Origin of the sequence: Rhodobacter aestuarii (assembly GCF_900156655.1) — a bacterium.
GTDB classification, from domain to species: domain Bacteria; phylum Pseudomonadota; class Alphaproteobacteria; order Rhodobacterales; family Rhodobacteraceae; genus Rhodobacter; species Rhodobacter aestuarii.
The window spans coordinates 1-57,671 of record NZ_FTOG01000004.1; the positions used below are offsets into that span (position 1 = coordinate 1).

50 protein-coding genes and 2 tRNA genes (1 of these 52 running past the window's edge) are annotated in these 57,671 nt (G+C 59.5%); 23 read left to right on the top strand and 29 right to left on the bottom strand.

Annotation, left to right across the window (positions count from 1 at the left end):
- The coding region (locus tag BW967_RS06585; RefSeq protein WP_139327806.1) for a recombinase family protein at positions 1 to 263 on the bottom strand (263 nt) is incomplete at its 3' end.
- A gap of 404 nt (positions 264 to 667) precedes the next feature.
- Between BW967_RS06585 and BW967_RS06590 the strand changes: the two genes are divergently transcribed.
- A complete protein-coding gene (locus BW967_RS06590) occupies positions 668 to 1,390 on the top strand; it encodes a competence protein CoiA family protein (protein WP_076484279.1) in 723 nt (240 codons plus the stop codon).
- A 137-nt stretch (positions 1,391 to 1,527) separates the two neighbouring features.
- Here BW967_RS06590 and BW967_RS06595 read toward each other — a convergent pair whose 3' ends face one another.
- From BW967_RS06595 to BW967_RS06605, 3 genes are all read right to left on the bottom strand, one after another.
- Positions 1,528 to 1,731, bottom strand: a complete 204-nt coding sequence (locus BW967_RS06595) for a hypothetical protein (protein ID WP_139327807.1) — start codon at positions 1,729 to 1,731, stop codon at positions 1,528 to 1,530.
- Between the two features lie 59 nt (positions 1,732 to 1,790).
- On the bottom strand, positions 1,791 to 2,921 hold the full coding sequence (locus BW967_RS06600) for a tyrosine-type recombinase/integrase (protein WP_076484281.1): 1,131 nt from the start codon (positions 2,919 to 2,921) through the stop codon (positions 1,791 to 1,793).
- Between the two features lie 91 nt (positions 2,922 to 3,012).
- A tRNA-Leu gene (locus BW967_RS06605) sits at positions 3,013 to 3,097 on the bottom strand.
- Between the two features lie 157 nt (positions 3,098 to 3,254).
- On the opposite strand from BW967_RS06605, the gene BW967_RS06610 reads away from it, so the two are divergent.
- The 8 genes from BW967_RS06610 to BW967_RS06645 all read left to right on the top strand — a co-directional run bounded on the left by BW967_RS06610 (position 3,255) and on the right by BW967_RS06645 (position 17,445).
- Positions 3,255 to 4,241 (top strand): complex I NDUFA9 subunit family protein, encoded by a 987-nt coding sequence (locus BW967_RS06610; protein ID WP_076484282.1) that lies wholly within the window; start codon positions 3,255 to 3,257, stop codon positions 4,239 to 4,241.
- A gap of 3 nt (positions 4,242 to 4,244) precedes the next feature.
- Positions 4,245 to 5,039 (top strand): undecaprenyl-diphosphate phosphatase, encoded by a 795-nt coding sequence (locus BW967_RS06615; RefSeq protein ID WP_076484283.1) that lies wholly within the window; start codon positions 4,245 to 4,247, stop codon positions 5,037 to 5,039.
- A 195-nt stretch (positions 5,040 to 5,234) separates the two neighbouring features.
- Positions 5,235 to 6,668 (top strand): NAD(P)-dependent oxidoreductase, encoded by a 1,434-nt coding sequence (locus BW967_RS06620; protein WP_076484284.1) that lies wholly within the window; start codon positions 5,235 to 5,237, stop codon positions 6,666 to 6,668.
- A 53-nt stretch (positions 6,669 to 6,721) separates the two neighbouring features.
- Positions 6,722 to 7,453 carry a hypothetical protein gene (locus tag BW967_RS06625; protein ID WP_076484285.1) on the top strand — a complete coding sequence of 244 codons (732 nt, stop codon included), beginning with the start codon at positions 6,722 to 6,724 and terminating at the stop codon, positions 7,451 to 7,453.
- A complete protein-coding gene (gltB, locus tag BW967_RS06630) occupies positions 7,450 to 11,988 on the top strand; it encodes a glutamate synthase large subunit (RefSeq protein WP_076484286.1) in 4,539 nt (1,512 codons plus the stop codon). The genes BW967_RS06625 and gltB overlap by 4 nt, the downstream gene beginning before the upstream one ends.
- Before the next feature lie 125 nt (positions 11,989 to 12,113).
- Positions 12,114 to 12,851, top strand: a complete 738-nt coding sequence (gene mtgA, locus BW967_RS06635) for a monofunctional biosynthetic peptidoglycan transglycosylase (protein ID WP_076484521.1) — start codon at positions 12,114 to 12,116, stop codon at positions 12,849 to 12,851.
- A gap of 266 nt (positions 12,852 to 13,117) precedes the next feature.
- Complete coding sequence (locus BW967_RS06640; protein ID WP_175610424.1) at positions 13,118 to 16,222, top strand: M10 family metallopeptidase; 3,105 nt, start codon at positions 13,118 to 13,120, stop codon at positions 16,220 to 16,222.
- 107 nt (positions 16,223 to 16,329) lie between these two features.
- Positions 16,330 to 17,445, top strand: coding sequence for a DUF2793 domain-containing protein (locus BW967_RS06645; RefSeq protein WP_076484288.1), 1,116 nt, complete (start codon positions 16,330 to 16,332; stop codon positions 17,443 to 17,445).
- 1 nt (position 17,446) lies between these two features.
- Here BW967_RS06645 and BW967_RS06650 read toward each other — a convergent pair whose 3' ends face one another.
- The 5 genes from BW967_RS06650 to rfbC form a co-directional block, all read right to left on the bottom strand.
- Positions 17,447 to 18,373, bottom strand: coding sequence for a glycosyltransferase family 2 protein (locus BW967_RS06650; protein ID WP_076484289.1), 927 nt, complete (start codon positions 18,371 to 18,373; stop codon positions 17,447 to 17,449).
- Positions 18,374 to 18,377: 4 nt separating this feature from the next.
- Positions 18,378 to 19,250, bottom strand: a complete 873-nt coding sequence (gene rfbA / locus BW967_RS06655; RefSeq protein ID WP_076484290.1) for a glucose-1-phosphate thymidylyltransferase RfbA — start codon at positions 19,248 to 19,250, stop codon at positions 18,378 to 18,380.
- Between the two features lie 3 nt (positions 19,251 to 19,253).
- Positions 19,254 to 20,096: a dTDP-4-dehydrorhamnose reductase gene (gene rfbD, locus BW967_RS06660; protein WP_076484291.1), complete on the bottom strand. Its 843-nt coding sequence runs from the start codon at positions 20,094 to 20,096 to the stop codon at positions 19,254 to 19,256.
- 3 nt (positions 20,097 to 20,099) lie between these two features.
- A complete protein-coding gene (rfbB, locus tag BW967_RS06665) occupies positions 20,100 to 21,146 on the bottom strand; it encodes a dTDP-glucose 4,6-dehydratase (protein ID WP_076484292.1) in 1,047 nt (348 codons plus the stop codon).
- Positions 21,147 to 21,233: 87 nt separating this feature from the next.
- Positions 21,234 to 21,797: a dTDP-4-dehydrorhamnose 3,5-epimerase gene (gene rfbC / locus BW967_RS06670; RefSeq protein ID WP_076484293.1), complete on the bottom strand. Its 564-nt coding sequence runs from the start codon at positions 21,795 to 21,797 to the stop codon at positions 21,234 to 21,236.
- 214 nt (positions 21,798 to 22,011) lie between these two features.
- On the opposite strand from rfbC, the gene BW967_RS06675 reads away from it, so the two are divergent.
- On the top strand, positions 22,012 to 23,271 hold the full coding sequence (locus BW967_RS06675) for a rhamnan synthesis F family protein (protein ID WP_108188618.1): 1,260 nt from the start codon (positions 22,012 to 22,014) through the stop codon (positions 23,269 to 23,271).
- A gap of 84 nt (positions 23,272 to 23,355) precedes the next feature.
- On the opposite strand, the gene BW967_RS06680 is transcribed toward BW967_RS06675, so the two are convergent.
- From BW967_RS06680 to leuC, 13 genes are all read right to left on the bottom strand, one after another.
- Positions 23,356 to 24,555: a KpsE/RkpR family capsule polysaccharide export protein gene (locus BW967_RS06680; protein WP_076484295.1), complete on the bottom strand. Its 1,200-nt coding sequence runs from the start codon at positions 24,553 to 24,555 to the stop codon at positions 23,356 to 23,358.
- The gene (locus BW967_RS06685; RefSeq protein WP_076484296.1) at positions 24,539 to 25,594 is read right to left on the bottom strand and encodes a hypothetical protein; all 1,056 of its coding nucleotides are present in this window, start codon (positions 25,592 to 25,594) and stop codon (positions 24,539 to 24,541) included. Before BW967_RS06685 ends, BW967_RS06680 begins: the two co-directional genes overlap by 17 nt.
- A 6-nt stretch (positions 25,595 to 25,600) precedes the next feature.
- A complete protein-coding gene (locus BW967_RS06690; protein ID WP_139327808.1) occupies positions 25,601 to 26,866 on the bottom strand; it encodes a KpsE/RkpR family capsule polysaccharide export protein in 1,266 nt (421 codons plus the stop codon).
- A gap of 19 nt (positions 26,867 to 26,885) precedes the next feature.
- The gene (locus BW967_RS06695; protein WP_076484298.1) at positions 26,886 to 27,539 is read right to left on the bottom strand and encodes an ABC transporter ATP-binding protein; all 654 of its coding nucleotides are present in this window, start codon (positions 27,537 to 27,539) and stop codon (positions 26,886 to 26,888) included.
- Positions 27,536 to 28,312, bottom strand: a complete 777-nt coding sequence (locus BW967_RS06700; protein ID WP_076484299.1) for an ABC transporter permease — start codon at positions 28,310 to 28,312, stop codon at positions 27,536 to 27,538. Before BW967_RS06700 ends, BW967_RS06695 begins: the two co-directional genes overlap by 4 nt.
- 212 nt (positions 28,313 to 28,524) lie before the next feature.
- Entirely contained in the window at positions 28,525 to 31,347 is a 2,823-nt protein-coding gene (locus BW967_RS06705; protein ID WP_175610425.1) for a calcium-binding protein, read from the bottom strand.
- A gap of 174 nt (positions 31,348 to 31,521) precedes the next feature.
- Positions 31,522 to 31,598, bottom strand: a tRNA-Pro gene (locus tag BW967_RS06710).
- A gap of 73 nt (positions 31,599 to 31,671) precedes the next feature.
- Positions 31,672 to 32,649 carry a DMT family transporter gene (locus BW967_RS06715; RefSeq protein ID WP_076484522.1) on the bottom strand — a complete coding sequence of 326 codons (978 nt, stop codon included), beginning with the start codon at positions 32,647 to 32,649 and terminating at the stop codon, positions 31,672 to 31,674.
- Between the two features lie 116 nt (positions 32,650 to 32,765).
- Positions 32,766 to 33,875 (bottom strand): 3-isopropylmalate dehydrogenase, encoded by a 1,110-nt coding sequence (leuB, locus tag BW967_RS06720; protein WP_076484301.1) that lies wholly within the window; start codon positions 33,873 to 33,875, stop codon positions 32,766 to 32,768.
- Positions 33,876 to 33,944: 69 nt separating this feature from the next.
- Positions 33,945 to 34,853: an endonuclease/exonuclease/phosphatase family protein gene (locus BW967_RS06725; RefSeq protein WP_245826467.1), complete on the bottom strand. Its 909-nt coding sequence runs from the start codon at positions 34,851 to 34,853 to the stop codon at positions 33,945 to 33,947.
- A 92-nt stretch (positions 34,854 to 34,945) separates the two neighbouring features.
- Entirely contained in the window at positions 34,946 to 35,773 is an 828-nt protein-coding gene (locus tag BW967_RS06730; RefSeq protein ID WP_076484523.1) for a hypothetical protein, read from the bottom strand.
- 268 nt (positions 35,774 to 36,041) lie between these two features.
- The gene (leuD, locus tag BW967_RS06735; RefSeq protein ID WP_076484302.1) at positions 36,042 to 36,647 is read right to left on the bottom strand and encodes a 3-isopropylmalate dehydratase small subunit; all 606 of its coding nucleotides are present in this window, start codon (positions 36,645 to 36,647) and stop codon (positions 36,042 to 36,044) included.
- 12 nt (positions 36,648 to 36,659) lie between these two features.
- Positions 36,660 to 38,066: a 3-isopropylmalate dehydratase large subunit gene (gene leuC / locus BW967_RS06740; protein WP_076484303.1), complete on the bottom strand. Its 1,407-nt coding sequence runs from the start codon at positions 38,064 to 38,066 to the stop codon at positions 36,660 to 36,662.
- Positions 38,067 to 38,475: 409 nt separating this feature from the next.
- Here leuC and rsfS point away from each other — a divergent pair, with 409 nt between their 5' ends.
- The 8 genes from rsfS (at position 38,476) to BW967_RS06780 (ending at position 45,817) form a co-directional block, all read left to right on the top strand.
- Positions 38,476 to 38,841, top strand: coding sequence for a ribosome silencing factor (gene rsfS / locus BW967_RS06745; RefSeq protein WP_076484304.1), 366 nt, complete (start codon positions 38,476 to 38,478; stop codon positions 38,839 to 38,841).
- Between the two features lie 9 nt (positions 38,842 to 38,850).
- A complete protein-coding gene (gene rlmH / locus BW967_RS06750; protein ID WP_076484305.1) occupies positions 38,851 to 39,318 on the top strand; it encodes a 23S rRNA (pseudouridine(1915)-N(3))-methyltransferase RlmH in 468 nt (155 codons plus the stop codon).
- 108 nt (positions 39,319 to 39,426) lie between these two features.
- On the top strand, positions 39,427 to 40,947 hold the full coding sequence (gene gpmI, locus BW967_RS06755) for a 2,3-bisphosphoglycerate-independent phosphoglycerate mutase (RefSeq protein WP_076484306.1): 1,521 nt from the start codon (positions 39,427 to 39,429) through the stop codon (positions 40,945 to 40,947).
- The gene (locus tag BW967_RS06760) at positions 40,944 to 42,086 is read left to right on the top strand and encodes a murein hydrolase activator EnvC family protein (protein WP_076484307.1); all 1,143 of its coding nucleotides are present in this window, start codon (positions 40,944 to 40,946) and stop codon (positions 42,084 to 42,086) included. The genes gpmI and BW967_RS06760 overlap by 4 nt, the downstream gene beginning before the upstream one ends.
- A 2-nt stretch (positions 42,087 to 42,088) precedes the next feature.
- On the top strand, positions 42,089 to 43,450 hold the full coding sequence (locus BW967_RS06765; RefSeq protein ID WP_076484308.1) for a S41 family peptidase: 1,362 nt from the start codon (positions 42,089 to 42,091) through the stop codon (positions 43,448 to 43,450).
- Between the two features lie 48 nt (positions 43,451 to 43,498).
- Complete coding sequence (locus BW967_RS06770; protein WP_076484309.1) at positions 43,499 to 43,987, top strand: RNA pyrophosphohydrolase; 489 nt, start codon at positions 43,499 to 43,501, stop codon at positions 43,985 to 43,987.
- 89 nt (positions 43,988 to 44,076) lie between these two features.
- On the top strand, positions 44,077 to 45,162 hold the full coding sequence (locus BW967_RS06775) for a GSCFA domain-containing protein (protein WP_076484310.1): 1,086 nt from the start codon (positions 44,077 to 44,079) through the stop codon (positions 45,160 to 45,162).
- Positions 45,152 to 45,817, top strand: coding sequence for a hypothetical protein (locus BW967_RS06780; RefSeq protein ID WP_076484311.1), 666 nt, complete (start codon positions 45,152 to 45,154; stop codon positions 45,815 to 45,817). The genes BW967_RS06775 and BW967_RS06780 overlap by 11 nt, the downstream gene beginning before the upstream one ends.
- Position 45,818: 1 nt before the next feature.
- Here the strand turns inward: BW967_RS06780 and nadC are convergent, their stop codons facing one another.
- The 7 genes from nadC to BW967_RS06815 all read right to left on the bottom strand — a co-directional run bounded on the left by nadC (position 45,819) and on the right by BW967_RS06815 (position 52,100).
- Positions 45,819 to 46,661, bottom strand: a complete 843-nt coding sequence (gene nadC, locus BW967_RS06785; protein WP_076484312.1) for a carboxylating nicotinate-nucleotide diphosphorylase — start codon at positions 46,659 to 46,661, stop codon at positions 45,819 to 45,821.
- A complete protein-coding gene (locus BW967_RS06790; RefSeq protein ID WP_245826470.1) occupies positions 46,658 to 48,220 on the bottom strand; it encodes an L-aspartate oxidase in 1,563 nt (520 codons plus the stop codon). The genes nadC and BW967_RS06790 overlap by 4 nt, the downstream gene beginning before the upstream one ends.
- Positions 48,217 to 49,269 (bottom strand): quinolinate synthase NadA, encoded by a 1,053-nt coding sequence (nadA, locus tag BW967_RS06795; RefSeq protein WP_076484313.1) that lies wholly within the window; start codon positions 49,267 to 49,269, stop codon positions 48,217 to 48,219. The genes BW967_RS06790 and nadA overlap by 4 nt, the downstream gene beginning before the upstream one ends.
- Positions 49,270 to 49,383: 114 nt before the next feature.
- Entirely contained in the window at positions 49,384 to 50,079 is a 696-nt protein-coding gene (dnaQ, locus tag BW967_RS06800) for a DNA polymerase III subunit epsilon (protein ID WP_076484314.1), read from the bottom strand.
- Complete coding sequence (gene coaE, locus BW967_RS06805; RefSeq protein WP_076484315.1) at positions 50,072 to 50,668, bottom strand: dephospho-CoA kinase; 597 nt, start codon at positions 50,666 to 50,668, stop codon at positions 50,072 to 50,074. Before coaE ends, dnaQ begins: the two co-directional genes overlap by 8 nt.
- Complete coding sequence (locus tag BW967_RS06810; RefSeq protein ID WP_076484316.1) at positions 50,665 to 51,504, bottom strand: shikimate dehydrogenase; 840 nt, start codon at positions 51,502 to 51,504, stop codon at positions 50,665 to 50,667. Before BW967_RS06810 ends, coaE begins: the two co-directional genes overlap by 4 nt.
- Entirely contained in the window at positions 51,501 to 52,100 is a 600-nt protein-coding gene (locus tag BW967_RS06815) for a Maf family protein (protein WP_076484317.1), read from the bottom strand. The genes BW967_RS06810 and BW967_RS06815 overlap by 4 nt, the downstream gene beginning before the upstream one ends.
- Positions 52,101 to 52,542: 442 nt before the next feature.
- Between BW967_RS06815 and BW967_RS06820 the strand changes: the two genes are divergently transcribed.
- From BW967_RS06820 to rsmG, 5 genes are all read left to right on the top strand, one after another.
- On the top strand, positions 52,543 to 52,986 hold the full coding sequence (locus BW967_RS06820; RefSeq protein WP_076484526.1) for a CopD family protein: 444 nt from the start codon (positions 52,543 to 52,545) through the stop codon (positions 52,984 to 52,986).
- Positions 52,987 to 53,138: 152 nt separating this feature from the next.
- A complete protein-coding gene (rho, locus tag BW967_RS06825) occupies positions 53,139 to 54,407 on the top strand; it encodes a transcription termination factor Rho (RefSeq protein WP_076484318.1) in 1,269 nt (422 codons plus the stop codon).
- A gap of 27 nt (positions 54,408 to 54,434) precedes the next feature.
- On the top strand, positions 54,435 to 55,718 hold the full coding sequence (gene mnmE / locus BW967_RS06830) for a tRNA uridine-5-carboxymethylaminomethyl(34) synthesis GTPase MnmE (protein WP_076484319.1): 1,284 nt from the start codon (positions 54,435 to 54,437) through the stop codon (positions 55,716 to 55,718).
- A 12-nt stretch (positions 55,719 to 55,730) separates the two neighbouring features.
- A complete protein-coding gene (mnmG, locus tag BW967_RS06835; protein ID WP_076484320.1) occupies positions 55,731 to 57,593 on the top strand; it encodes a tRNA uridine-5-carboxymethylaminomethyl(34) synthesis enzyme MnmG in 1,863 nt (620 codons plus the stop codon).
- On the top strand, positions 57,590 to 57,671 hold the beginning of the coding sequence (gene rsmG, locus BW967_RS06840) for a 16S rRNA (guanine(527)-N(7))-methyltransferase RsmG (RefSeq protein ID WP_076484321.1). Its footprint extends 542 nt past the window's final position; only the first 82 of its 624 coding nucleotides appear in the window; it begins with the start codon at positions 57,590 to 57,592; its stop codon lies off the right edge, out of view. Before mnmG ends, rsmG begins: the two co-directional genes overlap by 4 nt.

Genomic DNA, 57,671 nt, shown 5'->3' on the forward strand with positions numbered 1-57,671 from the left:
AAGTGGCGGATGACGTCGGTGACGTCCTGATAGTTCCGCCCCAGCCTGTCGACCCAGCGCACCACCAGCACATCGCCCCGGTGTAACATGTCGAAAAGGCGCTTGCCCTCGGGGCGTTCCGCCAGCGGCACCGAGACACCGGAGACGCCGTGATCGACCACCACCTTGTCGAAGGTGAAGCCCGCGGCCTCGGCCTGGGCCAATTGGTTGCTGCTGTTCTGGTCCTCGGTGGAGACACGGGCGTAAAGAATGGTGCGGGACATGGTGGCCTCGGGCTGTACGGAAAGGTATTGACCGATAGAGGGCCTGTACGAAAGCCAAAGTCAACCCTTACGGACAGCCCTTTCGGGCATTTCTGAGATGTACGCTACGGTATAGCCTAGCGGTCACCTATGCGCTGGGCAGGGAGAGGCGCCCCAAAGGATGACCAAGCGGGGACGCTGACGAGCTGGGCGATGATCACGGCGACCGCCGCCGCCCTAGAGCAAGGCTTTGATCGCCTCGGCCAGGGTCACCCCACCCCTACCGGGGGACAGGCGCGAGCAGTAGATATCCATCTTGCTGTCACAGATTTTTGCGGCGGGATGTTTACCGAGTTGAACTACCCGCCATGCTGACTTTGCGCATCTATTTTGATAGTGTTCGTAGCGTGGCAAGGGGATGACATGTGAGCCAGATAGCATTCAGCGCCGAAACTGGTGCGTTGATCGAAGCATTTTCATTAACCGACGAGACGTGGGAAACGCTCCGTACAGCCCCCCTTGGAGCCTTATTGATGCCCCGTTCCCAATGGCCCGCGATACCCAAGACTTCGATCAAGGGATTGCGTTTCTTCGCTCATTACCCTGGCTACACAGGGGTAAAGCCAAAACCAGAAAGTTATGCCCACACCAGACTCAAGATCGATATTCTCAAGGCCGCACGAACACTAGGCTTCGACAGCCAAATTGAGGCAGCGGGACGCTCGCCTGACGGTGCGGAGTGGATAGCGGATGTTCTCGTCACGCTCCCAACTGGACAGAAAACAGCTTTTGAAGTGCAGCTATCGAGCCAGCACCTCGCCGACTTTCGCTTGAGAACTGAAAGGTATCGGCATTCGTCGGTGGCCTGCTGTTGGGTCGTCTCCGAGCATCCTGTTGCGAGCCGCCTAGCTAAGGCGCTCGCCTACGACAACATGGATTGGTATAAAAAGCATGGCGAGCTATTGTCCGAATCTGAGGAACTGATGGTTCTGGGCTTGCTTCTTGAAGATAAGGCTTCTTACCCAGCACAGCCGCTGCTGCGCTTGGGATACACACAAGAAGCGCGCAAATTGACAATTCAGGAGGCAGTGGAAGGGGTGCTTCGGGGACGACCACGCTGGGAGCAAGCTCAATGGAAGTGGTACTGACCTTCATTGCCTGCTGAATTTGTCGGCTTTAGATGCAAATAAAGCGCACTCAATCAATTCGAGAACGTATGCGGCAATTCACCGAGAGAGGGCGCGCCTGTCCACCCTGACATAGCCAATTTGGACACCCCACGGCGCTATACGCTCTCGCCTGTCGAAGCCTTGGTCACCCTGCCTACGGCATCCACGCGCAGACTAAGCGCCGCTTTCATCGCCCTATGGGCTACCTCAAGGCGCGCGGCTTCACCGCCATAGCGTTCCCCAACCGAGCTTGAAGCGTGCCCAAGGATGAGGTCTTGCACGACCTTCTCGGCCCCGGCGCGCCGCAGATCATCTTTCATGTTGTGTCGCAGCGAATGCAAAACGTGACGCGGGTTTCTGGTGACCTTGCGCAGGTGCTTCATGAGGTTCTGTGAGGCGGCATCCACGCCGCGTGGGCGCGCATAACGCTCAAAGACCATCTTACCTTGCGGGGCAACCGAACGGCGTCCGTAGCGGCTTCCAATGCATCGCCGACAAGCGGCACGACCCGGATAGACGCAGAGGTCTTCAAGCGCCGCTCTTCATGCCAAGCGACCCGAACAAAGGGCAGATCATCAGCAAGAACAATGTCTTCGACCCGAAGGCCGACGACCTCGGCGAGGCGGCATCCCGTCCCGACAAGCAGCCGCCATATCAAATCGGGTTCGTCGGTGAGTCTGCCATGCATCGCCGCAACAACCGACGCAGGCAGGGGGTCGCGCTTGTCGGCCTCGCTTTCGGGGGCTGCGCCTTGGCTTTTGCGAATCTCCAATCCCTCGAATGGATTGCTCACCTTGCCGCGAAGATCGAATTCCTTGATGCCGTAGCTGACGATAGCGGAAAGGATGTTCAGTTCCCGCCGCACCGACGCCGCCGAGAGAGTACCGCCACCCTGCTTTGGGCTGGCAAGCATATGGTCACGCACCTTGCGGGCGTCTTCTCGCTTTAGATCTTCGAGGGTGCAGGTCTCCGCCCGCTTGCCTAGGGCCTTGCGGACACGCGCAAAGACGCGCTCGACCCGTGCCGCCGCCTTTTGTTCATCGACACCCTCGCCGCCGTTGAGCTTCTCTTTGACGTAGAGCTTTCGGGCATCTTCGAGAGTGTGACCGGGCAACGGCGCGTCAGGCAAGACAACGGCGCGATACAGGCCAGCGTCTGCACCACTTTCAATCAGCGCATCGGCGAGAATCTCACGCCGTTCATCATCGTCTCGCGCACCAGAGACACCGCTCAGCAACTCCGCTGCCCGCCTCAGATGCGCCTCTGCGGCTTCCCTCGGGGTCTTCGCCCCAGCAACACCGCCCGTTTTCGCCGAAGCAACCAGACGATTGAATTCCCCCATGATACGCGCATGTTCGCGAGCAATGGCGCTAGGGCTTGCGGCGGAGAACACGCGCTTGAACTCGGCCTGACCAAGGACGGCTTTGGCCGATTCTGGAATGCGTCGGCGGAATTCATATCGCCCCGGCGCAAGCTCGCTGATGTACTTCAAAGACAAAAACAACCCCATAGGTGTGTACCTTCCGTGGACCCTAATGTGGACCTTGAAGGACAGCAACCTTATGAAGTTGTTTGCATATTTACCCTTGGTAGGGGGTAAATGGTGCCCAGAAGAGGACTCGAACCTCCACGCCTTGCGGCACACGGACCTGAACCGTGCGCGTCTACCAATTCCGCCACCTGGGCAGGTGTCTGGGGGGCGATGTATCCGTAGCTGCGGGGGCTGTCAACGGGGGGTGAAAGAAATAATTCAACCAGATGACTCAACCGCCTTCTGACTTGTTTGGAGAGGGGGTTGCGGCTAAATCTGGATACAACGGTATGCAATCAAGGGGCCGAGGCGATGTCCAAGCTTGTCACGATCTATGGCGGTTCGGGGTTCGTGGGGCGCTATATCGCCCGGCGGATGGCAAAAGAGGGCTGGCGCGTGCGCGTGGCGGTGCGCCGCCCGAACGAGGCGCTTTTCGTCAAACCCTATGGCGCGGTTGGCCAAGTCGAGCCCTTCTTTTGCAATGTGCGTGACAGCGCCTCGGTGCGCGCGGCGATGCAAGGCGCGGATGCGGTGGTGAACTGCGTTGGCATTTTGGTCAACGAGGGGCGCAACACCTTCTCGGCGGTGCAAGCCGAAGGGGCCGAGCGCATTGCCACGATCGCGGCGGAAATGGGCGTTGAGCGGCTGGTGCAGATCTCGGCCATTGGCGCCGATACCGACTCAGACAGCAAATATTCCCGCACCAAGGGCTGGGGCGAACAGGCGGTGCTGAAAGCCTTCCCGACTGCGCTGATCTTGCGGCCTTCGGTGATTTTCGGGCCGGAGGATGATTTCTTCAACCGCTTTGCGGCGATGACCAAGCTGGGCCCGGTGCTGCCGATCACCGCCGGCGAGACGAAATTCCAACCCGTTTATGTGGACGACGTGGCGAAAGCCGCGGTGATGGGCGTGCTCGGGCAAGCCCAAGGCACTTATGAACTGGGTGGCCCGGATGTGGAAACCTTTGAAAAGCTGATGAAGCGGATGCTCGCCGTGGTTGGGCGCAAGAACCTGATCATCAGCCTGCCCGGCGCGGTCTCGAAAGCGGTCGCAACGGCGGGCGACACGGTGCAATGGCTCACCGGCGGGTTGATCACCAACCGCATCCTGACCACGGATCAACTCAAGAACCTTTATCGCAATAATGTTGTGAGCAAGAACGCCAAGAGCTTTGCGGATCTGGGCATCACGCCAACGCCGATGGGCGCGGTGCTGCCGGACTACTTGTGGCGCTTCCGCCCGCATGGGCAATATGAAGCGATCCAAGCCTCGGCCAAAAACCTGCGCAAGCATAGCTAAGCCATGTCATATTGGGCCGACGTCGTTCTGGGTGTGATCGAAGGGATCACGGAATTTCTTCCGATCTCTTCCACTGGGCACTTGCTTTTGGCCGAGAACTGGCTCGGCGCGCGGTCCGATACCTATAACATCGCGATTCAGGCGGGCGCGATCCTTGCCGTGACGCTGATTTATTGGCGCCGGATCGTTGGGCTTTTTACCGGGCTCGGCGATGCCGAGAACCGCGATTACATGATCAAGCTTGGCGTCGCCTTTGGCATCACCGCCGTGCTGGGCCTCGTGGTCAAAAAACTTGGCTTTGAACTGCCCGAAACCGTGATGCCGGTGGCGATCGCGCTGGTGCTGGGCGGGGTCTGGATGATCGTGGCCGAGCGTTTGGCGGAACGCAAAGCCGATTGCGCTGTCATCACCATGAAGGTCGCGATTGCGGTTGGCGTGGCGCAGATAATCGCCGGGGTGTTTCCGGGCACGTCACGCTCTGCCTCGACGATCTTCATTGCCATGCTCTTGGGCACCACAAACCGTGCGGCAGCGACTGAGTTTGCGTTCTTGGTGGGCATCCCCACGATGTATGCGGCCACCGCCTATGAACTGCTCAAACAATTGGGCGGCGAGTCCGCACATGAAGACTGGACCGCACTCGGGATCGCCTTCGCGGTTTCCACGGTCACAGCCTTCGTCGCGGTGAAATGGCTCTTGGGCTACATTCGGACGCATCGATTCACGATCTTCGCGTGGTATCGTATCGTCTTCGGGGGGGCGCTGCTGGCCTTGGTGGCCGCAGGCGTCGTTCATTGACCGCGAATCACTCCTAAAATCTGGGGAAAATCGCGAATAGGTAAGCATTGCTTCCTTATTTTTCCGGGTTTTCGGCTCATTGCCGCAGGTCGCACTGCCATTTTCCCACATTTAGGTCACACATGCTGACTTTCAATTTGATTGATCCAGGTGTAAGAGGGCGAACCCGGATGTACCCCAATGGGAGGTGGAACCATGGCAAAGCAACGCATGCTGAAATTCGTCGGCACGGCGAAAGAGACGCCCGAGAAGCGCGATGCCGCCGTGCGTTCGCACGACTTCGATGAGATCTACCGCGAATTCGCGGATCAAAAGGCCACCGAACAGGCGAGCCGCTGCAGCCAATGCGGCGTGCCCTATTGCCATTCGAACTGCCCGCTGCACAACAACATCCCCGACTGGCTGCGCCTGACCGCCGAGGGCCGCTTGGCCGAGGCTTATGAGGTCAGCCAAGCCACCAACACCTTCCCGGAAATCTGCGGCCGCATCTGCCCGCAAGACCGTCTGTGCGAAGGCAATTGCGTGATCGAACAATCCGGCCATGGCACGGTGACGATCGGCGCGATCGAGAAATACATCACCGATACCGCTTGGGATCGTGGTTGGGTCAAGCCGATCAAACCGGCGATCGACCGCACGGAATCGGTTGGCATCATCGGCGGCGGCCCGGGTGGCCTTGCAGCCGCTGATGTGCTTCGCCGCGCCGGTGTGCAAGTGACCGTTTACGACCGCAATGACCGCGCGGGCGGGCTGCTGACCTACGGCATCCCGGGCTTCAAACTGGAAAAAGACGTGGTGATGAACCGCGTGAAACAGCTCGAAGACGGCGGCGTGGAATTTGTGCTGAGCTGCAATGTCGGCACCGACATTTCCTTTGATGCGATCCGCGGCAAACATGATGCGGTGCTGATCGCGACCGGCGTTTACAAAACCCGCGCGCTGACCGATCCGGGCTGCGACGCCAAAGGGATCGTGCGCGCGATTGATTACCTGACCGCCTCGAACCGCAAAAGCTTTGGCGACGAAGTCGCCGAGTTTGAAGACGGCACGCTCAACGCCGAAGGCAAACGGGTGCTGGTGATCGGTGGCGGCGATACGGCGATGGACTGCGTGCGCACGGCCATTCGCCAAGGTGCCACCTCGGTGAAATGTCTCTACCGTCGTGACCGCGCGAACATGCCGGGCAGCCAACGCGAAGTGACCAATGCCGAGGAAGAAGGCGCCGAATTCGTTTGGCTTTCTGCGCCCAAGGGCTTCTCTGGCAACCCGGTGTCTTCGGTCACAGTGCAGAAAATGCGTCTTGGCGCGCCTGATGCCTCGGGCCGTCAAAGCCCCGAACCGATCGAGGGCGGCATTTACGAGGAAGAAGCCGATCTGGTGATCACCGCGCTTGGCTTTGAACCCGAAAACCTGCCCGAGCAATGGGGCACCGAAGAGCTTGAAACGACCCGTTGGGGCACGATCAAAGCGGGCTTTGGCACCCATGCGACCAGCCTGCCCGGCGTTTACGCAGTCGGCGATATCGTGCGCGGTGCCTCGCTCGTGGTTTGGGCGATCCGCGATGGCCGCGAAGCGGGCGAGCAGATCATCCGTTTCCTTGATGGCGCAGAGCGCGTCGCGGCGGAATGATCACAGCCGGTGCGCCACAAGCGCCCGGGCAATATTTCACAAGGGGTAGAGCCATGCTGCGGCATTGGACCATTCTGGCAGGGATCGGGGCGCTTTTCGCGGCCCCGGTTGCACATGCCGGAACGGTGTTCACCCCGCCCTCGGGCTGTACGCTCAATATGACGGTGCAGATGCGCTCGTGTCAGGTGGCAAACTATTACACCTGTGCGGGCGATCCTGCTGGCGATCAGTGGATTTCCTTTGCCGATGGCGAGGGGGAATATTTCCTCAGCCATATCGACGCGGAAACCCGCTGGGTGGAAAGCGTCTCGCTTTACTCGGGCGAGTTGGAACTGCTTGATGCGGAAGGCTCTGCCGACAACGCCTCTTTCTCGGCGCTGCTGTCCGAGGGGCGAGACGAGTATGATTTCGTCACCCGCTCCAACACTGGCGAAGCGCAACGTTTCATTGGACTTGATGAACTGACCGGGGAAGCCACCAACGTTGATGGCGTTCCGCTCGAATATTGCCGCTTTGAAATGCGGATCGAAGATGATCAGGGCAATTACCAAGCCACCCGTAAGGGCATGCAGCTGATCAGCCGCAAAATGCGCGTCTTCTTCGGGGCCACCGAAGATTATCAAAACAGCTATGGCGACCGCTCGTCCAGCAATGACACACCGGTCAGTTTTGCCTTCCCCGGCGAGGCTGGATTTGCCGCCGCCACCCCCGAATATGATTGCGACATGATGCTAACCGATCTGTCGCCCCTGCTTGACCATCCCTCGAAGGAGGTAGTGAGATGATGAACTACGATGAAGCCTGGGTTGCCGCTGAGGAAGCCAAGCGCAAGTGGATGGACGAGCATTCGCTTTACAAAAGCGAAGACGAACATTCCTCTTGCGGCGTCGGCCTTGTGGTGGCGCTGGATGGCAAAGCGAGCCGTAAGGTTGTGGCCTCGGGCATTGATGCGCTGAAAGCGATCTGGCACCGCGGCGCCGTGGATGCCGATGGCAAAACCGGCGACGGCGCGGGCATCCATGTGCAAATCCCGGCCCCCTATTTCTACGACCAAATCCGCCGCACCGGCCATGAGCCGGACCGCGAAAAGCTGGTCGCCGTTGGCCAAGTCTTCCTGCCGCGCACCGATTTTGGCGCGCAAGAAGCCTGCCGCACGATCGTCGAAACCGAAGTGCTGCGCATGGGCCATTATATCTATGGCTGGCGCCACGTTCCGGTGAACACCTCGGTGCTGGGCGAGAAGGCCAATGCCACCCGCCCGGAAATCGAGCAAATCCTGATCCGCTGCGAAAAAGACATCGACGACGAGCAGTTTGAACGCGAACTCTACATCATCCGCCGTCGGATCGAGAAAGCCGCCGTCACCGCGCAGATCAACGGGCTTTATATCTGCTCGCTGTCGTGCCGCTCGATCATCTACAAAGGCATGATGCTCGCCGAGCAAGTGGCCGAATTCTACCCCGATCTGAAAGACGAGCGCTTCACCTCGGCTTTCGCGATCTATCACCAGCGCTATTCGACCAACACCTTCCCGCAATGGTGGCTGGCGCAGCCCTTCCGCATGTTGGCCCACAACGGTGAGATCAACACGATCAAGGGCAACATCAATTGGATGAAAAGCCACGAGATCCGCATGGCCTCCAATGCCTTTGGCGATGCCGCCGAAGACATCAAGCCGATCATCCCGGCGGGGGCCTCGGACTCGGGCGCCTTCGACGCGGTCTTTGAACTGATGGTGCGCTCGGGCCGTTCGGCGCCGATGACAAAAACCATGTTGGTGCCGGAAGCGTGGTCGAAGTCGGCCTCCGACATGCCGCAAGCGTGGCAAGACATGTATGCCTATTGCAACGCGGTGATGGAGCCGTGGGACGGCCCCGCCGCGCTGGCGATGACCGATGGCCGCTGGGTCTGCGGTGGCCTTGACCGCAACGGCCTGCGCCCGATGCGCTATGTGGTGACGGGCGACGGCATGCTGATTGCCGGGTCTGAGGCGGGCATGGTGCCGGTTGACGAAATGACCGTGCGGGAAAAAGGGGCGCTTGGCCCGGGCCAAATGATCGCCGTCGATATGCGCGAAGGCAAACTCTACCACGACCGCGATATCAAAGACCGTCTCGCCAACAGCCAACCCTTCGGCGAATGGGTCGGCAAAGTGGTGGAACTGAACGCGATCTTGCGCGACGTGCCGGAAAAAGCGCTGCACACTGGCGCGGACCTGCGCAAACGCCAGATTGCGGCGGGCTACTCGGTTGAGGAGTTGGAAAATATCCTTTCGCCGATGGCGGAAGACGGCAAAGAAGCCGTGGCCTCGATGGGCGATGACACGCCGCCCGCAGTGCTTTCGAAGCAATACCGCCCGCTGAGCCATTTCTTCCGGCAGAACTTCAGCCAGGTCACCAACCCGCCGATCGACAGCTTGCGCGAAAGCCGCGTGATGTCGCTCAAAACGCGCTTTGGCAACCTCAAGAACGTGTTGGAAGAAAACGCGACCCAGACGGAAATCTGGAGCCTTGAAAGCCCCTTCGTCGCCAATGCCGAATTCGGCGAGATGATGAAAGCTTTTGGCACCACGGTGACGGCGATTGACTGCACCTTTGCGGCAGGCGCGGGCCAAGATGCCCTGCGCGCCGGGTTGGAGCGTATCCGCGCCGAGGCCGAAGATGCCGTGCGCTCGGGCGCGTCGCACCTAGTGCTGACCGACGAGCACCAAGGCACCGATAAAGTCGCGATGCCGATGATCTTGGCGACCTCGGCGGTGCATTCGTGGCTGACGAAAAAGGGCCTGCGCACCTTCACCTCGATCAACATCCGCTCGGCCGAATGCGTTGATAGCCACTACTTCGCCGTGCTGATCGGTGCGGGCGCCACGACGGTGAACGCCTATCTGGCGCAAGACAGCATTGCCGACCGGATCGAGCGTGGCCTGCTGGATGGCTCGCTGGAAGACAACCTGCGCCGCTATCGCGATGCGATTGACGCGGGCCTTCTGAAGATCATGTCGAAGATGGGGATCTCGATCATCTCGTCCTATCGCGGTGGTCTGAACTTTGAAGCGGTGGGCCTGTCGCGTGCGATGGTGGCCGAATACTTCCCCGGCATGCAAAGCCGCATTTCGGGCATGGGCCTTTACGGCATTCAGCGGAAACTTGAAGAAGTCCACGCCAAAGGCTGGCTTGGCGGCCAAGACGTTCTGCCGATTGGCGGCTTCTACAAAGCCCGCAAAACCGGCGAGACGCACGCTTGGGGCGCGCAGTCGATGCATATGCTGCAAGCGGCCTGTGACCGCTCCAGCTATGATATGTGGAAGCAATATTCCGCGATGATGCGGGCAAACCCGCCGATCCACATTCGTGACATGCTCGACATCAAGCCTTTGGGCAAACCGGTGCCGATCGAAGAAGTGGAAAGCATCACCGCGATCCGCAAACGCTTCGTCACCCCCGGCATGTCGCTGGGTGCGCTGTCGCCCGAAGCGCACAAGCTGCTCAACGTCGCGATGAACCGCATCGGTGCGAAATCTGACAGCGGCGAAGGCGGCGAAGATCCGGCGCATTTCGTGCCCGAACCGAACGGGGACAACCCCTCGGCGAAGGTGAAACAGGTGGCTTCGGGGCGCTTTGGCGTGACCGCCGAATACCTCAACGCCTGTGAAGAGCTGGAGATTAAGGTCGCCCAAGGTGCGAAACCCGGTGAGGGTGGCCAGCTTCCGGGCATGAAAGTGACGGAACTCATCGCACGTCTGCGGCACTCGACCAAAGGCGTGACGCTGATCTCGCCGCCGCCGCACCACGATATTTACTCGATCGAAGACCTCGCGCAGCTGATCTACGACCTCAAGCAGATCAACCCGCGCGCCAAGGTGACGGTGAAGCTCGTGGCCTCCTCGGGCGTTGGCACGATTGCCGCCGGTGTGGCGAAGGCGAAAGCCGATATCATCCTGATCTCGGGCCACAATGGTGGTACCGGGGCCTCGCCCGCGACTTCGGTGAAATATGCCGGTCTGCCGTGGGAGATGGGCCTGACCGAGGCGCATCAGGTGCTGGCGATGAACAACCTGCGCGAGCGGGTGACGCTGCGCACCGATGGTGGCCTGCGCACGGGGCGTGACATTGTCATGGCCGCGATGATGGGTGCTGAGGAATACGGCATCGGCACCGCGGCGCTGATCGCGATGGGCTGCATCATGGTGCGTCAGTGCCAGTCGAACACCTGCCCGGTGGGCGTGTGTACGCAAGACCCGAAACTGCGCGCCAAATTCACCGGCACCGCAGATAAGGTCGTGAACCTGATCACCTTCTATGCGCAAGAAGTGCGCGAGATCATGGCCTCGATCGGGGCGCGCTCGCTCGATGAAATCATCGGCCGGGCCGACCTGCTCACCCAAGTCTCGCGTGGCTCGGCCCACTTGGACGACCTTGACCTGAACCCGCTGCTGATCACCGTTGATGGCTGGGACAAAATCGTCTACGACCGCTCCAAACCGCGCAACTACGTGCCCGATACGCTGGATGCGGAAATCATCAAAGATGGTCACCGCTTCTTCGAAGACGGCGAAAAGATGCAGCTCAGCTACGCGGTGCGCAACACGCTGCGCACCATCGGCACGCGCGCCTCGAGCCACATCGTCAAAAACTTCGGGATGCGCAACGCGCTGCAGCCCGACCATCTGACGGTGAAGCTGACGGGGTCTTGCGGGCAATCGCTGGGCGCGTTCGCGGCTCCGGGTCTGAAGATCGAAGTCTCGGGCGATGCCAACGACTATGTGGGCAAGGGCCTCTCGGGCGGCACCATCGTGGTGCGCCCGCCGATGGCCAGCCCGCTGGTTGCGGCCGAGAACACGATTGTCGGGAACACCGTGCTTTATGGCGCCACGGATGGCTTCTTGTTTGCGGCGGGCCGCGCGGGCGAACGTTTCGCGGTGCGGAACTCGGGTGCCAAGGTTGTGGTCGAAGGCTGCGGCTCGAACGGTTGTGAATATATGACCGGCGGCGTTGCGGTGATCTTGGGCAGCATCGGCGCCAACTTTGGCGCCGGGATGACCGGGGGCATGGCTTATCTTTACGACCCCGACAGCGTGGCCGAAGATTACATGAACCTCGAAAGCCTAGTGACCTGCGCCGTGACCCATCCGCATTGGGAAGCTCAACTCAAAGGCCTGATCGAGCGGCATGTGAAAGAAACCGGCTCGGCCAAAGGCCTGGCGCTGCTGACCGATTGGGAGACCGAGAAGAAGAACTTCTTGCAGGTCTGCCCGAAAGAAATGCTGATGCACCTGCCCTTCCCGCTGTCGGATGAGCCGAAAGCGGTTCCGGCCGAGTAAGGCCCGCAAAGTATGATGAGGGGCGGTGCTGCAAAGCGCCGCCCTTTTGTTTTGCCCCGTGGCCAAGGCGCGCGGGGGCCGGGCAAAAGCTTGACCAGCCCGCGCCCGGCATGGCTTATGGCGGCATGGGGCGAAGCAAGAAAAAATCACCACAGAAAAAGACCAGCATCGGCTTGCGCAGCAAGATCACCGGGCTGTGGCGGCTTGCAATTGGCTGGGCCGTGCGGCTCGCCTTCGGGATCTTGGCGGCCTATCTGGCCCTGATCGTCGTCTATGACTTTCTGAACCCGCCCACGACCTACACGATGTGGAGCGAAAGCCGCCGCCTTGGCGGTGTTGACCAAGAATGGACCGATGCAGAAGACATCGCCCCGGTGATGCTGCGGTCTGTGGTGGCTGCGGAAGATGCCAATTTCTGCAACCACTGGGGCTTTGACATGGGGGCGATCCGGCAAGCGATCGACTCAGGGGCCAACCGCGGCGCCTCGACACTGTCGCAGCAGGTGGTGAAGAACGTTTTCCTGTGGCAGGGCCGCAGTTGGGCACGCAAAGCGATGGAAGCACTGCTCACCCCGGCGGTAGAAGCGATCTGGACCAAGCGGCGGATCTTGGAAATCTATCTAAATGTCGCTGAATTTGGCGAGGGCGTGTTTGGCGTGAATGCTGCCGCTTTCCATTACTTCCGCACCACACCAGACAAGCTGACACCGCGCCAAGCGGCACTGCTCGCGGCAATTTTGCCTGATCCCAAAGGACGTTCTGCGGCAAAACCCTCGCGCTTTGTCTCCAACCGCGCCACAGCCATTGCAGATGGCGCTGCCACGATCCGTGCCGATGGGCGGGCCGCTTGCTTCAGCAAGTGAATGCACGCATGGTGAACAAAGTATTTCCTAATAAATTCTAAGGATTATCTGGATTGTCGCAGGCATGAGCCGGGTGCAGTCTCTTCTTCCGTGGCCGCCTTCGGCCATCTTGATCGGAAGGAAAGACGGCAGTGTGGCGCCCGTTTGACGCCAGCGAATGCCTCCGCGCCCTTGTTTGACCTCGCGTCTGACTTTGGGCGCTGTTTGGCGTGACCGTCTCCTTCCTGTTCTGAGTGGGGGATCGCTTTATGTGCGACATGTGCCAAATGATTGAACGGGATTCGGAAGCTTGCGCTTTTGAAACCACCACGGTGCAGGCTGCACTCGCCGAGACGACCGATGCCGCCGCGGGCACAGCCACCAGCTATACGATCCAAGTGGGCGATAGCTTTTCCGGGGCGATTTCTAGCGCGGGCGATCAGGACGCGGTGCGGCTTTGGATGGATGCAGGTGCGAGCTATCAGATCACACTGACAGGCGGCACCTTGGCCGATCCCTTCGTTTCCTTGCTCAACAGCGATGGGCAGACGCTCGCCTATGACGATGATGATGGCGATGGCGCGGTGATCACCCATACCGCGACCTCCAGCGGCTATTACTACATTCAGGCACAAGATGCCTTTGACATGCTCACTGGCAGCTACACGCTGAACGTGGTGCAGACCGCCGCGCCCAGCTTGCCCGCCGATGGCAGCCTAGATGAGATGGCCGATTATCTTGTGAACGGCTATTGGAGCGACCTTGGCAGTTCTGCCCGCTCCTTTGATACCAGCGGCTCCAATGTCATCACCTATGATCTGCAAGGCTTGAGCGCCGAGGGGCAACAGCTTGCGCTTTGGGCGATGGCCGCTTGGGAGGCCGTGGCAGATGTGCAGTTCAGCGCTGCCACTGGCACTGCGGATATTGTCTTTGACGATAGCCAATCGGGGGCCTTCACCTCTCTCACCACGTCGGGCAGCGATATTGTGCAATCGGTGGTGAATATCTCGTCGGCTTGGCTCACAAGCTATGGCACCACGCTCGATAGCTATAGCTTCCAAACCTATGTGCACGAACTGGGCCACGCGTTGGGCCTTGGCCATATGGGCAATTACGACGGCACCGCCAGCTTCCCCAATGACGCCACCTTCGGCAATGATAGCTGGCAGCTATCGGTCATGTCCTATTTCAGCCAGACAGATAACTACACGACCTCGGCTTCCTATGCCGGGGTGGTCAGCGCGATGCTGGCTGATGTCATTGCAATCCAATCGATCTATGGCGCCTCGACACTGTTTGCAGGCGATACCTATTATGGTGCGGGCGCAAGCTCGGCAGGGTATCTCAGCCCGCTTTTTGACGCGCTGGTGCCGGGCACGAGCAGCGATCTTTATGGGGGCAACCCCGTCGCGCTGACGATTTATGACGGCGGTGGTCTTGATACGATTGATGTCTCTTACTCGACCGCAGATCAGGTGCTGAGCCTGCTGGCCGAAAGCTTCTCGAATATCGCAGGGCTTGTCGGCAATCTGGCGATCGCGCGCGACACGGTGATTGAAGATGGCATCACCGGCGAGGGCAACGATTTCATCATCGGCAATGCCGCTGCGAACCGTTTGGCCGGTAATGGCGGCGATGACACGCTCGATGGCGGTGACGGCGATGACACGCTAGCGGGCGGTGCCGGGGCAGACCTGCTTTTGGGCGGCGCAGGCAATGACTTCTACATGGTGGATAACGCTGCCGACGTGGTTTTGGAAACCGTCAGCACCGTCGATCTAAGTGATGCGGGTGGCAATGATACGATCTTCAGCAGTGTCAGCTTCTCGCTTGCTGCGAGCGTCGGCACCGGTTTTGTGGAAGACCTGACCTTGACCGGAAGCGCCGTTGACGGGCGAGGCAATGCGCTTGCCAACACGATTACTGGCAATAGCTTGGCCAACCGGCTGGATGGCGGGCTTGGCAATGATACCCTGCGTGGCGAAGGCGGCAATGATGCGCTTTGGGGCCAAGACGGGGATGATCGCCTAGAGGCCGGAGACGGTGACGATTTTCTGGCGGGCGAAACTGGGGCCGACGAGCTTTTTGGCGGACTTGGCAACGATTCCCTGTTTGGCGGCTCCGAAAATGACACGCTCCGCGGTGAAGACGGCAATGACACGCTTTGGGGCGAAGACGGCGACGACCGGCTGGAAGCGGGCGATGGCGCCGATTTCCTGTTCGGCGGCGTGGGCAATGATGTGCTCTTTGGGGCCACGGGCAATGACACGCTGTCCGGCGAGGATGGCGATGATTTCCTTGCTGGCGAAGCGGGGGATGATGATCTGTTCGGCGGGCTTGGCAATGACCTGATGTTGGGCGGCACCGAAAACGACACGATCCGTGGCGATGCAGGCAATGATACGCTTTGGGGCGAGGACGGCGACGACCGGCTTGAAGCGGGCGATGGCGCTGACTTCTTGGGTGGTGGCGCGGGCAATGACCAGCTTTTTGCCTCGACCGGCAACGACACATTGCGTGGTGAGGATGGCGATGACTTCCTCGCAGGGGAAGCCGGGGATGATGATCTTTACGGCGGGCTCGGCAATGACCTGCTGCTAGGCGGCTCCGAAAGTGACACCCTGCGCGGCGACGACGGCAACGACACGCTCTGGGGCGAGACGGGCGATGATCGCCTGGAATCGGGCGATGGCGCCGATTTCCTGTTCGGCGGGCTCGGCAATGACCAGCTTTTTGGTGCCAGCGGCAATGATGTGATGTTTGGCGGCGAAGGCGGCGACTTCATCGCCGGGGAAGCCGGGGATGATGACATCTACGGCGGCGCGGATAATGACATGCTCTTGGGCGGCACCGAGAATGACACGATCCGCGGCGAAGATGGCAATGATACGCTTTGGGGCGAGGCGGGGGATGACCGGCTGGAAGCGGGCGACGGCGCCGATGTCCTTGATGGCGGCGCGGGCAATGACCAGCTTTTTGCAGCCACCGGCGATGACACGCTTTATGGCGGGGATGGCGGAGATTTCATGGCCGGCGAAGCAGGCGACGACCTGATGTATGGTGGGGCCGATAATGATCTGCTTTTGGCCGGCGCAGATAATGACACGCTCGTTGGTGGGGCGGGCAATGATACGCTCTATGGTGAAAGCGGGGCGGATCACTTTGTCTTTGCCACCGGTGATGGTGCGGATGTGATTGCCGATTTCTTGGCAGCAGCGGGCGATCTTATTGATCTGACAGGGCTTTCCGCTGTGACAGACTTCACCGATCTGATGAGCTATGCCAGCACAATTTCGGGGTCAACACTCCTCGACTTCGGCGCGGGCGATAGCCTCACCCTCAATGGCTACACCGCCCCGGACCTAGAAGCGGGTTGGTTCCTGTTTGCCTAAACCGCAAAAGTGTTGCGCGTTCCGCTTGAGCGGCGCGCGCGGCACTTGGCCGATTTTCATCTTCGCAGCGGAAGGGTGAGGCAAATCCTTCACCTGCGGAGAGTCACATGGCCGATCAAACCCCACTGCTGGGGCTGCCTCACATCCTGCCCTCACAAGCGCAAAAGCACGTCACCCATAACGAGGCGCTGATCTTGTTGGATGCGGTGGTGCAGCTTGCCGTTCTGAACCGGAACCAGAACACCCCACCCGCAACACCCGCTCCGGGGGACCGCTACATCATCGGATCGGCCCCCACCGCTGCTTGGGCGGGGCATGCGCATGCGGTGGCGCTTTATACCGAGAATGGCTGGATCTTTGCCACGCCGCAGCCGGGGTGGTCTGCCCGCGATCTGTCAGACGCGGCGCTCGTGGTCTTTGATGGCAGCCATTGGGCGCCACCCGCACAAAGCTTCGACAATCTGGCCGGCGTTGGGATCAACGCCAGCGCCGATACAACGAACCGTTTGACCCTCTTTGCTCAGGCCAGCCTTTTCAGCCACGATGGCGCAGGCCATCAGATGAAAATCAACAAAGCCCTTCCGAGCGATACCGCCAGCCTGCTGTTTCAAACCTCATGGAGTGGTCGGGCCGAAATGGGCACCACAGGCAGCGATGATTTTGCCATCAAGGTGAGTGCGGATGGGAGCGGGTGGACCACCGCTTTGAGCCTTGCGGCCGCCACGGGGCTGGCGAGCGGCGCGGCAATCCAACAATCCCCCAGCGACACAACGCCGGGGCGGCTGATGCGGGCCGATTATGGCTATGGCCCCGGCAACCTTCTGGGCCCCGTGTCGCAAAACGGTGGCCTGCCCGATGGCGCAGTTTTGGAACGCGGCACCACCGCCGATGGCGATTACCTGCGGCTTGCCGATGGCACACAGTTTTGCTTTGCCACCCGGGCGCTGGGCACTATTACCGCGAGCGGCACCGGCACTTGGGATGATCCCTTTCGCAGCGCGGAAGGCAGTTGGAGCTTTCCCGCCCCCTTCATCGCACCGCCGGTCGTGACCGCCCGCGCCGTTGCCCCGCCGGGCAACAGCCTAGCAAGACGCCGCGCATTCGCGACGGTGGGCGATGTCTCGAACTCAGCCGCATCTGGTGTGCAAGTGATCCGGCAAGGCGCAGATCCCACCGCCGATGCGTTTTCCATCGATCTGCTGGCGGTCGGGCACTGGGTTTAAACTAAAGCCGCTGCATCAAAGCGCCCGCATAAAGCGATAGCTGGCCGCGCACCCCCTGCCGATAGAGGCCCGCGCGGCGGATCGCAGCCAAACTTTGCAAGGGTGGGGCTCGGCGCGCGGCGTCAAAGCTGTTCAAAAGTGCGCGGTTTTCAGGGGTGAGCCGCGGTTCAATCTGGCGTAGCGCCATAACATTGCAGGCACACCACGCGGAAAACCGGCCCGATGCAAGGGCACGCGCGCGCATCATCGTCGCGCGCCAACCACGGTTCGCACCAATCTCATTGCCCGCATGCTGGCGGTAAAGCATATGTGGCACTTCATCAAACAGCACCACACCGCCGATCCCGGTGATCACCTGATAGATCCACCAATCGTGCACAACAATCTCGCCGGTGACCTGCGCCGCCGCGCGTAAAGCCTCGGCCCCGGCGCGGTTGAGCACCATCGTATTGCCGCCGCCAATATTTTGCACCAAAGCATGGGCAAAACTCGGCCCACGCGGCGCACCACGTGACAGGCGGCGCCGATTCAAATCGCCGTATACCTCCCAAGTCCGGCCGCAATAAAGCGCGGGCGTCTCGGCGGGGATTTGCAGCAAAGCCGTCACCGCGGCTTCAAGCTTCCCCTCAAGCCAGATGTCATCTTGATCGGAGATCGAGAGAAAATCGCCCTCGACCGGAAGCCGCAGCAGCGACAGAAAGTTCTGTGCGGCGCCGCGTTTTGGCCCGTCGCGCAGCGCGACTTCGATCTCGGGATGGGCCTTGGCCCAATCGTGCACCAGATCGCGCGTCTGATCACGGGAACCATCATCGCTGACCACCAACCGCGCGGGGCGCAGGCTTTGCGCAGCAAAGCTTTGCAGCTGCATCGGCAGCATCTCGGCCCCGTTATAGGTCGCCATGACAATCGTGACCGAGGCGCGTTCCATTGCCTTACCCCTCAAGCACCTTCAGCAGGTAATCGCCGTAATCGTTCTTGCCAAAGAGCTTGGCGCGGGCGCGCAGCGCATCCGCATCAATCCAGCCAAGTTCATAGGCAATCTCATCCGGGCTGCCGATTTGCGTGCCTTGGCGTTGCGAAAGAGTGCGGACGAAGTTCCCCGCATCAAGCAAGCTGGCATGGGTGCCGGTATCAAGCCAAGCATAGCCGCGGCCCATCTGGCCAACCTTCAACTTCCCTTCGGCCAGATACATCTCAAGCAAAGAGACGATCTCCAACTCACCGCGCGCAGAAGGCGTGACTTTGCGAGCGCGCTCAGGGGCTGTGCCATCTAGGAAGTAAAGCCCCGTCACCGCGTAATTCGAGGGCGGGACGGTCGGCTTTTCAATGATCGCACTGACTTTGCCGACTTCGTCAAAATCGACCACGCCATAGCGCTCCGGGTCGGCCACGCGATAGCCAAAGACGGTTCCGCCTTCGGTTTGCGCATCCGCCTCGGCCAGAAGTTTCGGCAGGCCGTGGCCAAAAAAGATGTTGTCGCCCAAAACCATCGCCGAAGGCGCGCCAGCCAAAAACTCCTCTGCCAGCAGATAGGCCTGTGCCAGCCCATCGGGCGAGGGCTGCGCGATATAAGTCAGGCTCAGCCCCCATTGGCTGCCATCGCCCAAGGTGCGCTTGAACTGGTCTTGATCAACCGGCGTGGTGATCACTGCAATCTCGCGGATACCCGAGAGCATCAGCGCCGAAAGCGGATAATAGACCATCGGCTTGTCATAGATCGGCAGTAGCTGTTTCGAGACGCCCGTGGTGATCGGGTAAAGCCGCGTGCCTGAGCCGCCCGCCAAGATGATGCCTTTGCGTTGCATGGCTTACACTCCCAAATCTTTCAGTACTTTAGAAAGGCCCGCCTTCCAGTCGGGGGCCGATATGCCAAAATCGTTTTGGATCGCGGTGCAATCCATGCGCGAATTCAACGGGCGCGCGGCAGGGGTGGGATAGTCCGTTGTCGGAATGCCGTTGACCACCATTTTGCGCCCCGCTTGGGCAAAAATCTCACGGGCAAAATCTGCCCAACTCACCCAGGGCGTGCCCCCGAAATGATAGGTGCCGCCCGCGTGACCGGCTTGCATCGCCTTGGCCATAGCGAGAAGCGCTGCCGCGATATCGGCGGCGGGGGTAGGGCCGCCAATCTGATCTTCAACGACATTGAGCGTGTCGCGGCTTTCGCTGAGCCGCAGCATCGTTTTGACGAAATTCGCCCCATGCGAAGAAAACACCCAAGAGGTGCGCAAGATCGCATGACGCCCGCCAGCGGCGCGCACGCCCTCTTCACCGGCCAGTTTCGAGCGGCCATAGGCATTGGGCGGATCGACCGGATCACTTTCCACCCAGGGCGCGGCGCCCGTACCGGAAAAAACGTAATCGGTAGAGATGTGAAGGAACGGAATCCCCCGCGCCGCAGCGGCGCGCGCCATCGCAGCCGGAGCAAGCCCGTTGACCACATGGGCCAGTTCATCTTCGCTTTCAGCCTTATCTACCGCCGTATAAGCGGCCGCGTTGATCACCACATCGGCATCCATCGCGGTGACACGGGCGGCGCAAGCGTCGGGATCGTTCAGATCGGCCAGATCACGGCCCAGCGCCGTGACCTCGGCTTGGTGACGTAATTCCGTTGCCACCTGCCCGCTTTCTCCAAAGACAAGAATGCGCATCGCTTACCCCTTGCCCAGACGTTCACCGACACCGGCACGGTTTTGCAACGCGCGCCACCACGGTTCATTGTCCAGATACCATTGCACGGTCTTCTCAAGACCCTCTTCCACCGTGACGCTGGGCCGCCAGCCCAACTCATTGCGGATGCGGCTTGGGTCGATGGCGTAGCGCGCATCATGGCCGGGGCGGTCGGTCACGAAGGTGATTTGATCGGCGTAGGAGCCGCTGTCTTTGGGGCGTTTTTGATCAAGGATGCCGCAAAGCGTTTTGACAAGTTGCAGATTGGTGCGCTCGTTCTCGCCGCCAATATTGTAGCTGCGGCCCAGCGCGCCTTTTTCCACCACCAGCAAAAGTGCATCGGCATGGTCTTCGACATAAAGCCAATCACGGATATTGGAACCATCGCCGTAGATCGGCAGCGGTTTACCCGCGAGCGCGTTGAGAATGATCACCGGGATCAGCTTTTCCGGGAAGTGGAACGGCCCGTAATTGTTGGAACAATTGGTCAGCACCACCGGCAAGCCATAGGTTTCGTGCCACGCCCGCACCAGATGATCTGACCCAGCTTTCGAGGCCGAATAAGGGCTGCGGGGATCATAGGCTGTGTCTTCGGTGAACTTGACCTCTGGGTCATTTGGCAGGGAGCCAAATACCTCATCGGTCGAGATGTGATGGAAGCGGAAGGTCTCGGGCCGCCCTTCATCTTCCCAATACTGCCGCGCGGCGGCCAGCATTTGGTAGGTGCCCATCACATTGGTCTCAATGAACACGCCCGGCCCATCAATCGAGCGGTCCACATGGCTTTCAGCCGCCAAATGCATCACCCAATCGGGCTTGTGGCGGGCAAAGACCTGCGCCAAAGCCGCACCATCGCGGATATCAACTTGCTCAAACGCATAGCCCGGCGCATCGGCCACAGAGGCCAGATTCTCAAGGCAGGCGGCATAGGTTAGCGCATCAAGATTGACCACCTGATGGCCGCGCGCAATCGCCAAACGCACCACCGCAGAGCCAATAAAACCGGCCCCGCCTGTCACCAAAATCTTCATATTGGTTCCTCACTGTTTGACCCCGTTTTGCACCGGTTTGGTCAACAAGAAGTTAACTTGGTTAATTGCGCGCTGGGTGGCGCTTTGTCACACCTCCCAGACAAAAGCGCTGTCGAGCGCGGCGAGCGTTCCCGCCACTGCATCCTTGGCGGAAAGCACCGGCTCCAGATCGCCCATGCCCCAGTCGATCCCGATTTCCGGGTCATTCCAGATCAACGCCCCCTCGGTTTCCGGCGCGTAGTAATCTGAGCATTTGTAGATGATCTCGGTTTCCGGGGTGCGGGTCACAAAGCCATGCGCAAAGCCCTTGGGCACCAACAGTTGCCGACCGTTTTCGAAGCTCAGCTCGGCACCAAACCATTTGCCATAGGTCGGGCTGCCTTTGCGGATATCGACCGCCACATCAAAAAGGCAGCCTTTTCCGCACCGCACCAGCTTGTCTTGGGCATGCGGAGGGTTTTGGAAATGCAACCCGCGAATCGTGCCCGGTGTCATCGAGAGGGAATGGTTGTCTTGCACGAAAACCGTGTCGATCCCGTGCTCCGCAAAGGCCCGCGCAGAGTAACTTTCTGAGAAAAACCCCCGATGGTCACCAAACCGGCGCGGGGTGATCAGCTTCAAACCGGCAAGCGGCGTGTCTTCAATCTGCATGGCATCAGCTCCTGAAATTCGATTGTTGTGATTCGGCATAGGGGCAAGCTGCCCGCACAGCCCTTTACACAACCCTGACGAGATCAAACAAATTGGTAAACCCGGTTAAGGTTTTTCTTAACCAATATCGTCCAACTGTTCACCAAGTTGCGCGGCACAACTGCAGGGGGTGCTGCGCCTGCTTGCCGAACTTGTCACTGAGAGGACGAAAAAGATGAAAATTCTGGACAGGCTGGTCACAGCGTCCTTTCTTCCACTTGCCTCGATCATCGTTACCGCCCAGTCGGAGCGCAAACGCTATGCGACCCGGTCGCTAAAGCCTCGTATTCTATGCGAAAAGGCCTATGACGGGCGCAATGTGCTGCTTTTAGCGCTTTACGAAAAAGGAAGTCTGCGCCCCGACGTTCAGCGTCTGCTACAAGCCGCACAGGCAGAGGGTTTCTATGTGCTCGCCGTCAACACGATGCGGCTTGCCGATCCGAGCGCCGTGGAAGGCCTGATTGATTGCTATATCGAGCGACCCAATTTCGGGCGCGACTTTGCCAGCTACCGTGACGGATTTTTGCACCTTTTTGCGCGCGGCTGGGCCGAAACCTGCCCCAATGTTTTGATGCTGAATGACAGTGTCTTCTTTACGCGGGAGCGCCTGCCAAAGTTCCTGCGTGACATGGTTTCTTCGGGCAAAGAGGTTCTGGGCAGCACCGAAAACTATGATGAAGAACACCATCTTGGCTCGTTCTGCATCACGATGGCGAATCCGATTCTGCGTAATCCGAAGTTTCAGCAATATTGGAAAGACTATCGGCTGTCGGATCGCCGCCCGACCGTGATCAAGCGTGGCGAGATGCGGCTTTCCAAAACGCTCAAAGCCTGCGTCAGCAGCCCCGATCAATTCACGTCTTTGTATAGCGGCGAACGCTATATCAGCGCGCTGCGCGCCAACCCGGAACTGGTCGATTTCTCGATCGCCAATGTGCGCGCTTCCGACATCAACCCTTGGCCGCGCGCCTCGTTGAAGAACGTGATCGAAAAATTCAGAACCCGCTATCTTGTGAACCGCTCTGATCAGGTTCACGGCAGCAAACAGAATACGATCATGACCTCTGGCGAGCCGCATGAGGACTATATTCGCAGTGTCGAAGATCTGGCGAAATATCTGTCCGATATCGGCAACACCGACGCGCTTCGCGCCGAGGATATTGCCGTGATGGTGGCGGATGAGTTTGGCGATGGCTTCCTGACGGGTAGCCACATCCACCAAAACCCGACGATCCTGCTGAAGATGGGGCTACCGATCATCAAAAACGATGGCGTCTATCGCGGTCTGCTGAATGTTGAGGATTTGCTGCGCTTGTCGGACCTCATGGATGCCGATGAATCGGAAGAGATGCGCAAACTGCTGCTGTCGCGCCCCTATGGTGGCCACCATCTGGTGGGTTGGCAACTCGCGGCCTTCCACCTCGGCCTTTTGTAAACCTTTCCCGCCACACCAAGGCGCAGCCCGTCCGATCTGTCATGGATCGGGCGGGCTTTTTTGTGAGCGGTTGCGAGAGATGGATTACCGATCCCGAATGGCCGAGACGGTCAGGGTCACGATCCCCCAAAGCACTAAGAGCGCAAAGAACAGCATGATGATCTCACGCGTGGGGTTCGTGTTGATCGGCTTTTCAGGCAGTAGCGCTTTAACGATCACGCTCAGATATTTTTGCTGCTCTTCCAATGCACGCTTCGCGTTTTCATAGGCGTTGCGGTCAATCGTGTAGATCTGGGTCTGAAACTCTTCGTTCAGTGCCAAAAGCTCATAGTGGCGCAGCACCGAAATCATCGAGTCGGCCCGCCCGGCGTTCACCAACTGACCTTGCAAATCTTCGATCTGACGAGAAATCGCCCCAATCTTATATTCGGTTTCCTGATTGCGGGTGTCATTGCGCAGACCCGAAGAGCCACGCGTCGAGAGATCAATCTCAAGCTCAATCCGCTCCAGTTTCAACTCGCTGATCAGTTTTGTGATCTGCGCGGCGGTCTTGAGCGGGTCAATAACCCCCGTCTCTTGCTGCAACTCGAGCATTTCCGCGCGCGTGCGGGCCACTTCATCAAGTGATTCCGCAACCTTTGCCCGCGCCATTTCCAACGCCTGCTGACGCCGACGCACAGACATATCGTTGATCAGTTTCTCTGTGGAAGCGACGATATCTTCCATAAGCTTCTGGGCATCTTCAGGCTGGAACGCATGGACGCGGACAATCAAAATATCCGATGTCGGGTCGACATAGGCCGTCACCCGGTCTTGCCAGTAAAGCCAGAAATCTTCGATCGAACCCGTCGGATCAAGCCGTGAGAAAGCATCTGTTTCCGCGCCGGAAAAGACCTGGATCAACCTCTCCTTGCCACCAATTTCGTAGATGATGTTGCGGCTCAAGATGTAATCGCGCGCGCTATACACATCACCATGGTTTGGCAGGCTCGTCCCTTTGCCGATCTTACGAACAAAAGAATTCAACGCCGCGCCCGAGATATTGGAACTGTTATCCGCAGAACTCACCATCAACCGCGCCTCGCTCATGTAAAGCGGGCTGCGATGAAAGACCGTGTAATAGGCAAAGAGCAGCGTCGGGAGGATTACGCAGATCAGAAGGCTCAACCCCATCAGCCGCGAAAAGCGCCAGCGCCGCGTTTCCTTCCCCTGTCTGGGGGCGGTCGCGGGCATTTGCTCTGGGAGCGCCGCGCGGGTGGGGGAAATCTCAGGCGCTTTGGGCATTGCGCTGTCCTTCTGATTTCGCTTGGGCCTTTGCAATCGCCTCGGAGATAAACTCGTAAAGGGCGATGTCTTCATTTAGGTAATCATCCACCGGACCGAGCCGTCGCAAACGGTCGATCAGCTCTTGCTCCGGCTGCGCCTCAGAAATCTGCTCTGCCGTGGGCACCGATGCTTTGGGCGCCGCGAAATAGGCCGAAAACAGATGTTTGGTCTTGTCTGTACAGACAAGGTCGAAATGCGACAGCGTTTGCAGCGCATAGACAATGTCTTGGCGGCGACAATCCTCCCCGGCACCGCGCGCAAAAGCCCGTGTCATCGGACTGCGCAGGGCCAGACGGTCTTCATCCATCAGCCCTTTGAGAAAAGCAGAAATGCCACGATCACTTCCCAAATCGAGGTCTTGGGCCAGTTTGCGCAGATTTTCCGACCGAGACATGCCTTGCGCGGCATCGCGCAGAGGGCGCTGCAAATCGACCAACCGCCGCGCCAGATAGGCACAAGGATCACCGATCAGCGCATAGCAGGTATAGTTCAGGCTCTCGACCATAGGGCGCACCCGCCGCCACGGGAGCCGCCCTGCCGCCGCAACCGAAGTCGAAAGCGTGCTGCTCAACACCGCGTTGACGGTTTCGCTGGGCAGCGCATCCACCGTTTCATAGCTCAGCGCGTGCCGGGCCATCACAGGCGCAATATCTCGCGCATGCGGATAGCCCCAAAAGTCCCAGATCAGAAGCCGGGAGGATGGGAAACGCCCGCCGCGGTTGCGCGCATAGATCGGCACGAGGCTGTCTGCATCAATGATTTGCAGTTCTGAGAGCTGCGCAATTTCCGGGAAATTGCTTTCATCAATGCGGAACCCCGCCCAGCCGCTTTCATGAAAGCCCAAATCGACAAGGTCTTGCCGATGCTGGTTGGCCGCAATTTCCCGATAGCCAATCTCCGGGTTTCCCACGAAAACACGGATTTCCATGTCGGGGTTATCGGGCACCAGCCAAAAGAAAATGCTGTTGCCGTGGTCTGCATCTATGGCGAACTGCATTTGCCCCTACCCCATGTTGTCTCTGACAAGATATCCAAGCCCCATCGTCACCAGATAGAGCACCGTTGCCGCCGCCGTGATCAGGGCCCAGCTTTGCCAGCGCTTTGGATAGGTCGCCTTTTGCGGCAACGTCGGGCGCACGTTGATCTCAACGAACATGTCTTGCTCGACCAGTTCCGATGTGGCGGTTTCCAGATCGGCAAGCCGGGCAACCAGTTCGGTGCGCGCGATCGTGACATCGGTTTCACGCAGCCCAATGTCGACTGCGATTGCAGCAAGGCTTTCGGCATCCCCAGAGGTTTGCGAGGCCATCTTCGCGTTCAGCGCATCGATTTGCCCGTTTAGAATATCGAGTTGGGAGGCAAGGATTGTCACTTCCGGCGCATTGGGCGTGGTGATCCTCGAAACGGCAAGACGCTGCTCCAGCTTTGCACGTTCCGAACGCAGGCTTTGAATGAGTTCTTCGTAGCTGCGAATGCTCAACTCAACATCCAAGATCCCATGCTTTTCGCGTGTCCGGGCAAGATCTTTCAGCGCGGCCTCAAGCGCGGTGCGCGCGCGTGCCACTGCAACCTCTGCCTCTTGCAAGCGCACCTGCCGCATCCGATCCGAGATTTCGTTGATCTTCGCTTCTGTTTTCGCCAGCACGGCCTCATGCAGTGCGAGCGAATCTTCAGGCGTAAAGGCGCGCAACTGGAAGGTGACTTGCCCGCTGAGGCTTTCCGTTTTCACCTTGATCTGATTTCGCCAAAACTCGACGGTTTCTTCCAACGTCGCTTCCGGCTTGAGCCCCGAAATCGGATCATTTTGCACTTTGCCAAAGACCGACTTGAGATCGACATAATCACGAATATCTTCGACCACGTTCGAGCTTTTGATATATTCCGCCGCATAGGTGGAATAGCTGCTTGAAGTGCCGCCAATGACCCCACCCAAAGCGAGGTCGACCCCGGAACTGCCGCCATTGATCGAAAAACGCGATTCCGTCACATATTGGTCAGCCGCCAGAAAACCATAATATACGCCACCGCCCACGACGGGGATCACCCAAATCACCAAAAACGCAAGCGTCAAAACCCGCATCAAAACGCGGTCAATCCGGCGGGGTTTGAAGCCCCCACCCCCGTAAGCACGACTTGCTGCCGTGCGTGCGCGTGGGATCAATTCCCGAATTTGTGCCCGCACTTCTTGTGAAAGAGCCTTGGCCGCCTCAAGATCACGGCGCGCATGCGCATCGACCGGCGGAGTTCCTGCTTTTGGTCCTTGCGTCATGGCCATTGCCCCGGTTTCCCTACTGGTTCAGCTTTTTGTAAAGTTCGATCGCATCCGACACATCGGAAAACTCGTGCAAAACCCCATGCGCCAAAACCAGACATTTGTTGCAATACTCCCGGATCATCTCCATCGAATGGGAAATAATCACGACATCAGACGTGTTTTTTCGTTTTTGAAATTCAGACGCGCATCTTTCTTGAAAACGCGCATCACCCACTACCATGACCTCGTCGATCAGATAGCATTCAAATTCGATCGCCATAGAAAGGCCAAACGCCAAGCGTTGCATCATCCCCGAGGAATAAAGCCCCGTCGGCAGATCGAAGTCCGATCCGAGTTCGGAAAAATCTTCGACGAAATCAGCGACTTTACGAATATCTTCACCGTAAAGCCTTGCAATGAAATGGGTGTTTTCTCGCCCTGAAAGGCGCGGATGAAGCCCGCCCGCAAAACCAAGCGGCCAAGACACGCGCACATTGCGCCGAATCTTGCCGGAATTGGGCAATTCTGACCCCGACAAAAGCCGCATCGTCGTCGATTTGCCCGCGCCGTTGATGCCAATAATGCCGTAGCTGGTACCCGAGAGCATCGAGAAGCTGACATCATCAAGGATCAGCTTACGCCGCCCCCGGTTTTTGTAGAATTTTGTCACATGCTCTAGGTCGATCATCCGGCAATCAACTTTCCACGCAGGAATTTTTCGCCTAAAAGCCCTAGGAATAAAAGCACTGTCGCAGTCCAAAATACATAGGATTTCGACACAAATTCTTGGCCATAACCGATGTAATAGGAGGCGCGAAGCCATTCGACGCAATGCGCGACTGGGTTCCACCACAAAATAGCTTGTGTTTCTGGCTTTAGGCTAGCCATCGGAAAGAAAATGCCCGAAAGGAGATAGGCGAAAATCATCATGATCGCCAAAAGCGTTCCCCAGAAATTTGACAAAGCCAGAAACACGTTTCCAAAAATACCAAGCGCTGTCGACAAATAGACCGTCGCCAAAATTGCCTCAGCAGCCAGTTCATAGTTTTCGGGAAGCACTTCGATACCGTAAAGCAGGCTCCATTGAATGTAGAGAATAACAACAACGAAGGCCGTCAGAATTTCAACGAAGGCGCGCGCCAGAATGATATCTAGCGGCTTGACGATCGGGAAGACCAGTGTTTGTCGGCCCGTGTCGATCGCATAGCTCGTCATGCGCGACGGATAGATCATCAAGATATATGGCAAGACCCCTGTGGCAATATAAACGGAATTTTCTGCTCCAAATATCGGCGTGGTGCGCCGCAAAAAAGAGAAAATCAAGGTGATCGCCACCAAATGCGTGAGCGGCCACAAGATCTGAATAATATAGCCAAGATGGCTGCTACCAAACCGCGTGCGCATATCCCGCAGCATCAGCGCGGCAATCACCTGTGCTCGTCTTTTGAGGGTCTCAATCATGGGTCCTGCCCGTCAAAACGGCCAAGGGTGACTTTTGGGCCAAGGGCAAGATGCCCGTGACCCTGTGCGGATCGGGAAAGAGGGGGATACATCACAACCTATTGGCGAAATCCTATGCCGTGAAGGGCCTGTTTTTCAAGGCATAACGCGGCATGGTTAAGGAAATCTTGCCATCGGCTCACGCCGGATTTCATCGCATAATGCTCTTTGCTTCATGCAAAGACGAACCAATCCGCCTGAAGTTCAGCGGGGCCAAGGCCAATCAGGGTTAGGCTCCCATCAACGCCAAAGTCCAAGAGCGTCGCCCCGGATAGCGTACTTGCGGAACTTATCAGCGTGGCAAAATCGGCCACGCTCGTTAGCCCTGTGAGGTTGATCCGGTCGCCAGAAGCCGCAGAGAAATCCCCGATAACATCGGCGCCATCGCCCGAGGCAAAGACAAAGACATCCGCCCCCGCTTCACCCCAAAGCGTATCATCGCCAAGCCCGCCGGAAAGCGTGTCATTCTCGCCCCCGCCGAGCAACAAGTCATTGCCTGCACCGCCCTCCAGAACATCATTACCCGATTCACCGGCAAGGAAATCATGGCCCGCGCCACCAAAAAGTGTGTCGTTCCCGGTTGCGGCGAAAAGCGCATCGTTCCCAAGGCCACCGTCGAGATAATCATCATCAGCACCCGCTTCGAGACGATCATCCCCGTCTTCGCCCCAAAGCGTGTCATTGCCAGACTCGCCCCGGATCGTGTCATTTTCCGTGCCGCCGAGCACCAGATCATTGCCTTCACCGGCAAAGATGTCATCGGCCCCAGCTTCACCGGCGAGGAAATCATGGCCTGCACCACCTATCAGCGTGTCATTGCCCCCGGAGGCGAAAAGCGCATCGTTCCCAAGACCACCGTCGAGATAGTCATCATCAGCACCCGCTTCGAGACGATCATCCCCATCTTCACCCCAAAGCGTGTCATTGCCCGCATCGCCCCGGATCGTGTCGTTCTCCGTGCCGCCGAGCACCAGATCATTGCCTTCACCGCCAAAAATATCGTCGGCCCCGGCCTCACCGGCGAGGAAATCATGGCCTGCACCACCTATCAGCGTGTCATTTCCCGCAGAGGCGAAAAGCGCATCGTTCCCAAGGCCACCATCGAGATAGTCGTCATCGGCACCCGCTTCGAGACGATCATCCCCATCTTCGCCAAAAAGCGTGTCATTGCCCGCATCGCCCCGGATCGTGTCGTTCTCTGTGCCGCCAAGCACCAAATCATTCCCCGCGCCCGCGAAGAGATCATCATTTCCGGCTTCGCCCGCCAAGAAATCATGGCCATCTGCGCCCAAAAGCGTGTCATTCCCCGCCGCACCAAAAAGCGCGTCGTTGCCCGACCCGCCATCCAGCACATCATCCCCCGCGCCAGCCTCAAGTCGGTCATCACCCCCCTCTCCCGATAGCGTGTCATCGCCAGTGCCGCCGCGCAGTGTGTCCGGCCCGACCCCGCCCAGCAGCCATTGGCCCTCTCCTGTGCCAAGAACCATCACCCGATCCGCGCCGCCAAGGCTGAGCCCGGAGAAAATGTCCGATAGCCCCATCGGCTGGCCGTCTCGGGCGACGATCTCAATCTCGTATCCCTGGAAACGCAGCAACACCCCGCGGCTGGTGGAGGTTGCCTCCAATTGCGCGGTGCTGCGCAGCATCGGCAAAGCGCTCAGATCCAACCGATCCCCGGCCTCCCAATCCATCACATAGTGCCGCGCCACGCCGGGGCGGATGACGAACAGATCATTGCCTGTACCGCCAAACATCTGCGTCGCACCCGGCCCCGACACCAGAATGTCATCGCCCGCATTGCCAAGCAGCGTATCGGCGCCAATGCTGTTGGAGATCAGAAAATCATCCAGCGCATCGCCGGTGCGTATCACCGCGCCCGTGCTGGCCCCGCTTTCGGTCACGCCAAGGGTTGCAAGGTCGAGCGTCAGGCGGCTGAGCCCCGCCTCCGTGCCAGAGGCCGCGAAAAGGCTGAGCGTTGTGCCATCAACACTGCTTTCAAGCGCAGTGATGTTTTCCAACCCAAAGCCAAATTGATGCTCCAGCGTTTGCAGGTAAAGCAGCTGGCCTTGTGGCAAGAGCGTGAAGAGTGTCAGCCCTCCATCGGCCCCTGCGGCCACCACAAAGACCCGGTCGCCCAGCGTCACCACTTCCAGCGCGGAAATCGTGCCAAAGCGGGTCTCAAGCGTATCCAACAGATGATCGGTGGGCTGGAGGCTGCCATCCGCTGCGATCCGCATCACGGACAGCGAACTGCTGCCCGACGAGCCCAAAATCACGAAGGTCTCGCCCCACGCCTGCACAGTTTCCATCACTGTGGGTGTGTTCACCCCGAGCCCGTTTTCCGCGCCCAATTGCCCGGTGCGGGTCAGGCTGCCATTCGCCTCAATCCGGTAGAGGTCGACCCCATCCGTCGCATTATCAGCCCGCAACAGATAATCCGTGCCATGAGCGTTCACGGTTTCCAGCAGCACTGGGCCGAGTGTTGGCAGCGCATCGCCGGGGGTGCTCGACACATGCGCCACCCGCGCACGGTCGGACACGGTATAGCCCTCTAGCGCGCCACTGATCGCATCGGCGACATAGACCATCTGCATCCCGTTGGAGAGAAGGGTGGAGACCAGCCCGCTTTGCAGCCATGGCGAATAGGCATCATCCAGATAGATCGTCGCCAAGCTGCCCAAATCTCCGGGCGCGGCAACATTCGCCGTCAGCATATCGCCCGCCTGCGTAATGCCGAAGATCAGCCGCGCGTTCGTGCTGGTGGTCAGCCAGTCGAGCCCCACCATCCCCATCGAGCGCATCGCAGAAGAAAAATAGGCCGTGTCCAGCAACACGGGCGTAGCGGTAGAAAGATCATAGCAAGCAAGCCCGCCATTCACGCCCGTGGCGGTGTAAAGAAAGCTGCCGCTGGCCGTGGTGACCACATCAAGCTGCCTGATGTCTGTGTCCAACAGCGCAAGCCCCGCCGTAAACCGATCCGAAAACACGATCTGCATGATCATCCCCCTTACACACGGGGGCAAATTGCGAACGTCACCGGGTCAAAGGAGGAACGAAGCGTGGCGAAATTGTGGCGCATCACGCCAATGCTGTGCATCGGCGGTTCTCGGCGACCGCGCATGCGCAAGCCCTTGAAAGGCTTGTCACCGAAAGTTTGGATTTTCGGGAAATGGTCGGAGCGAGAGGATTCGAACCTCCGACCCCCTGCTCCCGAAGCAGGTGCGCTACCAGGCTGCGCTACGCTCCGACCGTGAGGGGCGAGTTACCGAACCCCGCAGGTATTTGCAAGGGGGATTCGTGACCTTTTATGCCGCGACGTTTCAGCGCCCACCCCGCGCGCTGGGATTAAGCGCGCGTTGCAAGATCGAGGCGCGGGGTGCAGTGACAAATTCTGTCCGCCCACGCGTGCGCAAAACCGGGGTAAATTGCGAGGTATGCGCGGTGCTTTCGCGCCAAACGATGTAAAGGCCCGAGGCAATCACCACCGAGGCGCCCAAAAGCGTGACCGCATCCACCCCTTCGTTAAAGAACACCCAGCCAAACAACACCGCCCAAACGATCTGCGAATATTGCATCGGCGCGACGATCGCCGCCTCACCGGTGCGATAGGCGAGAATCGACAAAAACGCCCCCGTAAGACCAAACAGCGCAATCACCCCCATCAGGCCCAGCGCGGAAATCTCGAGCGGCACCCAAACAAAGGGCAGGGCCAAGCCCATCGCGACGAAGTTCCCCAAAAGCGGCGAAAGGAGCAGCACGACCGAGCGTTCCTCTTTGCCGATCTTGCGCACGATGACGGAAGCCGTGGCGCCACAAATCGCTGCTGCAAGTGCCGCAAGGTGCCCCATACCAAGCTCTGCCTGACCGGGGCGCACCACGATCAAGACGCCAATCAGCCCCACGATCACGGCAGCCCAGCGATGCAGGCCCACTTTCTCGCCCAAGATCGGGATCGCGAAGATGGTGATCAACAGCGGCATCGCAAAAAGGATCGGATAGACCTGCGCAAGCGGCAGATGCGAAAAGGCGTAAAAGGCGCAAACCCCGGTAGCGACGGTCGCCGCCGCACGGGCCAAAACCCAACCGGGGCGCACCGGGCGCAGGCTCGCCTCGCGCTTGTCGCGCAGCAAAATCACAGTGAGCACGGGGAAACTGAGCAATGCAGAAAAGAAGATGATCTGCACGGCAGCGTAATGCCCGCCCAGTAGCTTCGCCACCGCATCATGGGTGGCGTAAACCGCCATAGAGGCGAGCCCCAGCAGGGCCCCTTTCGCATTGTTTTTGCTTGCGTCGGTCATGCGCACCTCCTTTTTCCCCATATGCGGCAATGCGTCCCCCCGGCAAGCGCGAAAGCAAAAGGCGCGAGGCTTTCGCCCCGCGCCGATGCGTTTTGTTTGAAATTTCCGCGCCTTGCTTAGAGGCTGGCTTCCAGCGCTTCGATGATTTTGTCGCCCATCTGCGCGGTGGAAACCGGGGTGCCGCCTTCGGGGCCCATCAGATCGGCCGTGCGCACACCATCGGCCAGCACTTTCTCGATCGCTTTTTCAAGGCGGGTCGCTTCTTCGCCTTGGTCAAAGCTGAAGCGCAGCGCCATCGCGAAGCTGAGGATACAGGCGATCGGGTTGGCTTTGCCTTGGCCCGCAATATCGGGGGCCGAACCGTGCACCGGTTCGTACATCGCTTTCGGGCGGCCATTTTCCATCGGCGCGCCAAGGCTGGCCGAGGGCAGCATACCGAGCGAGCCGGTCAACATCGCGGCACAGTCAGACAGAATATCGCCGAACAGGTTGTCGGTCAGGATCACGTCGAACTGTTTGGGCCAACGCACAAGCTGCATCGCGCCGTTGTCGGCGAACATGTGGCTCAGCTCGACTTCCGGATATTCGTTGTCATGCACCCATTGCACTTCTTCGCGCCACAGAATGCCCGATTCCATGACGTTGGCTTTTTCCATCGAGCAGACTTTATTGCCGCGACGTTTGGCCAGTTCAAAAGCCGAACGCGCCACGCGGCGGATTTCTTCGGTGGTGTAGTGCTGGGTGTTGATCCCCACGCGCGAGCCATCTTCCAGCGTGGTGATGCCGCGCGGTTGGCCGAAGTAAACACCCGAGGTCAGTTCGCGCACGATCATGATGTCGAGACCCGCGACCACGTCTTTTTTCAAAGACGAGAAATCAGCCAGCGCGTCAAAGCATTGCGCCGGGCGCAGATTGGCGAACAGATCCATTTCTTTCCGCAGACGCAGCAGGCCACGCTCGGGTTTCACCGAAAAGTCGAGCACATCGTATTTCGGCCCACCCACGGCACCCAAGAGCACGGCGTCCACTTCTTGCGCTTTGGCCATGGTTTCATCGGCCAGCGGCACACCGTGCACGTCATAAGCCGCACCGCCGACAAGGTCTTCGCTCACATCAAAAGCGAGGTCGCGCTTGTCGCCATACCACGTGATGATTTTCTTCACCTCGGCCATGACTTCGGGGCCGATGCCGTCACCGGCGAGGATGAGAATGGAAGGATTGGCCATGATCTTCTCCAACGGATAAAGGGTTGCAAGCGGCCTAGCCTTTGGGCGACGCGCGGTCAAGCGCGGCCCTTAACGCCGCGCCAGATCGACCCAGAGAAGCGCCCGTTTCACGCCCTTTTGTGCGGGTGCGGGCCAGATCAACCCGGCGTCCAGAACCGTCAGATCGGCAGCGGGCAAAATGTAATCGACCCGCAAGGGGCCAATGCTTTCGCCAAAATCTGCCGTAGCGGTGGGGTTTGATGCGGGCGCGCCCGGCCCCTTAGGCGCGGGGTCTTGCAAACGCGGGTCTATAAGCAGGTCAAGGATCGCGTCGCGCTTCCCCTCGCCCCGGTTTGGGTCCAGATTGGCAAGCCCCAGCAAAACGAAGGGCTCGGGGGCAGGCTTTTGCGGCAAAGTGCCGTTGAGATAGTGCAACCAAAAACGGTTTTCATCGGCATTACGGCGGCCATTGCGATCTTCCGGCCCATCAAAAACCGGGGGCGTGGCGGCATAGGCCCACAGATGCAGCACGCCCTCCGGCGTCTGTACCGGCACATCCCAATGCGCGGTAGAGGAAAGCCGCAGCACATCCTCCGCCCCCTCGGGCAGAGCCGCGCCGGATATTTGGTTTTGCGGCACATCGCGCCAGAGCAGGGACGAAAAATCCTGCGTGGCCTCTGCTTCAATCGGAAAACGCGACAGCAGCGCCATGCCATGCTGGCCGGTAAACCAGCCATAGCCCTGCGCATCACGGGCCTCGCCAAAGCGACCATTGCCATCAAGGTCAAAACCGGTGTCTAGCCCAGTGTTGGGCTGCGGTGCGAAGGCAAAGGGATAGTCGAGCCCCTGCCCCGCCAACCGCGCTTGCAACGCGCCAAGCGTTTCACCGTGGTAATCCCAATCCAGATTTGTGAGCAGCAAGATATCAGCGGCCGCTTCGGAAATGACCGCAAACGCCGCCTCAATCTGCGGATCTTGGCCAGGTTCCAACTGCTGCAATACCAACCCCGGCCCTTTGGCCGAAAAGTTGGCGGAATAGATCGCCAGCCGCAGCCCGTCGGCACCGGCAGAGGTCCCGCAAAGGAGAGAAATCAGGCCGGCTGCAGACCAGACGCATCCGAGGTGCGCCGTTTTTCCTCGATCATGCTGGCCACCCGGCCCATCGCGATGCCGCGCATGAACAGGCTGGCAGGAAGGAAAGCCCATGCCGTCACCGTCCAGATCATCGTATGCGGCGATTCCAGCGTGACCGGCGCAAATCCGGTCGAGATTGCCTTGATCACCGCAGGAATAAGGAACGGCAAAAGGAAGCCCAAAGCAATGTTGAACCAAGCATCGCGGCGCAAACGCTCCACCACATCGCCGCCGGTTGTCGGGTCAAAGGTGGGCAGGTTCACCCAAACGTTGAACCCATGACCCCGCATCGGCCAGCCCAGCGCGCGGATCACCACAACGAAATAGCCCAGGGTGACGAGTGAGGTCATATAGGCAAGCCCCCCTGCCGTGCGCACCAGTTCCACCTGATCGGCGCTTGCATTGGCGGGCAGCATCAGCACCAAGAGCCGCACCGGGCTGTAAGGCAAGTCGATGGAACGGGCCATCGCTGCACCCAGAACATCAACAAAGCTCGCAAAGGTTGAAGCCTCGCTGCGCGCCAAGACCACGACAGACAAAAGCCCCACAGTCGCAAATAGCGACACATAGCGAATGCGGTTAAAGGGCGGGGCGTCACGAAACTCGACCAGCCCCGGATAGACAGACGCATATTCAAAGAAGGTCAGCGCGGCGGCGAAGAACGCGATCAGGGTCACGATCTGCCCGGTATCGGCGCTGACTGCGGGGAGAATCATGGATGGCAGTGCGATGACAACGACGATCAAAATCGCCCTTATCAGCGCGCCAAAATAGCGTCCGACCACGGTTTTGCCCTTTGCCTCTGCCAGATCCGATACTTTGCCGAACCTGTGCCATGTGTTTTCGCCTATTGCGGCGAACTGCCTTGTTTCTGCCATGATTCTGCCCAAATGCGTTCTGCATTGCAACCTTTGGGATAGAGTTTGGATACCTTTCGGGCGATTTGTGGGTCCAACTGGTGCGGGAATGCATCAATAAAGGTACAAAAATAAGGCCGCCCAATGGGCGGCCCTTCATGTTGTGTTTCAATGGGTTGGCACCCACTAAAGGGTGTTAGACCCAAGGGCGGCTTTGCGCGGCTTGGCCTTCAAACGTGTCGATTGCCGTCGCTTTTTCCAGCGTCAGGCCGATATCGTCGAGCCCATTGAGCAGGCAGTGCTTTTTGAACGCATCCACTTCGAATTTGATCACCTGACCATCCGAAGTGGTGATTTCCTGCGCTTCCAGATCCACCGTCATACGGGCGTTTTCGCCTTTTTCGGCATCCGACATCAGCAGATCAACCTGCTCTTGCGGCAACACAATCGGCAGCATCCCGTTTTTGAACGAGTTGTTGAAGAAGATGTCCGCAAACGAGGTCGAGATGATCACCTTTATGCCGAAATCGGCCAGCGCCCAAGGGGCATGCTCGCGCGAAGAGCCACAGCCGAAGTTATCGCCCGCAACCAGAATTTCGGTTTTGCGATATTGCGGCTTGTTGAGCACGAAATCCGGGATTTCGTTGCCTTGGCGGTCATAGCGCATCTCGTCAAAGGCATGAACGCCCAGACCCGTGCGCTTGATCGTTTTCAAAAACCCTTTCGGGATGATCATGTCGGTGTCGATGTTGACGAGCGGCATGGGCGCGGCGATGCCGGTGACCTTGGTGAACTTTTCCATGTCTGTCGCTCCTTACATCATCTCACGGACATCGGTGAGGTGGCCGGTCAAGGCCGCCGCTGCCGCCATCGCCGGGCTCACCAGATGGGTGCGGCCCTTGTAGCCTTGGCGGCCCTCGAAGTTGCGGTTCGAGGTGGAGGCGCAACGCTCATATTCGCCCAGCTGATCGGGGTTCATGGCGAGGCACATCGAGCAACCGGCCAAACGCCATTCAAAGCCCGCATCGAGGAAGATCTGCGCGAGCCCCTCTTCTTCGGCCTGCGCGCGCACAAGGCCAGAGCCCGGCACGACCATCGCCCGCATACCCTCTTTGACCTTTTTGCCCTTCACGATCTCCGCCGCAGCGCGCAGGTCTTCGATCCGGCCATTCGTGCACGAGCCAATGAAAACGGTGTCGATGGCAATATCGGTCAGTTTTTGGCCGGGCGTCAGGCCCATGTAATCAAGCGCGCGTTTCGCGGCTTCGACTTTACCCCCGGTGAAATCTTCCGGCGCGGGAACCACTGCCGAAATCGGCAGCACGTCTTCGGGCGAGGTGCCCCAGGTCACGACCGGCTCAATATCTTCGCCACGGATCGTGATGACCTTATCGAAATGCGCGCCTTCATCGGTGAAGAGCGTTTTCCACCAAGTCAGCGCGGCTTCCCATTGCGCGCCCTTCGGCGCATGGGGACGGCCCATCACATAGGCAAAGGTGGTTTCATCCGGCGCAATCAAGCCTGCGCGGGCGCCGCCTTCAATCGCCATGTTGCAAACGGTCATGCGGCCTTCCATCGACAGCGCGCGGATCGCTTCTCCGCAATATTCGATCACATGGCCGGTGCCGCCGCCGGTGCCGGTTTTGCCAATCACCGCAAGGGTGATGTCTTTGGCGGTCACGCCCGGCTTCAATTGGCCGGTGATTTCCACCTTCATGTTTTTGGATTTTTTCTGGATCAGCGTTTGCGTCGCCAGAACGTGCTCCACTTCCGAGGTGCCGATGCCATGCGCCAGCGCGCCAAAAGCGCCATGCGTCGCGGTGTGGCTGTCGCCGCACACAACGGTCATGCCCGGCAGGGTCCAGCCTTGCTCGGGGCCCACAATGTGCACGATCCCTTGGCGGATATCGGTCACCGGATAATAGTTGATGCCAAAGTCACGGGCGTTTTTATCCAGCGCCTCGACTTGGATCCGGCTTTCTTCGTTGTCGATATGGGTTTCACGGCCCTCGGTGGTGGGCACGTTGTGATCCGGCACGGCAATGGTTTTTTCCGGGCAGCGCACTTGGCGCCCCGCCATCCGCAGCCCTTCAAAGGCTTGCGGGGAGGTCACCTCATGCACGAGATGGCGGTCGATATAGAGCAGGCAGGTGCCATCGGCGTCTTCAGAAACGACGTGGGCATCCCAGATCTTGTCATACAGGGTCTTCGGAGCGGACATGGCTCTCTCTTTCGATAGCTAGAAGATCGGTCGGCATGAAGCCGGTCAGACATAGGGCATCAGCCCCGCGCCAACTTCACAGTCGGGCAAGGACAGAGCGGCTTTCGCCGTAGAAGCGCTCACGAAGGCGGGCGCGATCATCCATGTCGAAAATGCGGATCATGCCGCGCGATATAGGGCATCGCCCTGAGTCCCGCAAGGAAATGTCACGCGATGAAACAGCGCTTTCGCAACCATAACAAAAGCTGCGGCGCCAATACCTCTTGCCATCAGTTGAGATTTAACACATCGGATGCTACTCTTTGTTTAGCCCGGCGCCGGGGCTTTTGCGGCGCGTGAGCCTTCGGAGGACAATGTCCTGTCTCAACTCTCTGTCGCGTCTGGCACTTCGGGCGCATCGGTGGCAGCCATGACCGCGAATGCTGCGGCGGCTGCCGAACCCACGAGCGACCAGGTTCTGGCGCGCGTTCTCGAATCCCTCGATGATGATAAGGCCGAGGATATCGTGCAGATTGATCTGCGCGGCCGTTCCTCGATTGCCGATCACATGGTGATCTGCTCGGGCCGGTCGTCGCGGCAAGTGGGCGCCATCGCCGAGAAGCTGGTGGAACGGCTGAAGGAAGATTTCGGTCGCACCTGCAAGATCGAGGGCAAGGATCAAGGCGATTGGGTGCTGATTGATGCAGCCGATGTGATCGTCCATGTGTTCCGCCCCGAGGTGCGCGAATTCTACCAGCTTGAAAAGATGTGGATGCCTGCGGGCAGCCAAGTCTGACGCGCGCTTATGAAGGTCACGATCTGCGCAGTGGGTAAGCTGCGCAAAGGGCCCGAACTTGCGCTGATTTCCGACTATCTTGATCGGTTCGGCAAAGCCGGGCGAGCCCAAGGGCTTGGCCCGGCTTCGGTCGTTGAGGTCGAAGATAAGCGCAATTTGGGCATGGAGGCGGAGGCCGCACTGCTGGAGCGCGCCCTGCCCGCAGGTGCGGTGCTGATCACGCTGGATGAACGCGGCGATGTGGTGTCCTCCCCCGAATTTGCGGCAAAACTGGGCGGCTGGCGCGACAATGCCCGCGATCTGGCCTTTGTGATTGGTGGGGCTGATGGCATTGCGCCAAGCCTGCGCACCAAGGCGGATTGGTCGCTTTCTTTCGGGCGCATGGTCTGGCCGCATATGATGGTGCGGGTGATGCTCTCTGAACAGCTTTACCGCGCCGGACAAATTCTGGCCGGAACGCCCTATCACAGGGTTTGAACGCGCCACTTGGCACAGAAAACGACCGGCGCTTTCCCTCCGTAAACCCAATGGTTGCCGAGAACGGGTTGGCGGCGTAAACGGGGAACAAATGCTCTGGAGGCGCCTATGACCCGTCCGAAACCCGTTGTTCTGTGCATTCTTGATGGCTGGGGCGAACGTGCTGAAACCGAGGGGAATGCCCCCGCGCAAGCGCATACGCCCAACCTCGACCGGGTTTTTTCCACCTGCCCGAAATCGACGCTGATCACCTTTGGGCCTGACGTGGGCCTGCCGACCGGGCAGATGGGCAATTCGGAAGTGGGGCACACGAACATTGGCGCGGGCCGCGTGGTGGCGATGGATCTGGGCCAGATCGACCTTGCGATCGAAGATGGCAGCTTTTTCCAAAACACCGCGATCCTTGATTTTATCGCCAAAGTGAAAGCGGCAGACGGGCGCGCGCATCTGATGGGTGTGGTCTCCGATGGCGGCGTGCATGGCCATATCGAACACGTGCTGGCCGCGTGCAAAATGGTGGCCGAAGCCGGGGTTCCGGTGGTGCTGCACGCCATCACCGATGGTCGCGACGTGGCCCCCGATTCCGCCGCACGCTTTGTCGATGAGCTTGTCGCCCGCCTGCCCGAGGGCTGCACGATTGGCACGGTGATTGGCCGCTACTGGGCGATGGACCGCGACAACCGTTGGGAACGCGTGGGCCTTGCCTATGGCGCGATGGTGCGTGGCGAAGGGTTCTCGGCCCCCACCCCGGCCGAGGCCGTGGCGCAAAGCTACGCCAAAAAGGAAATGGACGAGTTCATCAAACCCACGGTGATCGGCAATTACCAAGGCGCCCAAGATGGCGATGGTTTCTTCTGCCTGAACTTCCGCGCCGACCGCGCCCGCGAAATTTTGCGCGCTTTGGCCGAGCCGGGCTTTGAAGAAATGGATGTCTCCACCCGCCCGCAATGGTCTGCGCTTTTGGGCATGGTGGAATATTCGGTCGATCACAACGCCTATATGACCACCGCCTACCCCAAGCGCGACATCGTCAATACTTTGGGCGAATGGGTTTCCAAACAAGGGCTTACGCAGTTCCACTTGGCGGAAACCGAGAAATATCCGCATGTGACCTTCTTCCTCAATGGCGGCAAAGAAGCGCCTTGGCCGGGGGAAGATCGGTTCATGCCGAAATCGCCCAAAGTGGCGACCTATGATTTGCAGCCCGAAATGAGCGCGCCCGAGGTGACCGATCAATTCGTGGCGGCGATTGAGAAGGGCTATGACCTGATCATCGTGAACTATGCCAACCCCGATATGGTTGGCCATACCGGCTCGCTTCCCGCTGCGATTGCGGCTTGCGAAGAGATTGACCGCGATATTGGCCGAGTGTTGGAAGCTTTGGAAAAGGCCGGCGGGGCGATGATCGTGACCGCAGATCACGGCAACTGCGAAACCATGATCGACCCGGAAACGGGCGGGCCGCATACCGCGCATACCACCAACCTTGTGCCGGTGGCGCTGGTGGGTGGACCTGAGGGCGTGAAGCTGCGCGAAGGGCGGCTCGCTGATCTGGCGCCGACGCTGTTGCAACTGATGCAATTGCCCGTGCCGGAAGAAATGACCGGCGAAAGCCTGATCACGGCATGATCCGGGCGGCGGTTGTTGCGCTTTGTCTTTCGGCGGGGGTGGCAATGGCCAGCCCTGCTGCGGATGTCGCGCAACAGGCCGCTGATGATCTGCGCGCCGCGATCGCGGCCCTTGATGCGGCGCAATCGCGGGCTGATCGGGTCGCTGCGCTCACACAAACGATCACCGCTTATGAAACCGGGCTTGGCGCGCTGCGCGACGGGCTGCGCCGCGCAGCCATTCGCGAAGGCGAAATTCGCGCGCAGTTTGAAGCCAAGCGCGAAGATATTGGCCGCCTCTTGGGGGTCATGAGCACGATGAGCCAATCCGAGGGGCCGCTGTTGCTGTTGCACCCCTCTGGGCCGCTTGGCTCGGCCCGCTCTGGCATGATTTTGGGCTCTGTGACCCCGGCCTTAAATGCCGAGGCCGATCTGTTGCGCGCCGATCTAGCAGAAATTGACAGTTTGCGCGCCGTGCAAAGCAATGCAGCGCAAGTGCTGGAAACTGGGCTTGGCTCGGTACAGGCTGCGCGCACGGCGCTGTCAAAAGCGATATCGGAGCGCAAGGGCCTGCCCCAGCGCTATTTGGAAGAACCCGAAGAACTGCGCCAATTGGTCGAAAGCGTCGATACGCTAGAGGGCTTTGCTTCCGGGATCGTGGATCTCGACAGCGACATCGGCCCTCCGATGGAAGATTTCGAGGGTGCCAAAGGCCGCTTGCCCATGCCGGTTTTGGGCCGGGTGCTGCGCGCTTTCAATGAAGCCGACGCCGCGGGTATTCGCCGCCCCGGTCTGGTGGTGGCCACCGCGCCTGCCGCGCTTGTCACAACGCCTTGGCCCGCCACAATCCGCTATCGCGGCCCGCTTTTGGACTACGCAAATGTGATGATCCTTGAGCCTGCGGAGGGGTATTTGTTGGTTCTGGCCGGGCTTGGCGCGGTCTATGGTGAAACCGGCGATGTGCTGGCGGCAGGTGCGCCCATTGGGTTGATGGGTGGGCTAGAGCCCGGCGCACAAGAGTTTGGCGAGGATTTCGTGCGAAATGCGCGGATGGGGAGTGGTGCGGGCCGCACGGAAACGCTTTATATCGAGTTGAGAGAGGGCAAGGAGCCGATCGATCCCGCATCGTGGTTCGCCCAAACAAGCCAGAACAAGGGTTGAGAATGAAAAAGTTCGTTATGGCCGCGCTGGGCGGCACAATCGCGGGAACCTTGTTCTCGGCACAGGTTGCGCCGCTTCTGGCCCAAGAGGTGCAAAAACCCGCCTCGGTCTACCAACAGCTTGATCTTTTTGGCGATGTGTTCGAGCGCATTCGCACCGATTACGTTGAGCAGGTCGATGAGAAAAAACTGATCGAAGCGGCGATCAACGGCATGCTTTCGTCGCTGGACCCGCATTCCAGCTACATGTCGGCCGATGATTACGCCGATATGAAAGTGCAAACCCGTGGCTCCTTCGGTGGCCTTGGCATTGAGGTCACGCAAGAGAACGGCGTGGTCAAAGTGGTTTCGCCGATTGATGGCACCCCGGCCGCCGCTGCGGGCATCGAATCTGGCGATTTCATCACCCAAGTGGATGGCGAAAGCCTGATGGGGCTGACGCTTGATCAAGCGGTCGACAAAATGCGGGGCCCGGTTGGCAGCGAAATCACCATTTCTGTGGTGCGCGAAGGCAAGAACGAGCCCTTCGACGTGACGATGACCCGCGACACGATCAAACTGACGGCGGTGAAAGGCCGGCTTGAGGCGAATACCGCGATCTTGCGGATCACCACCTTCAACGACCAAACCTTCCCGAACCTTGAAGACAGCCTTGCCAAAGTGGCTGAAGAAGCGGGCGGGATCGACAAGCTCAATGGCGTGATCTTGGATCTGCGCAACAACCCCGGTGGGCTGCTCACGCAGGCCATCGCGGTCTCGGATGCGTTCTTGGATAAAGGCGAGATCGTCTCGACCCGTGGCCGCAACCCCGAAGACAGCGAGCGGTTCAACGCCACGCCGGGCGATCTGGCCGATGGCAAACCGATTGTCGTGCTGATCAATGGTGGCTCTGCCTCGGCCTCGGAAATTGTGACGGGCGCTTTGCAAGACCATCACCGCGCCATCGTCGTGGGCACGAAAAGCTTCGGCAAAGGCTCTGTGCAAACGGTGATCCCGGTGGCAAGCGAAGGCGCGATGCGGCTCACCACCTCGCGCTATTACACGCCTTCGGGCCGCTCGATCCAAGCGCTTGGCATTGCACCCGATATCGTCGTGCCGCAACCGCCCGCAACCCCCGCTGCCGAAGATGAGGCCGGGACCGAACGTCAAATGCGTTCGGAAGCCGATCTGCGCGGCGTTTTGTCGAATGACTCGATGACCGAGGATGAGAAGAAACAGGCCGAAGAAGAGCGTCTGCAAGCCGAAGAGGCCGCAAAACTGCGCCTTGAAGACTTCCAGATGGCCTATGCGATCGACATCATCAAAGGTTTGTCTGTGGCGGGCGCTACGCTGACCCCGATTGAAGCGGAAGCCCCGCAGCAATAAGCACCATCGGGGGCCGCAAGGCCCCCTTTTTCCGCAAAGGCTCCGCTCATGTCGCGCAAAGATCTTTCCGCCCTGCCCTATCGCAAGAATGTCGGCATTGTTTTGATGAATGCCGACGGGCTGATTTTCGCGGGTCAGCGCATCGATAACCCGGGCCATGCGTGGCAAATGCCACAAGGGGGCATTGATGCAGGTGAAAAGCCGAAAGAAGCCGCGCTGCGCGAGTTGTCCGAAGAAACCGGCGTGCGCGCCGATTTGGTGGAAAAGATCGCCAAGACCGAGGATTGGGTCACCTATGATCTGCCCGAGGAACTGATCGGCCAAATCTGGGGCGGCAAATATCGCGGCCAAAAACAGAAGTGGTTCCTGTTCCGCTTTCTGGGCCAAGACAGCGATGTCAACATTGCCACCGAACACCCCGAGTTTTCGGTCTGGCAATGGATGGAACCGGCAGAGCTGATTGAAAAGATCGTGCCTTTTAAACGCGCGGTCTATGAGCAGGTGTTTGACACCTTCCGCCCGCATATCGCGCGCTAAACTCTAAAACTTCCAAGCTTTTGCCTGTTGCCAGCCGTTCGGCTGCCTGCGATGCTTTCGCTATTGAAACGCAGCAATTCGGGCAGAAGATGACAAGCGGCGACAATCCCTACAAGCATATTGCCCCCCGTGGCTTTTGGCGCAGTGCCGTAGCCGAACCGGGGCTGTTTGGCTTTTCTGATCTGTGGACCTCGGCCTGGGATCTGCCCGCCGATGCGATCTTTGCCACTTTTGGTTCATGCTTTGCGCAACACATCAGCCGCGCGCTGATGACGCGCAAAATGAACTGGCTGAATGCCGAACCGGCCCCCGGTCGCACCCCGCCTGAGATTGCGCGCAGCTTCAATTACGGGGTCTTTTCGGCGCGCACCGGCAATATTTACACCGCCGCGCAGCTGCTGATTTGGGCGCGGCTCGCAGCGGGCCATATTGGCCCCGAGGCGGTGGAGCTTTGGACCGATGAAAAGGGCCATGTGCATGACCTTTTGCGCCCCAAAATCGAACCCGAAGGCTTTGTGAGCGAGATCGAGGCCCGCGCCTCGGTTCTGTCCACCGCGCGTGCCTTCAAGCGCTGCATCACCGAGGCGGATGTGTTCGTGTTCACGCTCGGGCTCACGGAAGGATGGATCAATTCTCGCACGGGGCAAAGCTATTCCATTTGCCCCGGCACTGGCGTTGGCACCTTTGATCCCGAGGTGCATGTGTTCAAGAACTACACCTATCCCGAGATCCTGCGTGATTTGGAGTTGGCGCTGGAACTGATGTGGGAAATGAACCCCGATCTGAAGGTGCTGCTGACCGTTTCGCCGGTGCCGCTCGTCGCCACCGCTTCGGGCGACCATGTGCTTGTGGCCACGCAATATTCCAAATCCGTTTTGCGTGCGGTGGCGGGCGATGTGGCGCGCGCACATGCGGCGGTGGATTACTTCCCCTCTTATGAAATTATCGCCAGCCCACCCACACGCGGCACCTTCTTTGAGCCCAATATGCGCGGCATCGCCGCTCAAGGCGTGGACCTTGTGATGGGGCATTTCTTCAAAGGGCTAAACCTCACGCTCCCCGCGCATGGCCGCACCACATCCGATAGTGCCGCCCGTGAAGCGGCCGATAAAAAGGCCGCAGAAGAAGAGCTGGTTTGCGAAGAAATGATCTTGGAGCGGTTCAATGAAGCCTGAGGTTTTGCTGGTCGGCGACAGCCACACCATCGCGCTGGAAGACGGGGCGAAAGAGCTTGGCATTGCAACCGAGGTGTTCCGCTGCGGCGGCGCGGGGTGGCATGATGGAAAGTTCGGTTTCAACGCCGATGGGATTGTGCCGAAAAACACCCCGATGGGTCGCCGCTCCATCGACGGCATTCGCGAACGTCAAGGCGTGACCAATATCCTCACGCTCGGCGTGCCGGTGATTACCACCATTGGTTTTCACTTGGGTATGTTGGTGCGCGGGCTGCGCTGGACCGGGCACCATGTGGTGAGCGAAGTCGAGCCGATGCCGGAAGAGGGTCTTGTGGCCTCCGAAGCGTTTCTGACCGCCTATGTGCAGCATCACCGCACGCAACATATCCGCGTGCTCAAACGCATGGCGCGCGAAGCCGATGTGCTTGTGGTACCGCCACCGCCCATTGGCATTGATATCAACGGCCATAAAGCCCGCGAAATTCTGATCCGTTTGATGCGCAAAGGCGGTCTGACGGTGTTTGACCCGATGGTGGAACTCTTCGCCGATGAGCCCGGTTTCCCCTCGCGCTTCGTGAAAGATGACCCCAACCACGCCACCGCCGATTATGGCAAGGTGGTGATGACGGCGCTGCGCGAGCGGCAGATCATCTAGCTTAGAAATCGAGCCCCAAATCAAAGGTGCGCGCCGAATGCGTGAGCGCACCAGAGGAAATGTAATCCACCCCGGTCGCGGCCACTTCGGCAATGCGCTCGAGCCGCATATTGCCCGAGGCTTCGAGCACCACGCGCCCTTCGGCCAAGGCCACCGCTTGGCGTAACGTCGGGCTGTCCATGTTATCGAGCAAGATCACATCGGCCCCGCCGACGCCCAGCGCCTCTTCCAACTGATCCAGCGTATCGACCTCTAGCTCCACCCGCATCATATGGCTGCGCGCGGCTTTGGCGGCCTCTAGCACCGCCTGAATGCCCCCGGCGGCGGCAATGTGGTTGTCTTTGATCAAGATCGCATCAGACAGCCCAAAGCGGTGGTTGTGGCCGCCGCCATGGGTCACGGCCAGCTTTTCGACCACGCGCAGCCCCGGCGTGGTTTTGCGGGTGCAGGTGATGCGGGTCTTGGTGCCATGCGTTTGCGCCACAAAGGCGGCGGTGAGGGAGGCGATCCCGGTCATCCGACCCGCAAAATTGAGCGCCACCCGCTCGCCCATCAAAATGGACGCGGCAGAGCCGGTGATGGTCATCAAGCACTGCCCTTTACCGCAGGGGTGGCTGTCGGGCACAAGCGTTTCCACTTTCAGCCCCGCATCCACCAGCCGAAAGGCGATGGTCGCCACCTGCATGCCGGAGACAACGCCATCTTCGCGCGCATTGAGCCGCGCTTGGCAGGTTTTACCAAAGGGCACCACGGCACGGGTGGTCACATCGCCCATCGGCGACAGGTCTTCCATCAGCGAGGCTTGAACCACGGGTTCGAGCAGAAAATCGGGCAACGGGGTCATTTTGTCTCCAATGCTCGGGTACGAAGGATGAGCGCCTCAGGCAGGGTCAAAAACCGCCTTTTGGCCTGAATAGGGTCTATTTTTGGGTAATCTGATCGGAAATGGCCGCCGCGACTTTCGGTCCGTTCCAGCGCGGCGGTGGCGATAAGCGTCGCAGTGGCGGTCATGTTGCGCAGGGTTTCGCAAGTGGCTTGAGCTTCGATGTCAGCAATGGTGGCCAGCGTTTCGGTCAGGCCTTCTGCGCTGCGCACCACGCCACAGCCATTGGTCATGGCTTGGCGCAAGCGCTGCACGGCATCTTCATCGACCTCTTGGCCGCCGTCGGGGAAATCCAGCACCACTTCGGGGGCGGGTGTTTCGTCGACCAAATCGGCAATACCTTCTGCGCAGATACGCGCAAAAACCAACGCCTCCAAAAGCCCGTTCGAGGCGAGGCGGTTCGCCCCATGCAGCCCGGTAGAAGAGGCCTCCCCACAGACCCAAAGGCGATCCAGCGAGGCGCAGCCTGTTTCATCCACCGCAACACCGCCCATATGGTAATGCGCCGCAGCGGCAACCGGGATCGGCTGCAAAACAGGGTCTATTCCAGCCTGAAGGCAGGCTTCGGCCACCGCCGGAAAGCGTGCGGGTAGCTCTGCCCCCAGCACGTCGCGCGTGTCCAAAACCGGCTCCCGACCTGCTTGGCGTTCGGTATAAACGGCGCGGGCCACAATATCGCGCGGCGCAAGTTCGGCATCGGGGTGGATGGGCAGCATGAACCGCTCGCCCCGGTTGTTCAAAAGCACCGCGCCTTCACCGCGCAAAGCCTCGGTTGCCAAGGGGGCCGGGTCTTCACCCGTGGCGATGGCCGTGGGGTGGAATTGCACGAATTCCGCATCCGCAATTCGGGCCCCTGCCCGCGCCGCCATGCCAATGACCTGCCCCCGAATGCGCGGCGGGTTCGTGGTCACGGCAAAGAGCCCGCCCGAGCCGCCGCCCGCCAACAAAACAGCCGGGGTTTTGAGCAAAATCCGCCCCGAAGGTGCGCCCGCGCGCTCCACCCAAACACCCGTCACGGCCCCCGCTTCAACCGCGAGCCCAGAGGCCAAAACCCCTTCGGCGACTTGAACCGAGGGGCAGCGCCGCGCCTCGGCAATTAGGGTTTCCATGATTTCGCGCCCGGCTTGGTCGCCCTTCACGCGCACAACGCGGGCGACCGAATGCGCCGCCTCGCGCGACATGACGTAACCGCCCTGCCCGTCGCGATCAAACGGCGTGCCGAGCGTGGTCAGATCATGGATTCGGCTTTTGGCATCTTCCGTCACCAGCCGCGCAATCGCGGCATCGACCGTGCCAGCGCCGGCAATTTCTGTGTCACTTGCGTGCGATTGCGGGCTGTCCGTCGCGGCCATGGCAGCCGCCACACCGCCTTGCGCCCAAGCGGAAGAAGCGCCCTCCCCCAAGGTTTCCGGTGAAATCACCAAAACCGGATGCGGCGCCAGTTTCAGCGCCGCATAAAGCGCGCCCAGCCCCGCGCCCACAATGATAACGCGCCGGGTGTCCAAAATGGGGGTGCTCACTTCGCAATCGTCCGCGAAAGCTCGATCATCCGTTCCACGGCCACGCGCGCTTTGGCGGCAATGGCGGGGTCCACCACCACCTCTTCCGCGCCCGCATGCAGCGCCCACAAGATCTTTTCGAGCGTGATTTTCTTCATATAGGGGCACATGTTGCACGGCCCCATGAACTCAACCTCGGGATAGGCATCTGCGATGTTGGAGGCCATCGAACATTCGGTCACCAGCATCGCCTGGGCGGGCTTTTCGCGCGCCACATAGTCGATAATCCCCGAGGTAGAGCCGGAATAATCTGCCTCTGCCACAACCGACGGCGGGCATTCGGGATGCGCGATGATCCGCGTTTCCGGGTGGCCCGCGCGGAAACCGCGCAGATCTTCGGCGGTATATTGTTCATGCACGATGCACGAGCCCGCCCACCAAACCACGTTCTTTTGCGGCACATCGCGCGCCACGTTTTGCGCCAAATACTGGTCGGGCGTCATGATGATCGTGTCTTCGGGCAAAGCCGCGACGATCTGCGCCGCATTGGACGAGGTGCAGCAGATGTCAGAGGCCGCTTTCACCTCGGCGGTCGTGTTGACGTAGCTCACCACTGGCGCGCCGGGGTATTTGGCCCGCATCTCTGCAATGCCTTCGGCGGTGATGCTTTCAGCCAAAGAACAGCCCGCCGTGACATCAGGGATCAGCACCCGTTTGGCCGGGTTCAGAATTTTGGAGGTTTCCGCCATGAAATGCACGCCGCATTGCACGATGGTTTCGGCCTCGACCTTCGTCGCCTCAATCGCCAATTGCAGGCTATCGCCCACCACATCGGCCACGCCATGATAGATTTCCGGCGTCATATAGTTATGCGCCAAGATCACCGCGTTCTTCTCGGCCTTTAGGCGATTGATCGCACGGATATAGGGCGCGTAACGCGCGAAGTCGGGCAAAGGCACGACCCGATCCATGCGCGCATGGATATCGGCCATTTCCTGAGCCAGCGTAAGCGACGGCGCAAGGTCGTAAGCCTCGGCCAAGGTCGCGCGGATCACCGTGAAGTCCAGCATGGGCCCCTCCCCCAAAACCGAGAACGCAAATGCATGTAAGGTCTGCGCGCCCGGTATGGAATGACAAAATTGCCGCAAGGCCGAGAAATATGAAACTTTTGTGTCTGGCCGTGCCTAGCTGACGCGGTTCCAGATCGCGGCGTCACCAAGCTTCGCCACAAAAGCCTCATGCGCGGCGGTTTCTTCCTCGGTGATGCGCGAGGGCAACGGCACCGGGCGCGGACGAGGCCGCCAATCGCTGCCATCTTCGCCGTTTTTCGTGCCTGCTTCGGCGATATTGAGCCCAAAACCCGGCTGACGCCCACCGATCAGCTCCAGATAGACCTCGGCCAGAATTTCGGCATCAAGAAGCGCGCCGTGCAGGGTCCGGGCAGAGTTATCAATGTTGAAGCGGCGGCAAAGCGCATCAAGCGAGGCAGGCGAGCCCGGAAATTTGCGCCGCGCCATCGCCACGGTATCGAGCGAGCGCTCCATCGGAATGAGCGGCATTTTCGCCCAGCCCAGCTCCGCATTGAGGAATTTCATATCGAAGGCGGCATTGTGGATCACAAGGATCGAATCAGTGCCGATGAAATCCAAAAATGCTTGGCCGACCTCGATGAACCGGGGCTTGTCGCGCAGGAAATCATCCCCCAAACCGTGCACGGCAAAGGCTTCTTGCGGCATTGCGCGTTCGGGGTTGATGTATTGGTGATAGGTGCGGCCCGTCGGCACATGGTTGTAAAGCTCCACCGCGCCAATTTCGACGATGCGATCCCCCTCGCCGGGCTCAAAGCCTGTGGTTTCGGTATCTAGAACGATCTCACGCATGGGCAGCCTTGATGGTTTTGATCAGGTCTCGCACAGCCACCCGCACCTGATCAAGGCTGCGCGTCTCGATGATGTAATCCGCGCGGGCACGTTTTTCCGCATCGGGCATTTGGCGCGCCAAGATCAGATCAAGCTGTGCTTCGGTCATTTGCCCGCGCGCCAAGACCCGTTCACGCTGTACCTGTGGGTCTGCGGTAACCACCAAAACCGCATCGCAGTCTTTTTCGCCGCCCGTTTCATACAAAAGCGGCACATCGAGAAGCACGATTTCTGCACCCGCATGCGCTTGCAAAAACGCCGCCCGCGCCGCGCGCACCAAAGGATGCACGATGGTCTCTAGCCGCGAGAAAGCCTGTTTGTCTTCCACTAGGGCCTTTTTCAGCAGGGCGCGCTGCACTGCGCCATCTTGCACCGCTTGAGGAAAAGCCTGTGCGATCGCCTGCACCGCCGCACCGTCTTTTTGATACAGCCCATGCACCGTGGCATCGGCATCCCACACCGGAATGCCCTCTTCGGCAAACAACCGCGCGGTGGTGGATTTGCCCATCCCGATCGACCCTGTGAGCCCGAGACGGAAGGGGTGGGTCATGCCGAAAGTACCCGTTCGCGCAGTTCGGCGGTGACCTCGGGGCGGTGGCCAAACCAACGCTCAAACCCCGGCACGGCTTGATGAAGCAGCATCCCAAACCCATCCACCGTGACACAGCCACGGCTCGCCGCCTCTTTCAAAAGCCGGGTTTCAAGCGGGGTGTAGACCAGATCGGTAACCACAGCGCTTTGCGGCAAAGCCTCAAGCGAAATGCGGAATTCGGGCGTATCGGGCATCCCAAGCGAGGAGGTGTTCACCAGCGTGGCCACGCCTTCCATCATTTTCGCCGCCTGTGCCCAATCATAGACAACGATCCGGGCGCCAAATTCGGTGCGCAGTTTCTCGGCTCGCAAGCGGGTGCGGTTGGCAATGCGCACTTCGGGGCAGCCGGTCTCAATCAGCGCAGACACAATTGCCCGGGCAGCACCACCAGCGCCCACAACAGCGGCGGGACCAAGATCGGCCCGCCAGTTGGGCGCGCCATCTTTGAGATTGGCAATAAAGCCATACCCATCTGTATTATCAGCAAAAATACGCCCATCGGGGTGAAAAACGAGCGTATTCGCTGCGCCGATCAGCGCCGCGCGATCGGACACGCTATCAGCGAGCGCAAGCACCTTTTCTTTATGCGGAATCGTGACATTGCAGCCCACAAACCCCGCCTTGGGCAACACGCGCAGGGTGGTTTCCAAATCCTCAGGCGCGATATCCATGGGCACGTAATGCCCCTTGATCCCATAGGTTTTGAGCCAATGGCCATGCAGCGCAGGCGAGCGGGTATGTGCAATCGGGTGGCCGATCACCCCGGCGAGGGGAATTTTTTTGTGCTCGGTCATGTTGTCAGCTCTCCGCGGGCGCGCAGCCAGTTTAGAAATTCAAGAAGGGGCAAGCCCAGAACGGCAAAGTAATCGCCTTCGACCGAGGAGAAAAGCCGCACGCCTTCTTCCTCGAGCTTGTAGCAGCCCACCGCGTGGCGAATGCTGTGCCAATTGCGCGCAACATAGTCTGCAATGAACGGCTCACTCAACGGGTGCATGGTGAGCCGGACCTCTGCCACATGCCGCCAAATTGGTGCGCCATCGCGCATTACCACCATAGCGGATAAAAGTTTGTGCGTTTGACCAGAGAGGCGACGCAATTGCTCCATCGCGTCTTCCGGGGTTACGGGCTTGGAAAAAATCTCGCCCCTCAACTCCAGCACCTGATCCGCGCCCATCACCAATTTCTCGGGCTGTTTGCGCCCGATCCGCGCCGCTTTCGCCTCGGCCAAAGCATCCGCCACATCACGCGGCTTCGCCCCTTCGTGCAAAAGACCCTGTTTGATCGCCTCTTCATCAATCCGTGCGGGCGCGACCTCAACGCAAAGACCCGCGGCGCGCAACAGGCGCGCGCGGATTTCAGAAGCGGAGGCAAGGATGAGGGTAGGGGACATGTGGACAACCATTGGGAAAAGCACGGGGGCAGAACTGTGGGCGAGCCTGTGAGCACCATTTCCTCCCCATTTGTCCGGGGGTTTGTCAAGAAAAGTAAAGACTTTCTTAACATGTGGAACCGCAGGCCGCCGGGGTGTGGGAAAGCGCCGCAGCCCACAGGCTGGCACAGATTCGTCCCTCGTAATCATCCACAGGGTTCAATTCAGCAAATCTCTGAAAACGTGGGTAATATTTTGTCTTTCAACAGGATCGGCCATTTCAGCATCTGGATGCATCCGCTAGCCTTGAAGCTTGGGGAGAACTGTTTAATCCACACTATCCACAGGGCAAACATCATCATCTTCTTTTCTTTTCTTAATATTTTCTCTTAAGAAGAGAGCCAGAAGACAGGAGGCGCACGTGACCGAAATTCTTGACCTGGTGAGCAGTTTTCTCTCGGACATGTACCTCTGGACCAAGTCACTGCATGTGATGTCTGTCTTGGCTTGGATGGCCGGGCTTTTTTACCTGCCGCGTCTCTACGTCTACCACGTGGAAGGGCTGAAGAAGCAGGGCGTAACCCGTGGCAGCGACATGGATCTTCTGTTCCAGCATCAAGAACGTTTGCTGATGAAGGCAATCATGCATCCGGCCGCCATTTCGACTTGGTTCTTCGGCCTGTGCCTTGTGTTCACGCCGGGCGTTGTGTGGTGGGATTCGATCTGGCCCTATGCCAAAGGCTTTGGAATCATCGCGATGACGATCTTCCATCTGTATCTCGCCAAGGCGCGCTTCACCTTCATTGATGGCACGAACAACCTCAAAGGCCGCCAATGGCGGATGATGAACGAAATTCCGACGCTGCTGATGGTGTTGATCGTTCTGGCCGTGATCTTGAAGTTCTAACAGGGCGGAAACCCCAGTTTCATTGACTCGCAGCGCGTTTACGCGTATGCGCGCCTTAGCCCCGGCCGTCCGGCCGACCGGTTTAGCCGAGATATGACCTATATCGCGCCGCGCCCGCTCGGGCTGTGGCGCCTTTCGCGGATGGATGCGAGATGACCGAACGTTTGAACCTTTCCGATCTTAAGGCGAAAAGCCCCAAAGACCTTTTGGCGATGGCCGAGGAATGGGAGATCGAAAACGCTTCCACCATGCGCAAGGGCGAGATGATGTTCTCGATCCTGAAAGAGCATGCCGAGGAAGACATCGTGATCGGCGGCGATGGCGTGTTGGAAGTGTTGCAAGACGGGTTTGGCTTCTTGCGCTCGCCCGAGGCGAACTATCTGCCGGGCCCGGATGACATCTACGTCTCGCCCGATATGATCCGTCAATACAGCCTGCGCACCGGCGATACGGTCTCGGGCGTCATTCGTGCACCGGGCGAGAATGAGCGGTATTTCGCGCTGACCGGGGTTGAGAAAATCAACTTCGAGTCGCCGGAAAAAGCGCGCCACAAGGTCAGCTTCGACAACCTGACCCCGCTTTACCCCGATGAACGTCTGAAGATGGAGATCGAAGATCCCACCATCAAAGACCGGTCCGCCCGGATCATCGACCTTGTTGCTCCGATCGGGAAGGGGCAGCGCTCGCTGATCGTGGCGCCGCCGCGCACGGGTAAAACCGTTTTGCTGCAAAACATCGCCCATTCCATCGAGGTAAACCACCCGGAGTGCTATTTGATCGTGCTCTTGATCGACGAACGCCCGGAAGAGGTGACCGATATGCAGCGCTCGGTCAAAGGGGAGGTGATTTCCTCGACCTTTGACGAACCGGCAACGCGGCACGTGGCTGTGGCCGAGATGGTCATCGAAAAAGCCAAGCGCTTGGTCGAACATAAACGAGATGTTGTGATTTTGCTCGACTCGATCACAAGACTTGGTCGCGCCTACAACACCGTTGTGCCGAGCTCGGGCAAGGTTTTGACCGGTGGTGTGGATGCGAACGCGCTGCAACGGCCGAAACGGTTCTTTGGCGCCGCGCGGAACATTGAAGAAGGCGGCTCGCTCACGATCATCGCCACCGCGTTGATCGACACCGGCTCGCGCATGGATGAGGTGATCTTTGAGGAATTCAAAGGCACCGGCAACAGCGAGATCGTGCTCGACCGCAAGGTGGCAGACAAGCGCGTCTTCCCCGCGATGGACATTCTCAAATCCGGCACCCGGAAAGAAGATCTGCTCACCGATCAAAAAGATCTGCAGAAAACCTATCTGCTGCGCCGCATCCTGAACCCGATGGGCACCACGGACGCGATCGAGTTCCTGATCTCCAAGCTGAAGCAAACCAAAACCAATGGCGAATTCTTCGATTCGATGAACGGCTAAAGGCCCGTTCGTCCAAAAGGGGTTTCGATGGCGACGATCTTCGCACAGGCCAGCGGCCGCGGCAAAGCGGGCGTGGCGGTTATTCGGCTTTCCGGGCCCCAAGCCTGGGAGGCCGTTTCCGCTTTGGCGGGGCGTTTGCCCGCGCCGCGTCAGGCGGGGCTGCGGCGGCTGAGTTTCGCGGGCGATTATCTCGATGAAGCTTTGGTGCTGTGCTTTGAAAAGGGCGCAAGTTTCACCGGGGAAGATTGCGCCGAATTGCAGGTGCACGGGGCAACCGCCACGGTGCAGGCTGTGTTGCAAGCTTTGGCCGCGCAACCCGGTTTGCGATTGGCGGAACCTGGCGAATTTACCCGCCGTGCGATGGAAAATGGCCGGCTTGATCTGTCTCAGGTCGAGGGTTTGGCTGATCTGATTGAAGCTGAGACCGAGGCGCAGCGCAAACAGGCTTTGGCGGTTCTGTCTGGCGGGGTCGGGCAGTTGGTCGAGCGTTGGCGCACGCAATTGATCCGTGCGGCGGCGCTTTTGGAAGCGGTGATTGATTTCGCCGATGAAGAGGTGCCAGAGGATGTTTCGCCCGAGGTCTCAAGCCTTTTGGCCGCTGTTCAGGGCGATTTGGCGCGCGAAGTGGGGCGGATTTCCGCGTCAGAACGTGTGCGTGAAGGCTTTGAGGTCGCTATTGTTGGCCGCCCGAATGCGGGTAAATCTACGCTCCTGAACGCATTGGCGGGCCGCGAAGCGGCGATTACCTCCGAAGTTGCAGGTACCACGCGTGATGTGATCGAAGTGCGGATGGATCTTGGCGGTTTGGCGGTGACGCTGCTCGATACCGCTGGCTTGCGCGAAACCGAAGATAAGGTCGAAGCCATCGGCGTGGAACGCGCGCTGCAAAGGGCACGGGCTGCGGATTTGCGGCTTTTCTTGCTGGATGGCGATGATCTGCCGCTTTTGGTACCGCAGCCTGATGACCTTGTGGTGCAGGGCAAAGCTGATCTGGCCGAAGGGCAGGGGCTTTCCGTCTCGGGCAAAACGGGGGCGGGGCTTGATCGGCTGGTGGCGGAACTGACCAAGCGCTTGTCGGATCGCGCCTCCGGGGCAGGGGTCATGACCCGCGAGCGCCATCGCGCCTGTTTGCAGCGCGCGCAAAATGCGCTAGATGCGGCTCAGGTTGAACTGGCGCTTGGGCAAGAGCGGCTGGAGCTTGCAGCGGACCATCTGCGCAATGCGGCGCGGGCGCTGGAATCGCTTCTGGGCCGGGTTGATGTCGAGGCCTTGCTGGATGAGATTTTCTCGAGTTTTTGCATCGGCAAGTGAGGAGTGTTTCACGTGAAACATTTTGACGTCATCGTGGTCGGCGGCGGCCATGCCGGGACCGAGGCTGCCCATGCGGCGGCCCGCGTGGGCGTGCGCACTGCGCTTGTCACGATGCGCCGCGCCGATATTGGCGTGATGTCGTGCAATCCGGCGATTGGGGGCTTGGGCAAAGGCCATCTTGTGCGCGAGATTGATGCGCTGGATGGGGTGATGGGCCGCGCGGCGGACCGGGCCGGAATTCAATTCCGCTTACTCAACCGCCGCAAAGGCCCCGCCGTGCAAGGCCCCCGCGCGCAGGCAGACCGCAAGCTTTATCGCCAAGCGATGGGCGAACTCACCGAAGCGCAACCGAACCTTGAGGTGATCGAAGGCGAGGTGACCGACCTGATCCTGTGCGATGGGCGCGTGGCGGGCATAACCTTGGCCGATTCGTCTGAAATTACCGCGGGCGCGGTGATTTTGACCACGGGCACCTTCCTCAACGGGATCATGCATATTGGCGACCAGCGCGCCGCCGGGGGCAGGGTGGGCGATGCGCCCTCGATCCGGCTTGCGCAACGATTGAAGGATTTGGAGCCCCGCCTTGCCCGGTTGAAAACCGGCACGCCGCCACGGTTGGATGGCCGCACGATCAATTGGGATATTTTGGAAAGCCAGCCGGGCGATGAAGACCCGGTGTTGTTCAGCTTCCTGAACCGCAAGCCTTATGCCCGGCAAATTTCCTGCGGCATCACCCATACCAATGAAGCGACGCATGAGGTGATTCGCACCAACCTGCAGCGTTCGGCGATGTATGGCGGGCATATCGAAGGGGTCGGCCCGCGCTATTGTCCCTCGATCGAAGATAAGGTCGTGCGCTTTGCCGATAAATCCTCGCACCAAGTATTCTTGGAGCCGGAAGGGCTCGACGATTACACCGTTTACCCCAACGGGATCTCGACCTCTTTGCCGCTTGAGGTGCAGGAGGCTTACGTTCGCTCGATCCGCGGTTTGGAAGCGGTGACAATTCTGCAAGCGGGCTATGCGATTGAATATGATTTCGTCGACCCGCGCGCGCTGACGCAAACGCTGGAACTGCAAGCGCAACCGGGGTTGTTCTTGGCGGGCCAGATCAATGGCACCACCGGTTATGAAGAAGCCGCAGCTCAAGGTTTGGTGGCGGGCCTCAATGCCGCCCACCAAGTTTTGGGGCAGGAAACGGTCACTTTCAGCCGCACCAACAGCTATATTGGCGTTATGATCGATGATCTGGTGACGCGCGGCGTATCAGAGCCCTATCGCATGTTCACCTCCCGCGCCGAGTTCCGCTTGGCTTTGCGGGCTGACAACGCCGACCAGCGGCTGACGCCGATGGGCGTGGCAGCCGGGTGCGTTGGCGAAGAGCGGCGCGTGGCTTTTGAAGAAAAGATAGAAGCCTTGGCTGCTGGCCGCGCCTTGCTCGATTCGCTGGTGCTCACGCCGAAGCAAGCGAATGAGCGCGGGTTGCGGGTGAACCAAGATGGCACCAAGCGCTCTGCCTTTGAACTCTTGTCGTTCCCCGAGATCGACTTTGCCACCATCACCGCCGCTTTGCCGGAACTGGAGGCGGTGTCAGCAGAGGTGGCCGAGCAGCTTTCCCGCGAGGCGCTCTACGCAAATTACATCACGCGCCAGCAGCAAGATGTTGAGGCGATGCGCCGCGACGAGCATTGGGAAATCCCAGCGGACTTTGATTACGACGCGCTGCCGGGGCTTTCCAAAGAACTGCGTGGCAAGTTTGCACGTGCAAAGCCGCAAACCTTGGCGCAAGCGGGCCGGGTGGATGGGGCCACGCCCGCAGCTTTGGCGCTGATTTTGGCGCATTTGCGCCAGCAAAAGCGGGCCGCAGCGAAATGAGCGGGGCAGAGCTCTTCCAGCGCCACTTCGATGTTTCACGTGAAACATTGGATCGGCTCACCACGCTCGAAGCGCTGT

What these genes read in the sequence shown, in the direction of transcription:
- BW967_RS06595 (WP_139327807.1), bottom strand. Translation starts at nt 1,731, where the DNA reads ATGAAAGATGATCTGCGGCGCGCCGGGGCCGAGAAGGTCGTGCAAGAC.
- BW967_RS06600 (WP_076484281.1), bottom strand. Translation starts at nt 2,921, where the DNA reads ATGGGGTTGTTTTTGTCTTTGAAGTACATCAGCGAGCTTGCGCCGGGG.
- BW967_RS06610 (WP_076484282.1), top strand. Translation starts at nt 3,255, where the DNA reads ATGTCCAAGCTTGTCACGATCTATGGCGGTTCGGGGTTCGTGGGGCGC.
- BW967_RS06615 (WP_076484283.1), top strand. Translation starts at nt 4,245, where the DNA reads ATGTCATATTGGGCCGACGTCGTTCTGGGTGTGATCGAAGGGATCACG.
- BW967_RS06620 (WP_076484284.1), top strand. Translation starts at nt 5,235, where the DNA reads ATGGCAAAGCAACGCATGCTGAAATTCGTCGGCACGGCGAAAGAGACG.
- BW967_RS06625 (WP_076484285.1), top strand. Translation starts at nt 6,722, where the DNA reads ATGCTGCGGCATTGGACCATTCTGGCAGGGATCGGGGCGCTTTTCGCG.
- gltB (WP_076484286.1), top strand. Translation starts at nt 7,450, where the DNA reads ATGATGAACTACGATGAAGCCTGGGTTGCCGCTGAGGAAGCCAAGCGC.
- mtgA (WP_076484521.1), top strand. Translation starts at nt 12,114, where the DNA reads ATGGGGCGAAGCAAGAAAAAATCACCACAGAAAAAGACCAGCATCGGC.
- BW967_RS06640 (WP_175610424.1), top strand. Translation starts at nt 13,118, where the DNA reads ATGATTGAACGGGATTCGGAAGCTTGCGCTTTTGAAACCACCACGGTG.
- BW967_RS06645 (WP_076484288.1), top strand. Translation starts at nt 16,330, where the DNA reads ATGGCCGATCAAACCCCACTGCTGGGGCTGCCTCACATCCTGCCCTCA.
- BW967_RS06650 (WP_076484289.1), bottom strand. Translation starts at nt 18,373, where the DNA reads ATGGAACGCGCCTCGGTCACGATTGTCATGGCGACCTATAACGGGGCC.
- rfbA (WP_076484290.1), bottom strand. Translation starts at nt 19,250, where the DNA reads ATGCAACGCAAAGGCATCATCTTGGCGGGCGGCTCAGGCACGCGGCTT.
- rfbD (WP_076484291.1), bottom strand. Translation starts at nt 20,096, where the DNA reads ATGCGCATTCTTGTCTTTGGAGAAAGCGGGCAGGTGGCAACGGAATTA.
- rfbB (WP_076484292.1), bottom strand. Translation starts at nt 21,146, where the DNA reads ATGAAGATTTTGGTGACAGGCGGGGCCGGTTTTATTGGCTCTGCGGTG.
- rfbC (WP_076484293.1), bottom strand. Translation starts at nt 21,797, where the DNA reads ATGCAGATTGAAGACACGCCGCTTGCCGGTTTGAAGCTGATCACCCCG.
- BW967_RS06675 (WP_108188618.1), top strand. Translation starts at nt 22,012, where the DNA reads ATGAAAATTCTGGACAGGCTGGTCACAGCGTCCTTTCTTCCACTTGCC.
- BW967_RS06680 (WP_076484295.1), bottom strand. Translation starts at nt 24,555, where the DNA reads ATGCCCAAAGCGCCTGAGATTTCCCCCACCCGCGCGGCGCTCCCAGAG.
- BW967_RS06685 (WP_076484296.1), bottom strand. Translation starts at nt 25,594, where the DNA reads ATGCAGTTCGCCATAGATGCAGACCACGGCAACAGCATTTTCTTTTGG.
- BW967_RS06690 (WP_139327808.1), bottom strand. Translation starts at nt 26,866, where the DNA reads ATGACGCAAGGACCAAAAGCAGGAACTCCGCCGGTCGATGCGCATGCG.
- BW967_RS06695 (WP_076484298.1), bottom strand. Translation starts at nt 27,539, where the DNA reads ATGATCGACCTAGAGCATGTGACAAAATTCTACAAAAACCGGGGGCGG.
- BW967_RS06700 (WP_076484299.1), bottom strand. Translation starts at nt 28,312, where the DNA reads ATGATTGAGACCCTCAAAAGACGAGCACAGGTGATTGCCGCGCTGATG.
- BW967_RS06705 (WP_175610425.1), bottom strand. Translation starts at nt 31,347, where the DNA reads ATGCAGATCGTGTTTTCGGATCGGTTTACGGCGGGGCTTGCGCTGTTG.
- BW967_RS06715 (WP_076484522.1), bottom strand. Translation starts at nt 32,649, where the DNA reads ATGACCGACGCAAGCAAAAACAATGCGAAAGGGGCCCTGCTGGGGCTC.
- leuB (WP_076484301.1), bottom strand. Translation starts at nt 33,875, where the DNA reads ATGGCCAATCCTTCCATTCTCATCCTCGCCGGTGACGGCATCGGCCCC.
- leuD (WP_076484302.1), bottom strand. Translation starts at nt 36,647, where the DNA reads ATGGAAAAGTTCACCAAGGTCACCGGCATCGCCGCGCCCATGCCGCTC.
- leuC (WP_076484303.1), bottom strand. Translation starts at nt 38,066, where the DNA reads ATGTCCGCTCCGAAGACCCTGTATGACAAGATCTGGGATGCCCACGTC.
- rsfS (WP_076484304.1), top strand. Translation starts at nt 38,476, where the DNA reads ATGACCGCGAATGCTGCGGCGGCTGCCGAACCCACGAGCGACCAGGTT.
- rlmH (WP_076484305.1), top strand. Translation starts at nt 38,851, where the DNA reads ATGAAGGTCACGATCTGCGCAGTGGGTAAGCTGCGCAAAGGGCCCGAA.
- gpmI (WP_076484306.1), top strand. Translation starts at nt 39,427, where the DNA reads ATGACCCGTCCGAAACCCGTTGTTCTGTGCATTCTTGATGGCTGGGGC.
- BW967_RS06760 (WP_076484307.1), top strand. Translation starts at nt 40,944, where the DNA reads ATGATCCGGGCGGCGGTTGTTGCGCTTTGTCTTTCGGCGGGGGTGGCA.
- BW967_RS06765 (WP_076484308.1), top strand. Translation starts at nt 42,089, where the DNA reads ATGAAAAAGTTCGTTATGGCCGCGCTGGGCGGCACAATCGCGGGAACC.
- BW967_RS06770 (WP_076484309.1), top strand. Translation starts at nt 43,499, where the DNA reads ATGTCGCGCAAAGATCTTTCCGCCCTGCCCTATCGCAAGAATGTCGGC.
- BW967_RS06775 (WP_076484310.1), top strand. Translation starts at nt 44,077, where the DNA reads ATGACAAGCGGCGACAATCCCTACAAGCATATTGCCCCCCGTGGCTTT.
- BW967_RS06780 (WP_076484311.1), top strand. Translation starts at nt 45,152, where the DNA reads ATGAAGCCTGAGGTTTTGCTGGTCGGCGACAGCCACACCATCGCGCTG.
- nadC (WP_076484312.1), bottom strand. Translation starts at nt 46,661, where the DNA reads ATGACCCCGTTGCCCGATTTTCTGCTCGAACCCGTGGTTCAAGCCTCG.
- nadA (WP_076484313.1), bottom strand. Translation starts at nt 49,269, where the DNA reads ATGCTGGACTTCACGGTGATCCGCGCGACCTTGGCCGAGGCTTACGAC.
- dnaQ (WP_076484314.1), bottom strand. Translation starts at nt 50,079, where the DNA reads ATGCGTGAGATCGTTCTAGATACCGAAACCACAGGCTTTGAGCCCGGC.
- coaE (WP_076484315.1), bottom strand. Translation starts at nt 50,668, where the DNA reads ATGACCCACCCCTTCCGTCTCGGGCTCACAGGGTCGATCGGGATGGGC.
- BW967_RS06810 (WP_076484316.1), bottom strand. Translation starts at nt 51,504, where the DNA reads ATGACCGAGCACAAAAAAATTCCCCTCGCCGGGGTGATCGGCCACCCG.
- BW967_RS06815 (WP_076484317.1), bottom strand. Translation starts at nt 52,100, where the DNA reads ATGTCCCCTACCCTCATCCTTGCCTCCGCTTCTGAAATCCGCGCGCGC.
- BW967_RS06820 (WP_076484526.1), top strand. Translation starts at nt 52,543, where the DNA reads ATGTACCTCTGGACCAAGTCACTGCATGTGATGTCTGTCTTGGCTTGG.
- rho (WP_076484318.1), top strand. Translation starts at nt 53,139, where the DNA reads ATGACCGAACGTTTGAACCTTTCCGATCTTAAGGCGAAAAGCCCCAAA.
- mnmE (WP_076484319.1), top strand. Translation starts at nt 54,435, where the DNA reads ATGGCGACGATCTTCGCACAGGCCAGCGGCCGCGGCAAAGCGGGCGTG.